53 protein-coding genes, 13 tRNA genes and 1 other RNA gene (2 of these 67 only partly in view) are annotated in these 57,671 nt (G+C 25.3%); 4 read left to right on the top strand and 63 right to left on the bottom strand.

Annotated elements, in window-relative coordinates; translation table 4 throughout:
- The 19 genes from pheT to LT335_RS02760 all read right to left on the bottom strand — a co-directional run.
- On the bottom strand, window positions 1–888 hold the 5' portion of the coding sequence (gene pheT / locus LT335_RS02850) for a phenylalanine--tRNA ligase subunit beta (RefSeq protein WP_249728510.1). 1,515 nt of this gene lie to the left of the window's left edge; only the first 888 of its 2,403 coding nucleotides appear in the window; the start codon lies at window positions 886–888; its stop codon lies beyond the left edge, outside the window.
- Window positions 889–909: 21 nt separating this feature from the next.
- The gene (pheS, locus tag LT335_RS02845) at window positions 910–1,977 is read right to left on the bottom strand and encodes a phenylalanine--tRNA ligase subunit alpha (RefSeq protein ID WP_249728508.1); all 1,068 of its coding nucleotides are present in this window, start codon (window positions 1,975–1,977) and stop codon (window positions 910–912) included.
- 40 nt (window positions 1,978–2,017) lie between these two features.
- The gene (locus LT335_RS02840; RefSeq protein WP_249728506.1) at window positions 2,018–2,791 is read right to left on the bottom strand and encodes a TrmH family RNA methyltransferase; all 774 of its coding nucleotides are present in this window, start codon (window positions 2,789–2,791) and stop codon (window positions 2,018–2,020) included.
- A gap of 2 nt (window positions 2,792–2,793) precedes the next feature.
- On the bottom strand, window positions 2,794–3,501 hold the full coding sequence (locus LT335_RS02835; protein ID WP_249728505.1) for a M48 family metallopeptidase: 708 nt from the start codon (window positions 3,499–3,501) through the stop codon (window positions 2,794–2,796).
- Between the two features lie 21 nt (window positions 3,502–3,522).
- Window positions 3,523–4,032, bottom strand: a complete 510-nt coding sequence (locus LT335_RS02830) for a dUTP diphosphatase (RefSeq protein WP_249728503.1) — start codon at window positions 4,030–4,032, stop codon at window positions 3,523–3,525.
- Window positions 4,033–4,142: 110 nt separating this feature from the next.
- Window positions 4,143–4,493 (bottom strand): 50S ribosomal protein L20, encoded by a 351-nt coding sequence (gene rplT, locus LT335_RS02825; RefSeq protein ID WP_249728501.1) that lies wholly within the window; start codon window positions 4,491–4,493, stop codon window positions 4,143–4,145.
- 18 nt (window positions 4,494–4,511) lie between these two features.
- Window positions 4,512–4,700, bottom strand: coding sequence for a 50S ribosomal protein L35 (gene rpmI / locus LT335_RS02820; RefSeq protein ID WP_249728499.1), 189 nt, complete (start codon window positions 4,698–4,700; stop codon window positions 4,512–4,514).
- A 17-nt stretch (window positions 4,701–4,717) separates the two neighbouring features.
- Window positions 4,718–5,269: a translation initiation factor IF-3 gene (infC, locus tag LT335_RS02815; protein WP_249728497.1), complete on the bottom strand. Its 552-nt coding sequence runs from the start codon at window positions 5,267–5,269 to the stop codon at window positions 4,718–4,720.
- A gap of 220 nt (window positions 5,270–5,489) precedes the next feature.
- The gene (gene pyk, locus LT335_RS02810) at window positions 5,490–6,941 is read right to left on the bottom strand and encodes a pyruvate kinase (protein WP_249728495.1); all 1,452 of its coding nucleotides are present in this window, start codon (window positions 6,939–6,941) and stop codon (window positions 5,490–5,492) included.
- 175 nt (window positions 6,942–7,116) lie between these two features.
- Window positions 7,117–7,725 (bottom strand): hypothetical protein, encoded by a 609-nt coding sequence (locus LT335_RS02805; RefSeq protein ID WP_249728493.1) that lies wholly within the window; start codon window positions 7,723–7,725, stop codon window positions 7,117–7,119.
- A 71-nt stretch (window positions 7,726–7,796) separates the two neighbouring features.
- Window positions 7,797–8,153, bottom strand: coding sequence for a hypothetical protein (locus tag LT335_RS02800; RefSeq protein ID WP_249728492.1), 357 nt, complete (start codon window positions 8,151–8,153; stop codon window positions 7,797–7,799).
- Between the two features lie 165 nt (window positions 8,154–8,318).
- Entirely contained in the window at window positions 8,319–10,259 is a 1,941-nt protein-coding gene (gene thrS / locus LT335_RS02795) for a threonine--tRNA ligase (RefSeq protein ID WP_249728490.1), read from the bottom strand.
- 188 nt (window positions 10,260–10,447) lie between these two features.
- Window positions 10,448–12,457, bottom strand: a complete 2,010-nt coding sequence (locus tag LT335_RS04570; protein ID WP_249728489.1) for a M60 family metallopeptidase — start codon at window positions 12,455–12,457, stop codon at window positions 10,448–10,450.
- A 120-nt stretch (window positions 12,458–12,577) separates the two neighbouring features.
- On the bottom strand, window positions 12,578–13,630 hold the full coding sequence (locus tag LT335_RS02785) for an ATP-dependent 6-phosphofructokinase (protein ID WP_249728487.1): 1,053 nt from the start codon (window positions 13,628–13,630) through the stop codon (window positions 12,578–12,580).
- A 20-nt stretch (window positions 13,631–13,650) separates the two neighbouring features.
- The gene (gene eno / locus LT335_RS02780) at window positions 13,651–14,961 is read right to left on the bottom strand and encodes a phosphopyruvate hydratase (protein ID WP_249728485.1); all 1,311 of its coding nucleotides are present in this window, start codon (window positions 14,959–14,961) and stop codon (window positions 13,651–13,653) included.
- 108 nt (window positions 14,962–15,069) lie between these two features.
- Entirely contained in the window at window positions 15,070–16,632 is a 1,563-nt protein-coding gene (gene gpmI, locus LT335_RS02775; protein WP_249728483.1) for a 2,3-bisphosphoglycerate-independent phosphoglycerate mutase, read from the bottom strand.
- Between the two features lie 30 nt (window positions 16,633–16,662).
- Window positions 16,663–18,012, bottom strand: a complete 1,350-nt coding sequence (locus LT335_RS02770) for a hypothetical protein (protein WP_249728482.1) — start codon at window positions 18,010–18,012, stop codon at window positions 16,663–16,665.
- Between the two features lie 57 nt (window positions 18,013–18,069).
- Window positions 18,070–18,819 (bottom strand): triose-phosphate isomerase, encoded by a 750-nt coding sequence (gene tpiA, locus LT335_RS02765; protein ID WP_249728480.1) that lies wholly within the window; start codon window positions 18,817–18,819, stop codon window positions 18,070–18,072.
- Between the two features lie 189 nt (window positions 18,820–19,008).
- Window positions 19,009–19,084: transfer RNA gene (locus LT335_RS02760), tRNA-Phe, on the bottom strand.
- 338 nt (window positions 19,085–19,422) lie between these two features.
- On the opposite strand from LT335_RS02760, the gene LT335_RS02755 reads away from it, so the two are divergent.
- A complete protein-coding gene (locus tag LT335_RS02755; protein ID WP_249728478.1) occupies window positions 19,423–20,004 on the top strand; it encodes a GNAT family N-acetyltransferase in 582 nt (193 codons plus the stop codon).
- Window positions 20,005–20,042: 38 nt separating this feature from the next.
- Here the strand turns inward: LT335_RS02755 and LT335_RS02750 are convergent.
- The 10 genes from LT335_RS02750 to ssrA form a co-directional block, all read right to left on the bottom strand.
- Window positions 20,043–20,120, bottom strand: a tRNA-Asp gene (locus LT335_RS02750).
- Window position 20,121: 1 nt separating this feature from the next.
- Window positions 20,122–20,196 (bottom strand) — tRNA-Met (locus LT335_RS02745).
- A 23-nt stretch (window positions 20,197–20,219) separates the two neighbouring features.
- Window positions 20,220–20,310: transfer RNA gene (locus LT335_RS02740), tRNA-Ser, on the bottom strand.
- Window positions 20,311–20,320: 10 nt separating this feature from the next.
- Window positions 20,321–20,397, bottom strand: a tRNA-Ile gene (locus LT335_RS02735).
- An 8-nt stretch (window positions 20,398–20,405) separates the two neighbouring features.
- Window positions 20,406–20,483: transfer RNA gene (locus tag LT335_RS02730), tRNA-Met, on the bottom strand.
- A 27-nt stretch (window positions 20,484–20,510) separates the two neighbouring features.
- A tRNA-Ala gene (locus tag LT335_RS02725) sits at window positions 20,511–20,586 on the bottom strand.
- A 17-nt stretch (window positions 20,587–20,603) separates the two neighbouring features.
- A tRNA-Pro gene (locus LT335_RS02720) sits at window positions 20,604–20,680 on the bottom strand.
- Between the two features lie 5 nt (window positions 20,681–20,685).
- Window positions 20,686–20,760, bottom strand: a tRNA-Arg gene (locus LT335_RS02715).
- Window positions 20,761–20,856: 96 nt separating this feature from the next.
- Window positions 20,857–20,934: transfer RNA gene (locus tag LT335_RS02710), tRNA-Cys, on the bottom strand.
- 101 nt (window positions 20,935–21,035) lie between these two features.
- Window positions 21,036–21,460: a transfer-messenger RNA gene (gene ssrA, locus LT335_RS02705) on the bottom strand.
- Window positions 21,461–21,836: 376 nt separating this feature from the next.
- Here ssrA and LT335_RS02700 point away from each other — a divergent pair.
- Window positions 21,837–22,787, top strand: coding sequence for an alpha/beta fold hydrolase (locus tag LT335_RS02700; protein WP_249728477.1), 951 nt, complete (start codon window positions 21,837–21,839; stop codon window positions 22,785–22,787).
- 18 nt (window positions 22,788–22,805) lie between these two features.
- Here LT335_RS02700 and smpB read toward each other — a convergent pair whose 3' ends face one another.
- The 5 genes from smpB to secG all read right to left on the bottom strand — a co-directional run bounded on the left by smpB (window position 22,806) and on the right by secG (window position 26,989).
- Window positions 22,806–23,243 (bottom strand): SsrA-binding protein, encoded by a 438-nt coding sequence (gene smpB, locus LT335_RS02695; protein WP_249728475.1) that lies wholly within the window; start codon window positions 23,241–23,243, stop codon window positions 22,806–22,808.
- Between the two features lie 60 nt (window positions 23,244–23,303).
- Window positions 23,304–23,924, bottom strand: a complete 621-nt coding sequence (locus LT335_RS02690) for a hypothetical protein (RefSeq protein WP_249728473.1) — start codon at window positions 23,922–23,924, stop codon at window positions 23,304–23,306.
- Window positions 23,925–23,944: 20 nt separating this feature from the next.
- Window positions 23,945–26,122 carry a ribonuclease R gene (rnr, locus tag LT335_RS02685; RefSeq protein WP_249728471.1) on the bottom strand — a complete coding sequence of 726 codons (2,178 nt, stop codon included), beginning with the start codon at window positions 26,120–26,122 and terminating at the stop codon, window positions 23,945–23,947.
- A 277-nt stretch (window positions 26,123–26,399) separates the two neighbouring features.
- Complete coding sequence (locus LT335_RS02680; protein WP_249728469.1) at window positions 26,400–26,678, bottom strand: hypothetical protein; 279 nt, start codon at window positions 26,676–26,678, stop codon at window positions 26,400–26,402.
- A 56-nt stretch (window positions 26,679–26,734) separates the two neighbouring features.
- Window positions 26,735–26,989: a preprotein translocase subunit SecG gene (gene secG / locus LT335_RS02675; protein WP_249728468.1), complete on the bottom strand. Its 255-nt coding sequence runs from the start codon at window positions 26,987–26,989 to the stop codon at window positions 26,735–26,737.
- A gap of 213 nt (window positions 26,990–27,202) precedes the next feature.
- On the opposite strand from secG, the gene LT335_RS02670 reads away from it, so the two are divergent.
- The gene (locus LT335_RS02670; RefSeq protein ID WP_249728466.1) at window positions 27,203–28,084 is read left to right on the top strand and encodes a DegV family protein; all 882 of its coding nucleotides are present in this window, start codon (window positions 27,203–27,205) and stop codon (window positions 28,082–28,084) included.
- Window positions 28,085–28,117: 33 nt separating this feature from the next.
- Here the strand turns inward: LT335_RS02670 and LT335_RS02665 are convergent.
- The 19 genes from LT335_RS02665 to LT335_RS02575 all read right to left on the bottom strand — a co-directional run bounded on the left by LT335_RS02665 (window position 28,118) and on the right by LT335_RS02575 (window position 45,687).
- Window positions 28,118–28,193 (bottom strand) — tRNA-Trp (locus tag LT335_RS02665).
- 71 nt (window positions 28,194–28,264) lie between these two features.
- Window positions 28,265–28,729, bottom strand: coding sequence for a Fur family transcriptional regulator (locus LT335_RS02660; RefSeq protein WP_249728465.1), 465 nt, complete (start codon window positions 28,727–28,729; stop codon window positions 28,265–28,267).
- 10 nt (window positions 28,730–28,739) lie between these two features.
- Window positions 28,740–28,991 (bottom strand): acyl carrier protein, encoded by a 252-nt coding sequence (locus LT335_RS02655; RefSeq protein ID WP_249728463.1) that lies wholly within the window; start codon window positions 28,989–28,991, stop codon window positions 28,740–28,742.
- A gap of 138 nt (window positions 28,992–29,129) precedes the next feature.
- Window positions 29,130–29,486, bottom strand: coding sequence for an MG284/MPN403 family protein (locus tag LT335_RS02650; protein ID WP_249728461.1), 357 nt, complete (start codon window positions 29,484–29,486; stop codon window positions 29,130–29,132).
- 55 nt (window positions 29,487–29,541) lie between these two features.
- Window positions 29,542–30,993, bottom strand: a complete 1,452-nt coding sequence (gene proS, locus LT335_RS04565; RefSeq protein ID WP_249728459.1) for a proline--tRNA ligase — start codon at window positions 30,991–30,993, stop codon at window positions 29,542–29,544.
- Window positions 30,993–32,795: an EAL domain-containing protein gene (locus tag LT335_RS02640; RefSeq protein ID WP_249728458.1), complete on the bottom strand. Its 1,803-nt coding sequence runs from the start codon at window positions 32,793–32,795 to the stop codon at window positions 30,993–30,995. Before LT335_RS02640 ends, proS begins: the two co-directional genes overlap by 1 nt.
- 38 nt (window positions 32,796–32,833) lie before the next feature.
- Window positions 32,834–33,505 carry a hypothetical protein gene (locus LT335_RS02635; protein WP_249728456.1) on the bottom strand — a complete coding sequence of 224 codons (672 nt, stop codon included), beginning with the start codon at window positions 33,503–33,505 and terminating at the stop codon, window positions 32,834–32,836.
- Between the two features lie 23 nt (window positions 33,506–33,528).
- On the bottom strand, window positions 33,529–35,052 hold the full coding sequence (cls, locus tag LT335_RS04560) for a cardiolipin synthase (RefSeq protein ID WP_249728454.1): 1,524 nt from the start codon (window positions 35,050–35,052) through the stop codon (window positions 33,529–33,531).
- A gap of 133 nt (window positions 35,053–35,185) precedes the next feature.
- Window positions 35,186–35,277, bottom strand: a tRNA-Ser gene (locus tag LT335_RS02625).
- A 72-nt stretch (window positions 35,278–35,349) separates the two neighbouring features.
- The gene (coaE, locus tag LT335_RS02620) at window positions 35,350–35,937 is read right to left on the bottom strand and encodes a dephospho-CoA kinase (RefSeq protein ID WP_249728453.1); all 588 of its coding nucleotides are present in this window, start codon (window positions 35,935–35,937) and stop codon (window positions 35,350–35,352) included.
- Between the two features lie 3 nt (window positions 35,938–35,940).
- Window positions 35,941–36,891 (bottom strand): tRNA (adenosine(37)-N6)-threonylcarbamoyltransferase complex transferase subunit TsaD, encoded by a 951-nt coding sequence (gene tsaD / locus LT335_RS02615; RefSeq protein ID WP_249728452.1) that lies wholly within the window; start codon window positions 36,889–36,891, stop codon window positions 35,941–35,943.
- On the bottom strand, window positions 36,866–37,666 hold the full coding sequence (gene deoD / locus LT335_RS02610) for a purine-nucleoside phosphorylase (protein WP_249728451.1): 801 nt from the start codon (window positions 37,664–37,666) through the stop codon (window positions 36,866–36,868). The genes tsaD and deoD overlap by 26 nt, the downstream gene beginning before the upstream one ends.
- Window positions 37,667–37,706: 40 nt before the next feature.
- Entirely contained in the window at window positions 37,707–38,627 is a 921-nt protein-coding gene (locus tag LT335_RS02605; RefSeq protein ID WP_249728450.1) for an ABC transporter permease, read from the bottom strand.
- A complete protein-coding gene (locus tag LT335_RS04555) occupies window positions 38,628–40,421 on the bottom strand; it encodes an ABC transporter permease (RefSeq protein WP_249728448.1) in 1,794 nt (597 codons plus the stop codon).
- Between the two features lie 9 nt (window positions 40,422–40,430).
- Window positions 40,431–42,116: an ABC transporter ATP-binding protein gene (locus LT335_RS04550; protein ID WP_249728447.1), complete on the bottom strand. Its 1,686-nt coding sequence runs from the start codon at window positions 42,114–42,116 to the stop codon at window positions 40,431–40,433.
- Between the two features lie 42 nt (window positions 42,117–42,158).
- Window positions 42,159–43,460, bottom strand: coding sequence for a BMP family ABC transporter substrate-binding protein (locus LT335_RS02590; RefSeq protein WP_249728446.1), 1,302 nt, complete (start codon window positions 43,458–43,460; stop codon window positions 42,159–42,161).
- A gap of 147 nt (window positions 43,461–43,607) precedes the next feature.
- Complete coding sequence (locus LT335_RS02585) at window positions 43,608–44,972, bottom strand: BMP family ABC transporter substrate-binding protein (protein ID WP_249728445.1); 1,365 nt, start codon at window positions 44,970–44,972, stop codon at window positions 43,608–43,610.
- A gap of 95 nt (window positions 44,973–45,067) precedes the next feature.
- A complete protein-coding gene (locus LT335_RS02580) occupies window positions 45,068–45,421 on the bottom strand; it encodes a helix-turn-helix domain-containing protein (RefSeq protein ID WP_249728443.1) in 354 nt (117 codons plus the stop codon).
- A gap of 189 nt (window positions 45,422–45,610) precedes the next feature.
- Window positions 45,611–45,687 (bottom strand) — tRNA-His (locus LT335_RS02575).
- A 151-nt stretch (window positions 45,688–45,838) separates the two neighbouring features.
- Here LT335_RS02575 and LT335_RS02570 point away from each other — a divergent pair.
- Window positions 45,839–47,179: a phosphatase PAP2 family protein gene (locus LT335_RS02570; RefSeq protein ID WP_249728442.1), complete on the top strand. Its 1,341-nt coding sequence runs from the start codon at window positions 45,839–45,841 to the stop codon at window positions 47,177–47,179.
- Between the two features lie 73 nt (window positions 47,180–47,252).
- Here the strand turns inward: LT335_RS02570 and LT335_RS02565 are convergent, their stop codons facing one another.
- The 10 genes from LT335_RS02565 to LT335_RS02520 all read right to left on the bottom strand — a co-directional run.
- The gene (locus LT335_RS02565; RefSeq protein ID WP_249728441.1) at window positions 47,253–48,305 is read right to left on the bottom strand and encodes a hypothetical protein; all 1,053 of its coding nucleotides are present in this window, start codon (window positions 48,303–48,305) and stop codon (window positions 47,253–47,255) included.
- 72 nt (window positions 48,306–48,377) lie between these two features.
- Window positions 48,378–49,235, bottom strand: a complete 858-nt coding sequence (locus LT335_RS02560; RefSeq protein ID WP_249728440.1) for a hypothetical protein — start codon at window positions 49,233–49,235, stop codon at window positions 48,378–48,380.
- Window positions 49,236–49,731: 496 nt separating this feature from the next.
- Window positions 49,732–50,775 carry a hypothetical protein gene (locus LT335_RS02555; protein ID WP_249728438.1) on the bottom strand — a complete coding sequence of 348 codons (1,044 nt, stop codon included), beginning with the start codon at window positions 50,773–50,775 and terminating at the stop codon, window positions 49,732–49,734.
- Between the two features lie 10 nt (window positions 50,776–50,785).
- Window positions 50,786–52,489 carry a hypothetical protein gene (locus tag LT335_RS02550; RefSeq protein ID WP_249728437.1) on the bottom strand — a complete coding sequence of 568 codons (1,704 nt, stop codon included), beginning with the start codon at window positions 52,487–52,489 and terminating at the stop codon, window positions 50,786–50,788.
- 63 nt (window positions 52,490–52,552) lie between these two features.
- Window positions 52,553–53,572, bottom strand: coding sequence for a hypothetical protein (locus tag LT335_RS02545; protein ID WP_249728436.1), 1,020 nt, complete (start codon window positions 53,570–53,572; stop codon window positions 52,553–52,555).
- Window positions 53,573–53,836: 264 nt separating this feature from the next.
- Window positions 53,837–54,628: a tRNA pseudouridine(38-40) synthase TruA gene (truA, locus tag LT335_RS02540; protein ID WP_249728435.1), complete on the bottom strand. Its 792-nt coding sequence runs from the start codon at window positions 54,626–54,628 to the stop codon at window positions 53,837–53,839.
- An 8-nt stretch (window positions 54,629–54,636) separates the two neighbouring features.
- Complete coding sequence (locus LT335_RS02535; protein ID WP_249728433.1) at window positions 54,637–55,503, bottom strand: energy-coupling factor transporter transmembrane component T family protein; 867 nt, start codon at window positions 55,501–55,503, stop codon at window positions 54,637–54,639.
- Window positions 55,493–56,398: an energy-coupling factor transporter ATPase gene (locus LT335_RS02530; RefSeq protein ID WP_249728432.1), complete on the bottom strand. Its 906-nt coding sequence runs from the start codon at window positions 56,396–56,398 to the stop codon at window positions 55,493–55,495. The genes LT335_RS02535 and LT335_RS02530 overlap by 11 nt, the downstream gene beginning before the upstream one ends.
- Window positions 56,374–57,216: an energy-coupling factor transporter ATPase gene (locus tag LT335_RS02525; protein WP_249728430.1), complete on the bottom strand. Its 843-nt coding sequence runs from the start codon at window positions 57,214–57,216 to the stop codon at window positions 56,374–56,376. Before LT335_RS02525 ends, LT335_RS02530 begins: the two co-directional genes overlap by 25 nt.
- A 310-nt stretch (window positions 57,217–57,526) precedes the next feature.
- On the bottom strand, window positions 57,527–57,671 hold the final stretch of the coding sequence (locus tag LT335_RS02520; RefSeq protein ID WP_249728428.1) for a hypothetical protein. The gene runs 233 nt beyond the window's last position; the window shows 145 of its 378 coding nt (coding positions 234–378); its start codon lies off the right edge, out of view — the gene reads right to left on this strand; the stop codon is at window positions 57,527–57,529.

Below are 57,671 nucleotides of genomic sequence, written 5' to 3'. Positions count from 1 at the left end.
ATATTTTAAACCAGCTTTTAAATTATCATTTTTTGCTTCAATAATACTTGGATCAGTTATTTCATGACCGTTAAAACAAATAATCGGTTGCCCTAATTCTAACATTACTAAATTAAGTAAGTCATTAATAAAATTACTTGGTTTAATATTTGCTAATTGTAACATTCTTTTAATCATTGGTGCAGTAACTAGGCGATTCTGACTTAATAAATTAAGATTTAATGAAGCAAAAGCATTAATAAAATCTTTTGTATTATTTGATTTTACTAACTTAAGATTTTTAATCTTAGCAAATGAAACTTTTTTTAAAGGTAAATTAAAATAATGACTTAATTCTTGTGCCAAATAATACATCGCTAAACAATCACTACGATTTAAAGTTAACTGAATTTCAAAAATTGTTTCATCTAAGTCTAAATAATTTAACGGATTTAAACTACCAACTAATGCTTTTTCTGGCAAATGAACAATTCCTGCTAATTCAGTTTTATCTAATACTTCACGATTTACACCAAGTTCTTCTAAAGAACAAAGCATTCCATTTGACATTATTCCTTGAATTTCTCTTTTAGCAATTGCTAAACCATTAGCTAAGACACTATTAATTTGTGCAACAACAACTTTAATTCCTACTTTAACATTACTAGCACCACAAATAATTTCCAATCTTTTGTGACCAATATTAACAGTACAAAGATTTAATTTTTCACTTTTGGGATGTTTGACTATTTTTATAATTTCGCCAACAATTAAATTAGTATTACTAGTAGTTAAATTAGTAATTTTTTCAACCTCAAATCCAAGATTGTTTAAAGCAGTCGCAATTTCTTGATCTTTAATTTTTTTAATATTTACTCATTGACTAAGAATTTTTTTTGAAACTATCATTTTCTACTCCTAATTTCCTACTTAAAATTGTTTTAAAAAACGCAAATCATTATTGTAAAACAAACGAATATCATCAATACTATACTTAATCATGGCAATTCTTTCAATCCCAACACCAAAAGCAAAACCATTAATTGTTTCATCTTCAATTCCACATGCCTGAAATACATTTGGATGAATCATTCCTGAACCTAAAATTTCAATTCAACCAGTATATTTACATAAACTACATCCACGAGTAAAACATAAAGGACAACTAACATCAACTTCAGCAGATGGTTCAGTAAATGGAAAATAACTAGGTCGTAAACGAATCTTACTTTTAGCACCAAATAACTGTTGACAAAAATAATTTAAAGTTCATTTTAAATTTGCAAAAGAAATATTTTTTGCTACTAAAAAAGCATCAACTTGCATAAATTGATGAGAATGAGTTGCATCATCATCATCTTTGCGATAAACATTGCCTAAACTAATATAGGCTAACGGATTAATAACTTTACCATTTGTTGCTGATAAAATTCGTGCTGTCATATTAGTACAATGAGTTCGTAATAAAAACTTATTTTTTTCATCACTACTATTATCTAAATAAAAAGTATCTTGCATTGCTCGTGCTGGATGGTTTTTTGGTAAATTTAAACGATTAAAATTATATTCTTCATTATCAACTTCAGTACCACTAATAATTTGATATCCTAAATCCTTGAAAATTGTTGTAATTTTATCAATAATTAAAAATAATGGATTACGATAACCAATTGCTAAATCTGTCCCTGGTAAAGTTAAATCAACTTGATTTTGCTTTAATTGTTCTTCAAGAACTTTTGCTTCAATTTTTAAAATTTTTTCATTAATTAAAGTCATAATTTCGCTTTTAAATTCATTAACTAATTTACCAACTTCAGATTTTGCTTGTTGATCAAAACTATTTAATGATTTTAAAATTTCATTAAATGATGATTTTTTACCAAAATATTTTGATTTTAAAAAATGTAAGTTATTTGTTTCAGAAATTGCTTTAATATCAGATTTTGCTTTGATTGAAATTTTATTTAAATTTTCTTTAATTTTATCTAGTTGATTCATTTTTTCACCAATCATTTATCTTTACTCTTATTTTAATACATTATGATAATTTATTAGTAATAAATAAAGAATATATCGTAATTGCAACACTAGTTGCTAAATTTAATGATTCAACATTATTAGTTGTTTTAATTAAAATATTTTCATCAACTAAGTTCCTTAAATCTTGATTAATTCCTTTTCCTTCATTACCAAATAAAATAGCATTTTTTGCTTGAAATTTAATTGTCTCTAAAGTTTTTGGTTTGTTTGTTTCATGTAAAAAAGTACCATATAAATAATAATTTTCTTTTTTCAATTTTATAATTAAAGATATTAAATCACAATATTCGACACTAACATTAAAAATTGCACCTTGACTAGCACTAATAACTTTATGATTATAAAGGTCAACACTATCATTAGATAGAAAAATTTTATTAATTCCAAAAGCACTACAACTTCGTAAAATTGCTCCAAGATTACTTGGATCTTGAATTTTGTCTAATAATAAAACATTATTAGGGCTTTTTTCGGTAACAACTTTAAACTTACATAAAGCAATAATTCCTTGTGGTGTTACTTCTTGACTAATTTTTTTAATAATTGCTTGATTAACTAAAATAATTTTTATATTTTTTGGTAATTTGTTTTGATAATTATCTAGTTGATTATTCAAAATAAAAACTGTTAATACTACTTCTGCTTCTAAAGCTTTTTCTACCAAATGTCAACCTTCAACTAAAAACTGATGGTTTTGATAACGATTTTTACTTTTTTGTAAAGTTCTTAAATATTGAATTAAAGGATTATTAACTGCAGTAATTTCTTTCATAATTAAATTTCAACCTTACTATTTTTTAAAATTTTTTTAATATCACGATAGTTAGGACAATATAAAGCAACTAAATTTCAAAATTCTGCTTGATGATGTGGATAAATTAAATGAATCAATTCATGAATGATAACATAATCAATTACTTGATAACTAAAATGAATTAATTTAACATTTAAAACAATCTTTCCTGCTTGATGAAAGCATACTCCTCATTTTGTTTTCATTATTCGTAAATCAAAATCATTAGCATTAATTTGAAGAATTCTTTGTCAATATCTTAATCGTTCTAAAAATATTGGTCGAGCAATAGTTTTTAAAAATTGATTTATTTTTTGTAATAAAACTATTTGCTGATTTTTATTACTTAATAATAAAGGAGTATAAATAAAAAAACTATCATCACTAATAAAAAACTTAGTTTTGTTTTGATAATTAAGAACTATTGGTAATTTTTTATCTAAAAAATAAATAAAAGCTTCGGGAGTAAAAGCAAAGCGAGTAACTATTAATTCATTATTTCTTAATTGTTTAATTAATTTTGGTAAATTACTTTTAACAAAATCTTCAATCACTTCAGGCTTAACAAAAAAAGGAGCGCTCACAATTATTTGCTGCTCTTTTAATTTTAAATAAAGGTGTTTTTGTTGACGATAATTAACAATATACTCTCAATTTTGATTTTGATAAAAAATTGTTTTAACTTCCATTTGCGCTCCTAAAAATTCATTTTAATAATTTTGTTCTTGACGTAAATGATTAATTTTATTTTTTGCTAAATAGGCATTAAAAATATCATCTTTAGTAAAATCACATTTTTGCGCAATTGTATAATAAATATTAAATCATTTTTCAATTGTTGCTAAATCTTTTTCTTGTTGTAATTTTAAAGTTGTTGCAAATAAATCTAAAAAAGCTAAAGTTAAAGTTTGATAATGTTGAAAATTAATTTTTAAATCAGAAATTTTTGATGATAGTCCACAATCATTAGCAATACTAATAATAAAATGAAGTCCATCAATATATTCTTCTAATAAAATCTTTTTTTCTGATGATGGTTTTGAACTTCAATATTTAAAACATCGTTGTTCATTAGCAAACTCAGCAATTTCAATCATTAAAGCTAAAAATTTAGCATTTAAAATTTCTTGATTGTCTTGAAGTAATCTTGTTATTGAAATCTTTTGATCTAATTCTACTTGTAATTTAATAATTGTCATCAATTGTTCTTTACTTAACATCCTATAAATCCACTACTTTCTAATCTTTAATTTATTTTATCATTTTTTAATTAAAGCAAAATAAAAATCTTGTTATTTCAATTAATAACAAGATTTTAATCTTTATTAAATTACGCTGATTTAGCTACTGTAACAATCTTTTTAAATTCTTCTGGATGATTAATTGCTAACTCTGATAATGTCTTACGATTTAATTCAATTCCAGCTTTTTTTAATCCATCAATAAATTTAGAATATGATAATCCTTCAGCTCTAACTGCAGCATTAATTCTTGTAATTCATAATTTACGAAAATCACGCTTACGATTTTTTCGATCACGGTAAGCATAAGCTAAAGAATTCATTACTTGTTCATTAGCTGTACGATATAAGGTACTTTTTGATCCGTAATATCCTTTAGCTTGTTTTAAAACTTTTTTACGACGGTGATTTGTGGTATATCCACCTTTAACTCTTGCCATATTTTCTTACTCCTTGTTTTAAATTAAATCTTTTAGTCGAGTGTAATCAGATTTAGAAACTGTTGTTCATCCTCGAGATTGACGTTTTTGTTTTGTTGTTTTGTGTGGTGCTAAGTGTGAAACAAAAGCACTTCCACGCATTCATTTCCCTGTTCCAGTTACTTTAATTCTTTTTTTCAACGCTTTTTTTGTTTTCATTTTTGGCATCTGTTTTACCTCCAGCATTAATCTTCTTTTGTTTTTAATGTTAAATAAATATTAAAGAAATTTCCTTCTGTTTTATATTTTGATAAATTATTTAAATCTTTATCGCTAATAGCAATATCACTTACTTCATTATAAAACATTTGTAATTTTTCAAAACCAAGTTCACGATATTCATTTTCGCGACCACGATATTTTAAAGATACTTTTACTTTGTCACCTTTTAATAAAAAATCTCTTGCTTTTTTAGCTTTAACTTTTAAATCATGATCACCGATATTAACTGTTAAGCGAACTTCTTTTTCTTTAATAATATTAGCTCTTTGCGTTTTGCGTTGTATCTTTTCTTTTTGTTCTTGTTGATAACGGTAATGGTCAAAATTAACAATTTTGCAAACGGGTGGTTTTGAATTGGGTGAAATACATACAAGATCAAGATTCATACTTTGTGCTTTTGCCAAGGCATCTGACTTTTTCATTACACCTAAATTTTTACCATCATTTGAAATTACTAAAAATTCTTGAAAAGGAATTTTTTCATTTCATAAATCATCTTGCTTTTTATTTGCCATATAACCTCCAATTAATAAGCATTAATAAAAGTGTGCATAAATGCACACTCACCATTAAATCTTCTTTAGTTATTTAAAAATAACTTTAAAGCATTTAACCTATAGTAACTTAACTATCAGGTGAGTGAAAACTACTTTCTTTATGCTAATAAGCATTATAGCAACTTTTATTTAAAAAAACAAGGACTAATTACTAGAATTAGCCCTAATTTTATCGCATTTACTTAATTGTAATTTCTCTAATTTCTTCACTTCGCATGAAAAGAATCTTGCTACCAATTTTTGCTCCGTATGACTGAGCAATATAAGAAATTTCTTCATCTGATTTAATAAATTTTTCATAATCATCAACCTTAGTCATAAAGATTGAATGATAACAACCAAACGCTGTATATAATTTTTCATTACTTGAAACACCAAGAATTACTGTATTAGGACGAAACTTTGAAAGTGCTTTTAACAATTCACCAGTTTTTGATAAAACAACAGCATATTCATAATCACCTGTTTTACACTTTTGTGCTAACTTTTTAACAATTGCTGCTCTTGGCCCAGTTGTTGAATTCATAGCATCTTGAAATTGTTTTTCGTAATATAATTTTGAATAAAATTCCATTTCAGCACGACGATTAATTGTTGCCATAGTAGAAGTAGCAATAAGTGGGTAAGTACCATTAGCAGATTCACCTGATAGCATTGTTGCATCAGCACCTAATTCGGTAGCAAAATAAACATCAGTAACTTCTGCTCTTGTTGGTGATGGATTATCTGTCATTGATTCTAACATTTGCGTTGCAACAATTACTAACTTACCAGCTTTACGGCATTTTCTAATTAAAATTTTTTCTCAGTATGGTACATCATAGTAAGGAATTTCTAAACCTAAATCACCACGAGCAACCATAATTCCATCAGAAGCAGCAATGATTTCATCAATATTATCAATACCAACTTGTGATTCAATTTTTGAAATAATTTCAATATTTTCTGCTTTTAATTTTTTCAATAAATTACGAATTTGTTTAACATCAGCTGCAGTATTAACAAATGAAGCTGCAATATAATCAATTCCTTGTTTAACACCAAAAGTAATATCATTAATATCTTTTTCTGATAAAAATGGTAAAGAAAATTTAATTCCAGGTAAATTAATTCTTTTATTAGTTTTCAATAAATGTTGATTAAAAGCCTTAGTTTCAACTACTCCAGGTTTAACTGAAATAACATCTAATTGTAATTTACCATCATCAACTAAAATAACATTCCCTGGCTTTAAATCTTTTGACATATCATAAGATACAGTCATTTCACTAGGGCCACAAATTTTCTTTTGATAATCAGTAATTTTAGTATAAACAGTAACAACACTATCTTTAACAATTAACTGTTTATCATCAAGCATTTTCCCAACTCTAATTTCTGGACCTTTAGTATCCAACATAACTGAAATCGGTTTACCAATTTTTTCCATTACTTGTTTTGCTCAAACAATTCTTGCGCCTTGTTCTTCATGATCACCATGAGAAAAGTTCAAACGAACTGTTGTCATACCATTAATAAATAACTGTTGAATTGCAGCAGCCGAATTGGTTGCTGGACCAATTGTTGTAATTATTTTTGTTCTTTTATTATATTTTGTAACATCGGGTTTTTCTACATTATTTTTAGACATATATTTTCTCCATTTTCTTTATACATAATATAAAAATATTCTAAAATAAATTATATACTATTTAGTATAAAATATAAAACTGCTTTAACTTTAAATTTTAAAAATTATTTAGAATTAATAAAAAACATAATACATTTATCTGCACTATGTTTCCTAAAGTATCAATTTCCAAAAATTAAACTCAAATACTTTGAATACTATTTCAAGTATTAATCCTTTTTTGATTTTGAACAAATTGTTGATTAATTGCTTCTTCAAACTTATTACTATTATCTTCTAATTCTAAGTTTAATAATTTGATACATATTTTTTCTCTTAATTCATAATTAGTTAAAAAATTCAAAATAAAATTACCAAATTTATATAAGTCAGATATATCAATTGTACTAAGTTCTTTTTCCAATTCTTTTAAACTAGCTTGTAACTGACTTTTTTCTTTATTTGTTTCAATTTTAAAAAAATTATTTTCCAAAAAAACAAAATCAACTTCAATTTCATTATTATATTTTCTTATTAAATTTGGAATTGCAATAATAAAACTTAAATCCTTTAAAAAAGAATTATCTTTATCCATTTTCTTATTAATTTTTATCTTTTCAATAAAATTATCAATTTTTTCTTTATTTTTACTTAAAAATTTAAATAATAAATAATTATAATGTGTCATTTGTTTTAAGATAAAACCTTTTATAAATTGATAATCTTGTGCCATTTTATTTGCTTTTTTAAGAATATATGATTTTTTAAATTCATTAAGCAAATCTTGCTTTTTTGTTACCATCATATTTAATCTCCTTAAAATGTTTTATTATTAATATTATACTAAAATTCAGGTTTTGACTCTAAATAATATTATTATTTTTGAATTAAAAAATTTTTCTTTAATTTATTATTATTTATTTTTCAATTTTTATACTCGCTTGCTTTTATTTTATTCATACTATTATTATATGAGTTTAAATTTGATTCATTTTTTTCATTAGATTGATCAAACTCATTAGTAATATCATGATTTTCAGGAGAATATTCTTTTGTAATACTTTTATGTACATTATCAACTTGTGAAACTAAAATCTTTTCTTGTAACTTAAGAGACTCTACAGCAATTTCATTTGCCTGTTTAGTTAATTTATAAACTAAATATGCAAAGAAAGTCGTTGTTCCAAATGAGCAGATACTAATTAATATTGTCATTGCTTCATAATAAGACATCTAAACTCCTACATTTCTTATTAATTATTTAACAACTTTAAACACTAATCCCTGTAATTAATATAATTGTACAAAAATTATTCTATTATATAAATAGCATTTTAATATTTTTTCAAAATTTATTAAAAAAATAGACTGATCTAAATCAGTCTTATTAATTTAATACTAACTTTTATTATTAATTTCTTTTAATAATTTTCTTACTAAAACTTCTTTCGTCACACTAAGATCATGTTTTTGGTCTTGATAAGTATGATAGGTAATTTTTTTAGTTTTTAATTCTTTATTACCAATGACAACAATATAAGGAATTTTTTCTTCATGCGCAAGCTTAATTCTTTTACCTAACGTTTCAGTACTACTAATTATTGCCCGAATATTTTTTGCTTTAAAAGCATCACAAACAACAGTACTATATGCCATAATTTCTTCACTATTATTAATTGGTAAAATTACTAATTGTTTTGGTGCTAATCATAATGGAAAAACACCTTGTGTTTGTTCTAATAAAGTTGCAATAAATCGTTCATAAGTTCCAATAATTCCACGATGAATAATAACAGGATGTCGTTCTTGATTTTGATTATCAATATAAGTTAAATTAAAACGCTTTGGTAATAAGAAATCAAATTGAATTGTTGAAATTGTTACTTCATGACCTAGTGCTGTTTTAATTTGCACATCAAATTTTGGACCATAAAATGCTGCTTCACCAATCATTTCTTTATACTTTAGCTTTAATTCATTCAAGACTTCTCGTAAAGCATTTTCTGATGTATTTCACATTTCATCATCTTGATAATATTTTTCAGTATCTTTTGAATCTCTTAATGATAAAGATAAATAATCATATTTAATTTTGAATGTTCTTAATACTTCAGCAATTAAATGAAAGCATCGTTTAAATTCTTCTTTCATTTGATCAGGTCGTGCAAAAATATGAGAATCAGTTAATTCCATTGATCTTACTCGTTCTAAACCTGTCAAAGCACCACTAGCTTCATAACGATATAATAAAGCATGTTCACTTAAACGAATTGGTAAATCACGATAAGAACGAGCAGTAGCTTGATAAATCATACAATGATGAGGACAAGTCATTGGTCGTAAAACTAACATCTCATTATCTTTTGCAATTGGACTAAACATATTTTCACGATAATGATCTCAATGACCACTTTTTTTATATAAATCAACTGAACCTAAAACAGGAGTAGCAACTTCTTGATAATCTCATTTAAATTCTTGTTGACGTAAATATTCTTGAATTGTTTTTTTAATTATCATTCCATTTGGTAAAAATAAAGGTAAGCCTTTACCAACTTCATCATTAAACATAAAAATGCCTAATTTTTTACCCAAAAAACGATGATCTCTGTTTTTTCTTGCAACAATTTGGTTTATTTTCGTTTCCAATGCTTCTTTTGTTCAATCAGCAATTCCAGTAACTCTTTGTAATTGTTTATTTTTATCACTACCCAATCAATAAGCACCTGTAATACTTGTTAATTTAAAATGTTTAATCAATTGACTAGTGCCAACAGCAACACCTGAAGCAATCATTTTTACTTTATTATTAACTAAATAAGAACATATTTGATCATTAATTTGATTAAGTTTTGCATATTCTTGAACATAAGGATTATCTTGATAAGTTTCTAATGTCGTTTTTAAATCTTGACAAAAAAGTGAAATTGGAAAATTTGTATTTAAAACTTTAGTCATTTCCTCACTTAATTTTAAAAAATCTTCTTGTTTTAATTGTTGTTGATAATCAAAGTCTAAATAAAAGCCATCTTCATAATTATTAGCAACGGCAAGTATTGCTTCTGGATACAATTTTTTCATTACATAAGCTAAAACTAAAGCGCAACCATAATTTAATGCTTTTCAGCCTTCTAAATCTTTTTGAAAAATAAATTGAACTGTTGCATCATTATTAATTTTAGCGAATAAATCATGAACTTTATCATTTAAGAAAAAAGCAACAATTTGATTCTTATCTTTACTTGGATAATATTTCTGCAGTAAATCATAACCAGTAATTGCTTGATTAAGTTTAATATTATTAATTTTATTTTTTTCATCTAAAATTTTTACTTCCATAATTTCAAATCTTTCTTTTTGTTAATTATTATAATTTAATATCATTTTAACATTATTAATAATAAATGAAAAAATTTAAAAAATAAAAACTTAGAAAGATACTAGAATGCACCTCAAAAAGTAGACACGAAAATAAAAAGTTATCTGAAACTACTTATGGAGGTACATTTTTATGCAAAGAATATTTATTAAATTTTAATTAAATGATTATTAGAAATCTGATACTTTGTATAATATGTATTATTAGTTACTCAAGTATTACTTATTGAGTCAAACAAGCGATTTTTATTTACAATTAAAGTTTTAATTTCAAGTGTATAACCTTCTTGATATGCAATCTTTAGCAAATCATTTTTTCCAATAATGTTAGCAACATTATCAGCACCTGTTAAAGATACTGATTTAATAACTTCACCAGTTTGATTTCTAATAGTTATTGTATAATAAACATTTGGTTTTTGTGTTACATCAAGTCCAGTTCCTGATCCAGCAAAATAAAACTTGTGATTTTCTTTATCTAGACCAATGATTCCTCGTTGATAATAAGCATAACCAATTAAACTAATTGTGTCGTCAAAAGAAACTTGAGCAAAATATAAATAATTATTACTTAATAAACCTTCGTCTTTAACAACAAATTTGATTTGAACATAATATTTACCATCTTGCATGAAATAATTCATTCAATTAAAACGGATATCATTTCACATTATATTTTTATTTTCTGAAATATCAAAAAAATTAGTAAAATTATTTTCATTAATTGTCGTTCCAAAAGCAACTACCTGTTTTGCTTTAATTTCAGATTTAATAGTTGATACTTGATATTTTGGTAATTGTCATTCAATAATAGGTTGATGAGTTCCATTAATAACATTTTCTCAAATATTATTTTTTAATGTTGGCAATTGTTCAACTGCCTTTCTAGTATCATCTGTTATGTTAAAACCTCATTTTTGAAAAAATGGAATTAAATTACGATTAGTAACTTTTGATGTGATTTTAACAAAATCTTGCTGCATATTTGAAACACTTAAATAATCAGTACGATATAGTTGTGATAATGTTGGATAAAAATTATCACCAAAAGCCATTTTTAACTGTCAAAACATTGTTAATTTAACAAATAAATCTGATTGCTTATTATAATCTTTATTCGTATCATTAGAATTTAAAAATGCTTTTACCTTTGTGATATTACTTGTTCCATCAACATTGCCACCAATTGCACCAAACATTTTCTCTTGCGCATACAAAGCACTAATATTAACTGTAACTTCTGTTAAATCACCACTTCATTTATATTGTGGTGTTTGATAAGTATGACCAATTTCATGTCATAATCCTCATTGATTATTAGATTTTCTAGTAAAAAGATCTCTTCCAGCATTAAAATGATTATGAAAAGCAAGATAATAATTATTTGTATAAGCATAACTACTACCACTATCATCAGGATTAGCAATATGAATAAATTGCGGATATTTTTTTGCTACACCTGAATATTTTTCATTTAAGCCATAAGCTTCATTTGTATATTTTCAAATTTGATCTCAAGCTAAAATATTTTCATTAATATTAACTCCTACAGCAGGTATCACTTGATTTTTAAACATTTGAGTTTGGAATGTTCCAAAAACATGTTTTGAGATAACTTCAACAAAAAAAGATTTTGTGTTCATAATTTCATTAAAAAAATCTGCTTGATTAGTTTCATTAACAATAAATATTGGAACTTTTATCGGATCATTAGTAATAGTTAAAATTTTAACTTTATTAGTAAAACGATAATCCTTCAAATATAACATTCCCGAATTTTTAGGTGTAATAGTTATATTATCACCAACAATTTTAACAGTTTCAAATCCAACATCCTTACCATCATTTAAACCTTGATAACTACGATATTGACCAATTGTTAAATATAATAAATCATTTGCTTTTGCATCTTTATTAATTTTAATCTGATATTCTTTGTCTTTTTCTAAAAAATAACCAGTTGGTGTAAAAAATGAATGTTGAAAAGAGCGATTTTCGCTTGCTAAAAGTGTTTTTTCAATATAACTATAGTCATTACTTTGATCTAAAATATCAGTAATTTGTTCTTTTGTTTTAACTTGATTATGAGAATAAACTCCAAAATTTGGTAATACTACGGCTGTTGTTAATAAACCTGTTAATGATAAAATTTTTTTCATTTTAAATACCCCTATCTTTAAAATTATTTATGTAATAAAATTATAAACTATATTTAAAAAAAATAAAAATTGAACAGTATGTTCTATGAATTGTAGAACAGATGTTCAATTTTTTAATAATTATTTTTTATAAAAAATTCCTGATAATCGTAAAATCTTACTAACAGCAGCAGAACGATCACTTCTTTGCATACTTAAAGCAACATGAATTGGTAGAACAGTTAACTTATTGCCTTGTAAAGCAATAATAACACTAGAATCTCCTTTTTTATCAGCTTGTTCAACAGCAAAGATTCCCATCATAGTTGCAAGATAACGATCAGATGCGCTTGGTGCGCCACCTCGTTGAATTTGTCCTAATACTGTTGCTCTTGTTTCTACTTTTAATTCTTGTTCAATATTTTTTGCTAATTTTTTAACATCATATAAATTCTCTGTTACTAAAACAACAATTGAACTTAAACTTTGTTTATGATGTAAATCTTTAACAATATTAATTAATTCATGTTCTGGAATTTTTGGATTGCCCGGTGTTGCAACTAAATCAGCATTAACTGCTGCATGAATTGCTAAATCACCACAATGACGACCCATAACTTCAACAATTGAAATTCTTGAATGAGAATTTGATGTATCACGAATTCGGTCAATTGCCTCAACAACTGTATTTAATGCTGTATCAAAACCAATTGTCACATCAGTTGAAACAACATCATTATCAATCGTTCCTGGAATCCCAATACATTGAATTCCCAATTCACTTAATTTTTGTAAACCAGCAAAAGTACCATCGCCACCAACAGCAATTAAAACACCAACTCCAAATTCATCTAAAATCCTTTTGGCTTTTTTTCTCGTTTCTTCTTCTTCAAAAGCTTTAAAACGAGCACTACCAAGGATTGTTCCACCAATTTTAGTACTATTAGTAATTAATTGTTTTCAATGATCATCAATTTCAAAAATTTCTTTTTTTAAAATCCCTTGATAACCACCTTTAATTAACAATAATTCTCATGGTTTTTTCTCTTCCGGAGTAAGATTTTTATTTGTTTGTTTTTCTGAATTCATTGCTTTCACTGTTTTATAAACAGCATGAATAACATTATTCATTCCTGGAGCATCACCACCAGAAGTTAAAATTGCAATTTTTCTTTTTTTACTTATTTCGCTCATAACAAACCCCATTTTGTGTTTTAAATATTTTTTAAGTTATAAAAAACTTTAGGCCCTAAAAATTCTGCTTGATTTGCTAAATCAGCATTAATTGTTAATAAACGATTATATTTAGCAATTCGATCAGTTCTTGACATTGAACCAGTTTTAATTTGACCTGTATTAAACGCAACAGTTAAATCAGCAATTGTAGTATCTTCAGTTTCACCTGAACGATGAGAAACAACAGCAGTTCATCCAGCTTTTTGACACATTTGAATTGCTTCAATAGTTTCAGTTAAAGTTCCAATTTGGTTTAATTTAATTAAAACAGAATTAGCAAGTCCTTCTTTAATACCTTCAGCAATAATTTTTGGATTTGTAACAAATAAATCATCACCAACAATTTGAATTTTATTATTAATTTTTTCAACTAATAATTTAAATCCTTTTTTGTCACCTTCTGCTAAACCGTCTTCAATTGAAATAATTGGATATTTCTTTGTTAAAGAAACTAAATAATCAACCATTTCTTCTGATGATCATACTTTTTTAGTTTTAGCATCTTTATCTCTTTTAGCTCCTAAAATATATTTACCATTATGATAAATTTCACTAGCAGCACAATCCATAGCAATCATTATATCAGTTTTTGGTTGATAACCAGCTTTTTTAATCGCTTCAATAATTAAGTCTAAAGCTGCTTCAGTACTATTTAAATCAGGGGCAAATCCACCTTCATCACCAACAGCAGTTACTAAACCTTTCGCTTTTAAAATATCTTTTAAATTATGAAATGTTTCAGCTGCCATTTGAATTGCATGATTAAAATCTTTTGCTCCAACTGGCATAATTAAAAATTCTTGAAAATCAATATTATTATCAGCATGAGCACCACCATTAATAACATTAAACATTGGCACTGGCAATTGACATGCATTAGCACCACCTAAATAACGATATAATGGTAAATCAAGTTCATCTGCTGCTGCTTTAGCAATTGCTAAAGAAGCACTTAAAATTGCATTAGCTCCTAATTTTGATTTATTTTCAGTTCCATCTAATTTAATCATTAATTGATCTAAATATTTTTGTTCTGAAACTTCTTGACCAATAATTGCTTTAGCAATTGTTGTATTAACATGTTCAATAGCTTTTAAAACACTCTTTCCTTGATAAATCTTTGCATTTTTATCTCGTAATTCAATTGCTTCTCTTGAACCAGTTGAAGCACCAGAAGGAACAAGCGCGATTCCATAACCACCAAATTCAGTTCAAATTTCTGTTTGAATTGTTGGATTACCACGAGAATCAATCACTTGCAAAGCTCGAACATTAATAATTTTTGACATTGTATTTTATTACCTTCCTTTATTTTTAATAATTTTTTTCCAAATTTATAAATAATATTATACAAAATTTGTAATTAATAACAATAACACCTTTAAATTATTTTATTATTATTCCAATAAAGATTCCGCTGTGATTTCTTTTGCTGGTTTTAATTTTAAAAGGTCTAAAATTGTTGGAGTAATATTAGCTAAACTACCTTCTGATTTTAACTTTAATCCTTTTTTACAAATAATTAATGGTACAAGTTGTGATGTATGTTTTTTGTTAATTTCACCCTGTTCATCAATCATTACTTCAGCATTACCATGATCGGCAGTAATAATCAAAGTGCCATCAACTTTTTTTAATGATTGATAAATTTTTCCTAAACATTCATCAATAGTATCAATTGCTTTAATTGCTGCTTTTAAATTACCAGTATGACCAACCATATCAGCATTAGCAAAGTTTAAAATAATTACATCATATTTATCTTTTGCAATTTCACTAATTAATTTATTAGTAATTAGTGGTGCACTCATTTCTGGTTTTAAATCATAAGTGTCTACTTTTTGTGAAGGAATTAAATCAATACTAGCACCTGGTAAAGTAATTTCTCCTTGCGTTGCTAAACCATTTTTAAAATAATCTTTACCTCCATCAAAAAAGAAAGTAACATGGGCAATTTTTTCAGTTTCAGCAATTCTTAATTGTGTATAATGATTTTTACTCAATCATTCTCCCAAACCATTATTAACATCATTAGGTGGAAAAATAATTCCCTGTGTTTTAACACTATTAGCATAATGCATCATTGAAACAAAATAAATATTCTTTAATGGTACTGCTTTATTATTGTCTCAAAATTGATAATGACTATTAGATAAAGCTGATGCTAATTGAATTGCTCGATCAGGACGAAAGTTAGCAAAAATTACACTATCATTATCACTAATTTTACTATTAGATAAAGTTTTATTATATGCAGGGATAATGAATTCATCACTATGATTATTTTTATATTCTTGATCAATATAAGTTAACGGATCAGAAAAAGATGCTCCTTGGTGAAAAACCATTGCATCATAGGCTAATTGTAAGCGATCTCATCGTTTATCACGATCCATGGCATAATAACGACCAGAAATTGAAGCAATTTGACCAATTTTTAACTGATTGATTTTATTAATTAATTGTTGTAAATAAATTTTGGCAACATTACTTTTAGTATCTCGACCATCTAAAATTACATGAAGATAAACATTAGAAAATTTTTCTTGCGCACAAAAATCTAATAATGCCAAAATGTGATTAATATGAGCATGAACACCACCATCACTTAATAGTCCAATAATATGAAGTTTACTATTTTTTGCTTTAGCAGCAGCAATTGCTTTAGTAATTACTTGATTTTTAAAAAATGTTTTGTCGGCAATTGCCCGATTAATTAACGTTAAAGATTGATAAATTGTTCTACCTGCTCCAATATGTAAGTGACCTACTTCAGAATTACCCATTTGTCCTTCTGGTAAACCAACTGCTAAACCAGAAGCTTTTAATTCTGTATGAGGGTAATTTTTGATAAAATAGTCCAAATTTGGAGTTTTAGCTTGACTAATTGCATTACTTGAACTAGGTTTTGCAATTCCAAAACCATCTAAAATTGCTAATAAAATTGGTTGTTTTTTCATTGTTTAATACGAACCTTTCAATTAAGTTATTTAAATTGTTTGATTATTAGTATTATCTTTTAAGTATTTAATAATATTTTGAATAAAATCATTAATCACTTGATAATTATTAGCTTCAATAAAAACAGTATCATCATTATGATTATTAATTTTAATAAATGATGAAGATGAAAATTGTTCAATTAATGACTTTAAATTAATTTTATTAATTAAATCAGTACTAATTTTTCAAACAAGTAAAGAATCATCAAGATTATTATTTGATAAAAATAAAATTTTATTCTTACCTTCTGTCAATTGTTCTTTTGCTTTTAATTCTAATAATTCTTTGTCAATTAAAAAATTATTAAAGCTGATATGAACAATATCATAATCAGCAACTCTTTCTGAATAATGAGTTCCAGCAGACTGATCAACAAGATTTTTTACTATTTGCAAATTTTGATTTTTAAATTTAGTAAAATTGCTTTTTAACTGCAAATAATCTTGATTTAATTTTCCTAAATCTTCATAAGTATTTATTTCATCATTCAAATAAAATTGTGAAATTAATTCATCATTATTAATCACTTTAATTTTTTTATTAATTACTTTAATTGATGTTAATAATTCTTTTTTAGCATTCAAAAAAAACTGATCAATGTTTGCTTTACCAACCAAGAAAGTAACAATAAAATTAGAACCATTAATTTCAAAACTTGTAATTTCAAGTTTTTCAAGTTTAAAAATATTTTTAATTTCTACTTTAGTTAAATTATTTTCTAGAAATTGATAATTTTGATAATCAAGTTTCTTATTACTTAAAAAATTATTAATTGAATTACGAACTTGAAAAATTAAATCCTTTGTAACATTAATTTTTTTAAATCTTAGTTGAAATTGAGATTCATTAATAATAATTTTAATTTTTGAAATAAGATTTGTTTGTAACTTATCATAATGATTAAAAAACAAATTAAATAATTTCGCAGCTAATTTATTAATAGATAATCTTTTATTGAACTCTTCATCAGCTTCTAAAGTTATTTGATGCTCAGGATTAATAACAATAATACCTGAAATTATTTTTACTAAATGAAAATAAACACCTTTAATAATTTTATTATTAACATCAATAATTTTGGCTTTAAAAAAGTCACTACTAATGATACCTTGTTCAGAAATAATTTTATTATCACAACTATTTAAAATTGTTCGATCTAAAACAATTAAGCCATGATTTGATAATTGATTAACAATTTCAGCTTTTTCATCTAATAAAGCCAAAATCTTACTATTAATTCTCTTTTTCGTTTTAATAATTTTTGTTTTAGGAAAAAGATAACTATTAGCTTTTGTTTTTAAATATTTCCATCAATTTTTTTCTTCTAATTGAGGCATTTTATTGTCCCTCTTTCTACTTTTAGAATAAATAAATTTTTATCAAAAATAAAAAAATTAATGCAATAAATTAATAAAGTCAGTTACTTGTAATGAAGCGCTACCAACTAAAGCACCATCAATATCAGGTTGTGCTAAAAATGTTTTAATATTTTCAGGTTTTACTGACCCACCATATTGAATTCTTACTTTATTAGCAATTTCTTTTTGATATAACTTAGCAATTATTGTTCTAATCAAAGCACAAATATTTTGTGCTTCAGCAACAGAAGCAGTTTTACCTGTTCCAATTGCTCAAATTGGTTCATAAGCAATAATTAATTTAGCTACATTTTCACCAGAAATATCTCTTAATGCTAATTTAATTTGTGTTTCTATTACTTGATCAGTAGTTTTTCTTTCATATTGAACTAAAGTTTCACCACAACATAAAATTGGAATCATTTTAGAGTTATTAAAAATTGTTTTTAATTTACGATTAATACTTTCATTTGTTTCATTGAAATATTGACGACGTTCCGAATGACCAATAATAACATGACTAACATTTAATTCTTCCAACATGTTAATTGAAACTTCACCAGTAAACGCACCTTGCAATTGATCATGACAATTTTGAGCCGCAACAATTAAATTTTTTACTTGCTTATTTTTTAAAGCAATTAAATTAGTGAAACTTGAAGCAATACCAAATTGACAATTAAAAGTTTTATTATTTATCTTTTTCTCAAATTCAGTTAAAAAGTCAGTTGTTTCTTTCATTGTCTTATGCATTTTTCAATTTCCAATAATAATTTTTTGACGCATTAGTAAACCTTCTTTTCTATATTGATGAAATCCGTTTTTTCTTTATTTATCTTAAGTTTTAATTAATTTAAATAAATAACCATTTACTTTATAACATATTTATCTAAGAAAAATAAGACTTCCAGATTTAAAAAAGAGTAATTTCAAAAGAAAAAGGCATCTAAATGCCTTAAAATATATTTTTAATAATGGTGGTTAAGGGCGGAATCGAACCGCCGACACTACGATCTTCAGTCGTATGCTCTACCTACTGAGCTACTCAACCTTGACGATAAAATAATAACATAAATTATTAAAATGACAAAATAAATTTTTATTATAAAAAACAAATCTTCATAAAAGTAATATACTATAAAAGTAAGAAAAATATAATGGGAATTTACTTATAATAAAATATTATAAAAAGATAGCGGAGTTGAATTATGAAGAATATATTTAAAAAAATCATTGAACTTACTAAAGAATTACAAACTCTTAAACAAAAAATTAAAATAAATTTAGAATAAAAAACAAAAACAATCGAAACTGAAAATTAATAAACAAGAAATTGTAATACAATTAAATTATTATCTAAATTTAATATCTCAAAATAAAGGAATATTTATGAGTAAAACAAAAATTCCACAACTAGAAACATCACGATTAATTCTAAGAACCATTAAACGCAAAGATGCTAAAAATGTTTTTGACTATGCTCAAGATCAAGCATTGAGTAAATATGTTTTTTGACAACCACATCAATCAATTCGTGATAGTAAAAGATTTATCAAAGATACAATTAAACAATATCAACAACCAAATAAATTTATGTGAGCAATTGAATTAAAAGACCAAAATATAATGATTGGTACTTGTGGAGTTATGCGATATTATCAAGAAAATAAAACAATTGAAATTGGCTATGCACTTAATCCAAAATTCCAAAATAAAGGTTATATGAAAGAATCATTACAAACAATAATTAATTATATTTTTAATAATTTAGATATTATCCGAATTCAGGGGGTTTGTGTTACTGAAAATATTGCTTCAGAAAAAACTATGATTAGTTGCAAGATGATTTTTGAAGGTATTTTACATGATAATTTCATTAAAGATAATCAAATTTATGATTGTAAACTTTTAGCAATTACTAAAAGAAATTATTTAAAAAATTCTCCTAATAAAAATAAAAAAGTTAATTAAATTATTTATTAATTAACTTTTTTATTTATTTAAAAAAATGGCGGTCTTGACGGGACTTGAACCCGCGACCTCCCGCGTGACAGGCGGGTGTGCTAACCAAACTGCACCACAAGACCATGGTTTCGGAGGCTAGATTCGAACTAACAATCTTCGGGTTATGAGCCCGACGAGATACCATTTCTCCACTCCGAAATATAATATGAAATTTATTTAAATGGCGGGAACTGAGGGATTCGAACCCCCGCGCGTCGCAAAACGCCTCCCAGTTTTCAAGACTGGTCCCTTCAGCCACTTGGGTAAGTTCCCATTTAATAATTGGTGGACCCTATTGGATTCGAACCAATGATCACCCGGTTATGAGCCGGGGGCTTTAACCAACTAAACTAAGGGTCCATAATCAATGGTAGCGGAGAAGGGACTTGAACCCATGACCTTTCGGGTATGAACCGAATGTTCTAAACCAACTGAACTACCCCGCCAAATAGAAATTTGTTATTTAATTTAAATGGTGGATTCGATCGGACTCGAACCGACTACCTCCTGAGTGCAAGTCAGGTGTTCTCCCAGGTGAACTACGAACCCATGTAAATTATTAAATATGGTCGGGAAGACAGGATTTGAACCTGCGATCTCTCGGTCCCAAACCGAGCGCCCTACCAAGCTAGACTACTTCCCGAGGTTTGGCGCGCCTAGCAGGAGTCGAACCCACACCTTTTGATCCGTAGTCAAATGATCTATCCATTAAACTATAGGCGCACAACTTACTAATAATAAAATAACAAACCTAGTAAATTATACTTATTTAAAGAAAATTTTACAAGTTAATTTCTAAGAATTCATCATATTTAATAATGGAGGAGTTGGACGGATTTGAACCGACGAATACTAGTTTTGCAGACTAGGGCCTTAAACCAACTTGGCGACAACTCCAAATTTTTTTTATCATCTTTAATTAAGCATTTTTATAATATCAATGATATGCAATAAATACAATACAGAAAATAAAAAAGCACAATAATAAGTGCTAAAAATGGTGGAGATGACGGGAATTGAACCCGTGTCCAAAAGAGAACTAACAAATAACTTCTACAGTTTAGTATAATTATCTGTCTCATTAATATTGTCTAATTACACGAAAGCAATATTAACTAGTTAATTAGGTTTTTAAAAAAAACTTTATTAACATCAGTTTTTTCTAGTTTGTTTTATGTTTCATTAATTAATAACAACAAACAATTATTTAATTAATGGTAGTTTGAATATATCTTTAAGCAGATAAAGTAACTAAGTTATTAGAATTCATGAAACCAAAGTTGAATGAACCTAATTTAGCTTTAATGTCTGCAGGAACTACAGTTTTGTTTTTGTTTCCGGTTATTTGAACCCCGAAGTCTTATGGTTTACAAGACCACTGCCATTACTTACCGTTTTCTTCTGTCGAAACCAAAACATCCCCACAATTATTATACTATATTTGCTTGATTTTAGCAAGATTAGTAAATAATTAATAAGAAAAAAATCATAAAAATTTATAATGTTTCTTTTTGCATATTTACACTCTTCTTAAAAGATTTAATATTTTTTATTTCTACTTTATCTTCAGAAAGTTTATCAATTAAATTATAAAAAAATACAGCCTTATAGACGCTGTATCAGCCGAAAATCGGCAAACCTTTACCCGTAAGGAGTGAAATGAGACTATAAAACGAAATAGCCTTAATTTAATAATACACTTATTTTTTAAAATTATGTAACGAACTTGGCTAAACATAAATAAAAAATATAGTGCTACAATAATATTAACAATTATAAACTCAATTAAAGGAATAGTTATGACAGTTCAAGAATGAGACCAAACTTTACGAGATGGCATTAAATTACATATGTATCAATGAAAACCAAAAAATTTAAAAAATGTTAAAGGAGTTGTTCAATTAGTTCATGGTAGCGCTGAACATGCAAAAAGATATGATGATTTTGCTAACTATTTAGTAGAAAATGATTATATAGTTATTGCTGATGATCATCGTGGTCATGGTAAAACAGCACAAAGTAAGGAAGATTTAGGTTTTTTTGCAGAAGAAGATGGTTGAGAAAAAATTATTGATGATTTATATGAAGTAACATCTTATATTAAAAAAGCTTATCCTAATCAACCAATCGTTATCTTTGGCCATTCAATGGGTTCTTTTATGGTGCGACATTATCTTATTAAATATGGTGCCAATATTAAAGCAGCAGTAATTTGCGGTACAGCATTTCATAAAAAATTACTATTAAAACTTTCAATTAAAATCGCAAAACATAATCAAAAGAAACTTGGATCAAAAGCAAAAGATCAAAAAATTTATAATTTATCATATGCTAAATTTGGTAAACGATTTAAAGATGAAGGTAAAACTGGAACTGAATGATTAAGCACCGATAAAAAAGTACAAAAAGCATTTCAAGATGATCCATTATCTGGTCAAGTTTTTTCAACCAGTGCTTTTAAAGATATGTTTACTGGCTTATTATTTATTAATAATAAAAAAAATATTCAAAAAGCACCAAAAGACTTACCAATTTTACTTATTTCAGGTCAAGATGACCCAGTTGGTAATTTTGGTAAAGGTGTAAAAAAAGTTTATAAACTTTTTAAAAAACATCACACCAATGTCAATATTAAACTTTATCGCAACGCTAGACATGAAATTTTAAATGAACCAATTAAAACTGAAGTTTATCAAGACATTTTAAATTTTTATAATAAATCTTTATCTGAATCAAAAAAACTAACTTAATTTTTAAGTTAGTTTTTATTAATATTTATCTTTAATTTCTCTTTTTAATTGTCGAGCCTTAAGTGTTTGTCTTTTATCATATAATTTCTTTGGTCGAGCAGTAGCAATCTCTAATTTTGCCTTTTGTTTTTGGTTTAAATACAAATTTAAAACGATAATTACAACACTTTTTGTTTTTTGTTCATGTTGTAATCTTAAAATTTCGTTTTTATGCAATAACAATTTTCTTTTCCTTAATGGATCATCTTGATATGAATTACTAAATTGATAATTCGTAATATTCATATTAATAATATATGCTTGATTTTTGACAAAACTAACATAACTATCTTGAATATTAACATCAGCATTTCTAATTGCTTTAATTTCAGCACCAGTTAAAACAATCCCTGCTTCATAACGATCTAAAACTTCGTAATTAAAAAATGCTTTACGATTTTTACTAATAACTTTCATTTTATGCTCCAAAAAATAAAATTATTATGCTGTAATAATTTAAGTATAACCGATTATTAATTAGCGATAAATTTTTTCTCATTGATAAACCGAACCATAAGCTAAAGCAGTAATTGTTAAATTTTGATTAAACTTTTGTAAATTAATCGCAATTTCTGCTAGTGAAATCCCAGTTGAAACAACATCATCAATCATAATAATTTTCTTATGATTAAAAAAGTGTTGATAACTTTTTTTAAACTGAATTTTATTATTAATTTCTGTTTTTCTTTGTTTTAAATTTAAATGATTTTCTCAAAATTTTAAATAATCTTTAACAAGAAATGCATCATTAATTAATTGAATTTTTAATTCTAATTTTTCAGCAATTAATTTTATTAATTGTAAAACAATTTTTTCTAAACTACTAACTGAAGTAGTTTTTAATGGCATCATAATAAAATAATCAATATCATTAAATAAATTGAATTTTTGACCAACTAAAAATAAATTATTAGCAATTTTAAGACAATCAGCATCATTTAAATTTTTAGTTTTAATTAATTGATAATCATCATTAACTCATGGTAAATTAGGATATTTTTCTAACCCTGGTGACTTAAAAAAACCAAAAAAATAACATGGAATTGTAACTGATGATTGTTTGATAATCCGAAAATTATTTTCCTTATTAAGGTTCATTTTTATCCTCTGATAATTTTCTATTTTCTTGCTCGTTTACTATAATAAAATTTCACTTTACGATCACGTTTTTTATTTTGCAATACTTTATTATTTTCTTGCTTACTATCAGCTAAAAGAAAATCAATCGTTCTTGTTTCTTTATTAGCATTTTTAACAATAATATTAACTTCTTGACCTAAACGATATTGCTTTCGTTTTCTTTCACCAAATAAAATCATTGCTTTTTCATTAAAAATATAAAAATCATCATTCATATCTGATAATTTAATTAATCCTTCAATTGTATTTGGTAATTCAATAAAAAGACCAAAACCAGTAATTGATGAAATAATACCAGTAAATTTCTGATTAATAAATTTTGTCATATATTCTGCTTTTTTCATTTGTTCAACAGTTCGTTCACATTCCATTGCTTTAACTTCCATGTTACTTGATTGTTCTGCTGCTAAAGCAGTAAAATTTTGATTTCTAGCAATAACTTTACCATTAATTTCTTTTGTAATCAAATATTGTCTTAATAAACGGTGAACAACTAAATCAGGATAACGACGAATTGGCGAAGTGAAATGAGTATAACAATCACTAGCTAAACCAAAGTGACCAATATTATCATTACTATATCGTGCTTTTTCCATACTTCTCAATAACAAAGTTGATAAAATTTGGAAATTTGGTAAGTCTTTAATTGAATTTAATAAAATTTGTAAATCTTTTGAGTGCAACTTTTCTCAATGATAATTGCCTTGAACACCCATTAACTTTAAAATTGTTGTCATTTGTGACAACTTTTTCTTTCTTGGTGATTCATGAATCCGATAAATAAAAGGTAAATTTTTATCATAAATTGTTTTAGCTACAACTTCATTGGCACGAATCATAAAACTTTCAATTAATTTTTCAGAAATATCACGAGTTCTAACTTTAATATCAGTTACTTCACCTTGTTCATTAACAACAACTTTTGCTTCATCAATATTAAAATCAATTACTCCTGTATTAATCTTATAATTTGCTAAAATTTGATATAACTCTTTTGCATCTTGTAACATTTTTCATACTTTTGGATGAGTTTTAGTAAATTCTGGTGCTTGATTATGATATGCCTCATTAACTTCATCATAATTCATTCTGCGAACTGATTTTATTAATGCTTGATAAATTTCACTTTTAACAGTATCACCTTGATGATTAATTTCCATATCACAAACCATCGCTAATCGTTCTACTTGTTCATTCAAAGAACAAATTCCATTTGATAATTGCGTTGGTAACATTGGAATTACTCGATCAGCTAAATAAACAGATGTACCACGAATAAAAGCTTCATCATCTAAAGCATTTTTTGGTTGAACATAATGACTAACATCAGCAATAGCAACAATTAAACGATAATTACCATTTTTTAATCGATAAACACAAATTGCATCATCAAAATCTTTGGCATCTTTACCATCAATTGTTACTAAAAGTTCTTTTCTTAAATCTACTCGATTTGCTTTCTCTGATTCTAAAACTGTTTGACTAATTTCATTAGCAGCCATTAATGTTTCAGGATCAAATTGTGCTTTAATGCCTATTTCATAAATTACTGATAAAATATCAACTCCTGGATCATTTAAATTTCCAAGAATTTTTTCAATTGTAACTGTAAAAGCATTATCTTGAAAATTATTAATTTTAACTACAACAATATTATTTTCAATTGCTTGTTCTTCATTAAGAATTTTAACTTTATAACGATGCATTTTACTATTTTGAATACTCAAAGTTTTTTCTTTTGTTATTTGATCAACAATTACAGTGCCAACTAAAGTCGTGGTATTGCGTTTTAAAACATGACTAACTACTGCTTCATCACCAGTAAGAATGGTAAATAACACTTCATCTTCATTTAAAGCAGAATTAGTATGATTTGGACTAACACGATATTCTTTTTCACTATTTAAAGGTTTAATAAAGCCACTACCACGCATAGTAATTTGAATTGTTCCAATTAAAAAATTATGATAATTTTTTTCAAGGTAATATTGTTTTTGATCGTTTTCAAGAATAATATCGCTATTTTTTAAATCTTCTAAATCAGATAACATTTCTTCTTGTTGATTGTGATTACTAATTTTTAATTTACTAGTTAATTCAACAACTGATAAAGGTTTTAAAGAATTCTTTAAAACATCAAGGATTTGCTGTTTCATATTTTATTAACAACTCCAAATCTTTTCTTTTAATAAATTATAATAAAAATTTTAGTTTAAAATAAAAAATATAAAATTAGCACCTTAAATTCCAAATGCACCGCAATCAATAGTTTCAGATATCTTTTATTTCTGTCACTACTTTTCGAGTGCATTTTACTTAAATTGTAATGTTTTTTATTGTTAAATTAAAAATATAAACTAAAATAGTAATTAAGTAAATAATTAAATTGAATAATTATAATTGCTTTGAACTTCTAATTTTTTGTTTCTTATTTTAAGCTAATTTTTTTTGTTCATAATAAAACTTAATAATTTCATCAAATAATATTTGACTTAATTCAATTGTATTAACTGAATTATGAACTTTTTTATTAATAAGAATTCTTTCAGGAGTAATAAAAACATCAACTCCCCCATCCTTATTGTTACTATTTTTATAACTTTGTAATTGTTGTTCACTTTCAAAAAATAATTTTGAAATTCTTTTTTCACTACTTGCCATTGCTTTTGCCTCTTTTCTATTTTTTAAATCAATCATTGATTTTGAGTTCATAAATTATCTCAAAAGTAATAGCATCTTATTAAAAATAATTAAGATACTAATATTAATTATAATAATGTATTAAGTAAAATTCTAATAATAATTGCGATAATAAATAACAATATTCCTAAAACTAAAGTCATAATTGAAAATAGTCGTGATCAACCTCGCTCTTTAGTACTAGCAAATAATTCTTGATTACCACCACTTAAAGCACCTAAACCATTATGATTCTTTTTTCCTTGCAATAAACCAACAATAACTAATATTGTTCCTATAACAAATAAAATAATTTCTAAAGCAAAAATAATATCTTGATTCATAATTCACATCCACTCATTTGATTTCAAAAGAATTTTATTTTGAATTCTTAAAAAGAAAATTTTCTTAACTAATCTTGTCTTATTTTAACACTAATTAAGACAAATAAATCAAAATTTTAATTAAGTTAATATGTTATAATGTAAAATAATATTTATTAAAGTTTAAAAAATAACTTCTTTCTTAAGGAAAATCATGGAAGGATAAAAAAATTAATGAAAAAGAAAATTGGAATTGTTGCTGATTCATCATCAGGTTTAACAAAAAAAGATTTTACAGAAATGAAAGATTTAGGCTTTTGTCCATTACTAATTACTTTTGATGATGAAGAAACAGTTGAAGATGATCCACGAACTTTTAATGAACAAGATTTTGTTGAAAGAATTACAACAAAAAAGCAATTAGCAAAAACATCACAAACACCGTTAGGTAAAATGACGATGGTTTGAGAAGCAATGCTAAAAAAATTTGAAAAGATTATTTTTATCCCATTATCAAAAGGTTTATCAGGACAATATAATACAGCTTGTGTTTTGGCCAAAGAACCAAAGTTTAAAGATAAAGTTCATGTTTTTGATTCAAATGGTGTTTCAATAATTAATTGAGCAATAGTTAAAAAAGCTTACAATATGGCACAAGAAAAAGATGCTGATGTAACAACAATTTTAACAGCATTAAAAAAAATTAGTGAAAACTATCAAGCTTTTATTTTACCTAATGACATTACTTATTTAGCGCGAGGTGGCAGAGTTAGTAAATCAGCTGCTGGTTTAGCTAAAATGTTAAAAATAAAACCAATTCTTACTTTTGATGGAACAATTGATAAGTTTGATACAACAAGAACTTGAAAGAAAGCTGTATATAAAGCGCTTAATGAAATTATTAAATTTCAAAAACTTCATAAAACTGATACAACACTTTATGTTATTGATGGTTATGCTGATAAAGAATTGGTTGATGAAACAATGAAATATATTAAAAGTTATTCGTTTAAAAAAACTAAAAATGTCAAATTAGCAAATGTTATTGCTGCTCATACAGGATTGAATGCTTTTGCTTTAGTAATATTTGCTCTTGATGAAACTAAAGATTTATAAAACAAAAAAAATCACATTTTGTGATTTTTTTTATGGCGGGGGTTGTAGGACTCGAACCCACACTTTCGGATCTGAAGGCCGACGTTCTAGCCATTAAAACTAAACCCCCCCTTTTATTTAAAGGTAATTAAATTTTTACTGTTTAATTTTACTGAAATCTAATTTAGATTACAATATTATTTAACTTTTTTTCATTTGTGATTGACAATTATCACAAATCCCGTGAACTTCTAATTTATAATGAGAAAAAAGAAAGTTTCGTTCATTTAGTAAAAAAGAATTTAACTTTTTTTCATCTAAAAAATTAGCATTAATAATTGTTTGATTGTCAAAATGAATAATTTGATAACAAATATTGCACACAACATGAATAATATTATCTGATAATTCATAAAAAATTTGTTTATTATCAAAAACATTAGCATGAATAATATGTTCTTCCATTAACAAATCAATTGTATTGTAAATACTCATAATATTTACGGCACTATTAATTTTTTTTAATTCAGAAATAATATCATTAATACTAATATGTTTTTTTGTAACTAAAATTTCTATTACTGCTTTACGAATATCTGTTAAACGATAATCTTTTGCTTGTAACTTTTCAATAATTTGTTGGTATTGTTTTTTATTTTCAGTCATTGGAAAAATCCTAATTTTTTTTATTGGCAATTAATTTTTCAATTTCTTTGACAATTTCTTTAACAGTTTTATTTTTAAGTTCTTCTAAGTCTTCATCAGGAAATCTAATTTGATATTTATCTTCTAATTCAACAGCAATTGTTGCTAACTCTAAAGAATCTAAATATTCAATATCTCCTAAAACAGTATCTAAAGTAATATTTTCTTTAATTTGTGGGTAATTTGTTTTAATAATTTTCTGAATTGTTTTAAAAATATCCATTATTTTCACTCCAAAGATATTATATAAAATTAAAATGAGTATAACAACTTAGCACTTTAATTTGCCTAAAATTAACTACTAAAAGTAATAAATATAAATATAAATTACACTTAAAGTAAGTATTATTATACTAAAAAATTAAACTAAAAACAAATATAAAAAGCGTTTAATCGCATTTTGTCGTAATTTTTGATAATAATTTTCTGAATAATATTGTTTCCATCAATCTTGATTATCATTAGTTAAAAAATCTTTTACTAAACAAACATATTCTTTCTTTGGCATTAATGCCAAAATTGTTTCTACAACTTGTAAATGATGATGATAATTTACAAGTTGATTAAAATGACGATCAATTTCACCATATTCAAATTTCTTTTCTTGTAATTGGTTAAAATCAGTTGTTGATTCTTGATGTAAAAGTAATTTTGCTTGTAAATATCTTTTAAAGATATTAATTAAAAACTTTTCATCAATTGTTAAAGCGTTTGACATCTTTTCACCTCATAAATAATTAAATGTCTGAGGGAAAAAATCCTTTTTTATTTATTTAATATGCTCGAGCAAAATATGTTCAAGGTGAATTAGGCTTATGACATTTAAAGCAAATGCCATTTTTTTTATAAGGTGTTAACGGTACACAACGAGATGTTGTACTGGTTAATGCTTTAATTTCTGCTTCACATTGATAATCACCACAAAAAGGAGCAATAAAATAACCTTTATGAGTTTTAACTAAATTTTGATATTTCTTAAAATCAGTAACTTCTTGTAAATTTTTTGCAAAATTATTTGCTGAATTTTGTAATAAATCAGTATTACTAGTTGTTAATAAGTCAGAAACTGCTTTTAATATTTGTTTTTCACTATTAATTTTAAGAAAATTTTCTTTTAAATTATGTCGTAAAGTAACTTTAATTGTTGATTTTATAACTTCATTTTGTCCAACTTCAATAATTAAAGGAATTCCTTTAATTGTTGCAGCAGATTTTTTATAACTAGCGCTTTTTTCACTATCATCGACTTGAACGTGATATTGTTTAATGAAAACTTTGTGTAATTTATTAACTAAATTAGTTACTTTTTCATCTTTTGGAAACAAATTTAATATTATTATTTTAACTGGAGCAATTGAGGCTGGTAAAACTAAACCTAAATCATCACTATGAGCCATAATTAAAGCACCAATTAACCTTGTTGAAGCACCAAATGATGTTTGATGAATATATTCTTGTTGATTAAGTTCATTAGTAAACTTAATATTAAAAATTTCAGCAAATTTTGAACCAAAATAATGACTTGTGCCTGCTTGTAATGCCTGACCATCCTGCATCATTGTTTCAATTGTATAAGTTTCTAAAGCTCCAGCAAAGCGTTCATGAACTGTTTTCTTACCTAAAATTACTTTAATTGCTAAAAATTGCTCAACAAATTCGGCATATAATTTAATCATTGTTTCAGTGAAAGCTAAAGCTTTTTGACTTGTAGCATGAACAGTATGACCTTCTTGTCATAAAAATTCGCTATTTCTTAAAAATGGCCGAGTTGTCTTTTCTCAGCGAATCACATTACATCATTGATTATATAAAATTGGTAAATTCTTATAACTTTTAACAATTCTTTGAAAATGTTTACAAAATAAAACTTCAGAAGTTGGACGAATAATAAAAGGTTCGGTCAATTTTTTATTACCAACTTGAGTAACAATTGCACATTCTGGTGCAAAACCTTTAATATGATCTTTTTCTAAAGCAAAAGTTTTTTCAGTAATTAATAATGGAAACATAACATTTTCAACACTATGATTTTTAAATTGTTGATCTAATATTTTTTGTATTGCTTCTCATATTGCATAACCATAAGGGCGAAAAACAATTGTTCCTTTCGTTGAACCATTATCATCACCATAATCACACAAATCTGCTTCTTTAATGACATTAGTATATCATTTTGCAAAATCAACACTTCTTAAAGTGATATTTTGATTAAAATTTTTGGCCATTAGATGGTTCCTTTCTTATTATGACTTCGTTTTCAACTTCAATAACTTGAATAATTTAATGAATCAATTACCTTATCAACTTGACCACCTTCAAATAAATCACCAGATACATATTTAATATTTAATGATTTTAATAAAATAACTTCTGGTACAGTATTAACACCTAATGCCATAATTTCTGTTATTCCCAAAATGTTTAAGTAATTTAAACATGTAATAACTTTAATATATTTTTGAAAATTAAAACTAACATTTTGTAATAATTTTGCCGTTAAAATTACTAAATCAGGTTTAAAATGACTAATTAATTTAAAATTATTAATATTTTTTAAATCATGACTAATAGCAATTTTAATATTATTTTCCCGTAAAATTCTAATAATATTTTCATATTTCGGTCAATTATTAATTGTTATTGTACAGTTATCTTGAAAATCAAATATTAAACTACAATCTTCAAATAAATGCTTTTTTTTATTAAAAATACTAAGAATTTGTGTTAATACTGTTTTATTTTCTAATTCCAATAAAAATAATGGAATAATTAAATCTTTCTTAATTTTTAATTTTTCAAAATCTTCTAATGCTTGTAAGAATAATGGTTCATAAACTTTTCATCATAAACCAGCATCTTGAATATTACGAATTAAATTAAAATAGTCATCATAATAACTATTAGAAATTAAACCTAAACGAGTATAATAATATTTTGGCTCCGTTGCATCATTAGTTTTAAAAACAGAACTAAGATTAACTTTTAAAAGTTTTTGAATTTCTTTTGAGTGTAATAATTGATAATGATCAAGTCGACCTTTTTCTTTATTCTCATTAACTCTTAATTTAATTGGAATTAAAGCATTACCAAAATTAGAAGTTAAAATATTAACATCAATAATTTTATTATATAAAGTAGCAATATTAGATTCTTTTGATTTAATTGGTGCATAAACAACAATCATTTCTGTTTGAATTTGTAAATAACTACTTTTATCAACCAAATTATTTTTAATACTATAATCAAGTTTCTTTTGAAAACGAGTTAAATTAATTTTACGATTTTTTGAATAAACTAAAAATTGACCATCATAATATTTACAAATTAAAGTATTACTATTACCTAATAAATTTTTAATATAATAAGTTAATAACAATTCCATTACTTCAACATTACTAATTGTTAAAATTGATTCCAAATTAAGATAATTTTTAAGTTTAATTAAAAAAATATATTCATACAAGTTATTTATTTTATCAATTCTTTTTTGATTACTATAGAAAAAATTTAAAATTGTCGCAACAAAATCATTCTTTGGTACTGTTAATTGACTTGGATTATTAGCAATTTGTTCAGGAACTGCCGAACGATTATAACGAGTATTACCTTGAATTTGACCATATAAAATTTTATTCTTTGCATCATAATAATTTAAAGTTAAATCATAAGCAATTGTTCGATCAGCTAATTGAAAATAAATTAAATGATTACTTGATAAAAAAGGTAATTCATTAACTAATAAATCTTGGAAAAGAATTTCTAAATCAAATTTAGCTTTGCGACTAATCATTGATTTAAAGACAAAAAGTGAAAGATATTTTTTATTATTTAACACTTCTAAGCCTTCTGCTAAAATAACAGTTTCTTTTTTTAAATCAATTTTTAATGGCACTAAACTTAATATGTCGCTATGAATCACATTATAATAATCAATATTACGATTATTAATTCGTACAAATAAATAAATCATAACAAATAAAAGAATTGAAAAAATAATAAATAAAAAAATTGTTCAATTATTAACCATTAGCCTGCTTTCTTAACCTTTCTTTAATTTCTTTTTACTTAAGTAACAATTTCTCCAGCATTACCTTGAAAAATTTTAACTTTTAAATTTTTCCCCGTAATATGAGTTTTTGCTAAACGAAAAATGCGACGATCTTTAATTAAAATTCAATCAATCGCTTCAATTGGAATTTTTTCATAAATTTGAATCCGATTAGTTTCCAAATTTAATCCTCATTCATCGTAAGTTGTTTCAAATAATTTATTAAGATTAATTGAAATAATTGCAATATTATTCAATTGAACATTTTGCTCACTACATCATTTTCAAAAATAATGTCTTGTAGTATTACCTAATTCCAATTCTAAATAAGTAGCATGCTCCAAATATGTTCAAACAACATACTGTTGTTTTGGTAATAATTTAATTTCACTTGTTGGTTTAATACCTTGTTCTAAAATTAAAGTAATATTATGAACATCAGTATAAAAAAAACCATTAAAAATATTTTTATTTTCTAAATATTTAATAATTTGAATTGTATTTCTTCTACGAAAATTAAATAAAATATTACGACTTTTACGATATTTCTTTTCTAATTTTGTATATTGTGGTTTTTTAGTTTCTTGTTCTGGTTTTTTTGCTTTATCTTCTTCGGAAATAAAAAAATTAATATCTTCTTTTTTTTCTTTTTTTAATTTTTCTTTAATTTTTTTAATTTTGTTTTTCATAATTTTCACCTAGTATAATTATACTAAAATAATGGTGTTAAAAACTTTAATAATGATAAAAACAAATAATGATAAGTTTTACTTCTCTTATTTAAAGGATTAGTTTTAATTGCAGTAGAAAATTTAAAATCATTAAGAAATTGTTCTGCTAAAATATTATTAGTTTTTTGATCATAAATTGAAACTAAAGTTTGATGATCAGAGTAAAGACTACGATAATCTAAATTAGTTGAACCAACGATAGTAAAATTGTCATCAAAGATTCCCATTTTTGAATGACTTAAAACATGTGAATATTCATAAATTTTAACACCAGCTTCTAATAACTCATCATAATAAGTACGACAAATATCTAATAATAAATAACGATCTAAAATTCCTGGTAAAGATAAACGAACATCAACTCCAGAATAAGCACTATTTTTTAAAGCAGTAATTAAATCACCTGTTGGAATTAAATAAGGTGTGCTAATTCAAACACGAGTTTTTGCCATACTAATATATTTAATAAATAAATCTTTTTGAATTGTTTCTTTTGTTAATGGTCCATCATCAACAATTTGAACAATCGCATTACTTTTAATTGTTATTTTAACCTTATTAGGTGGCACATCTAAGATTAATCCTGTAGCAAATTGTCAATCTTGACGAAAAATTAATTCTAGAGACTTAACAGCATCACCAACTAAACGAACTTGAGTATCACGTCAAAAACCTTTGTTAGATAAATGAATATAACTATCTGCTAAATTAATCCCTCCTGCATAACCAATTTTTCCATCAATAACAACATCTTTACGATGATTACGAAAATTATAACTTCCAGTTAAAAAAGGTAAACGAATCGGAGCAAATTGACGAAAATTAACACCAATTTTTTTAATTTGTTGAATCATATTCGTAGATAAAGTAAAGTATGAACCAACATGATCATAAAGTAAATAAATTTTAACGCCCTCTTTAATTTTTTCTTCAAAAATTGTTAAAATAATTTCTAATAATTCACCATCACTAATAATATAGTAATTCATAAAAATATATTTTTTAGCAGTTTTTAAGTCAGCAATTAAATGCTGATATTTTTTAGGACCATTAAATAAAACTTCAACATTAGTATTTTGATAAAATGGTCGAGAAGCAATTTTAGTAGTATAAATTAAAAGTGGTAAATCTTCTGGTCTAATATCACGATCTTCTTTATTAATAATTTTATTAGTAAAACTTCAATCTTCTTGCTTATAAAAATATTTAAATAATTTTAAGTGCGTTTTTTGTCTTTTACGATAACGATATGGTCGGCCAAAAACTCAATATAAAAAAATTCCTAATAATGGAAAACAGACTACAACCATAATTCAAGCTAATTTAACTTCAAATAAACGATTAGTAATATAAATAATTATTGTTGTTAAAATTGTTGAAATAAGAATAATTAGAAATATTATTCAAGAATAAGGCATAAGTTGATCAATTAATAAATAAATAAGTGCTCCAATTAAAAGTAAATATAACGTGATTGATAAAAAAAGGTTAATTTTCTTTTGCATTCTTACTCCTTGATATCCAAAAACTTCTTAAAACTTTTTTGGTATTATCTTTTAATTCAAGTATTTACCTAAATTATACTAGCAAATTTCCCTAAAATAAAAAAAATAAAAAGCCAAATGGCTTTTTTTAAACTGGCGGAGCAGAAGAGATTCGAACTCTTGCAACATTTTTCAATGTCCTACTTGTTTAGCAAACAAGCCTCTTAACCACTTGAGTACTACTCCAATATTATTTATATTAACAAATAATATTATAACGATAAAAGTAAGTTAAGTAAATTTTTTTTTGAAATAATTTTACTTATTAATTAATTCTTGATATATTTTTTTTAAATCATCAATAAAATTTTCTAATGAATTATTATTGTTAACAATATAATCAACTTTTTTATCTAAAATTAAATGATTTTTTTGTAAATTTAACAAGCTATCAGCATCACTATCACTAACATGATCACGATCTTTAATTCTTTTAATTTGTAACTCATGATTAGATTTAAGCAATAATACTTTATCAACTAAATAATCTAAATTAGCATTAAATAAAACAGCACAATCAAGAATAACTAATCGTTCTTTTTTATGTTGATTTACTTCTCGAACAATAATTTTTTTCATTTCTGGTCAAATTATTTCTTCTAATTTAACTAAAAATTCATAATTTTCAAAAGCATATTTTCTTAACGCTAAAAGATTAACAGTATCATCATTTTGATTTAAAAAATTTTCACCAAATTTTTTGACAATTTTTTCTTTTGTTTCTGGCAAATTATAAACATATTTAACAATTAAATCAGCAGAAATAACAAATGCACCCTTAGTTTGAAAAAAACTTGTTGCTGTTGATTTACCAGCACCCGATTCTCCAATAATTCCAATAACCATATTTTAATCCTCTTTTTTTTCTTTAATTTGATAACTTGCTAACATACCAATCATTGCTGCATTATCAGTGCAATATTCCAAACTTGGAGCAATAAAATTAATTTTAGGATATTTTTCCTTTAAAGCAAAAAAATTATTTCGTAAACCACTATTAGCACTAACTCCTCCTGCTAAGACAACAGTTTTTGGATGATATTGTTTAATTGCTAATTCTAATTTAATAATTAAAATTTTAACAATAGTTTTTTCTAACGAACAACTAAAGTTAGCAATATTTAACTTTTTACCTTCTTGAGCAATAACTTTTGCTGCCGCTGACTTTAAACCACTAAAACTAAAATCTAATGTTTGATCATTTTTTGGTAAAGGCAAAGAATAAGTATCTTGACCTTTTTTTGCTAATTGATCAATTTCAGGTCCACCAGGATAAGACAATCCTAACATTCGTGCTACTTTATCAAAACACTCACCAACCGCATCATCAAGCGTTTGACCTAAAATTTGAAATTGTAAATGTTCCGTTGGCAAATAAAGTAGTTGTGTATGACCACCACTAACTAATAAACCTAAAACTGGAAATTGTCATTGGTTTTCAATTAAACTAGCATAAATATGACCAAATAAATGATTACAAGGAACTAAAGGCTTTTTTAAATAACTGGCAATTGTTTGTGCTACTACTTTACCAACATGTAAACAACTAATTAAACCTGGAGTACTAGTATAAGCAACATAATCAATTACTTCAAGTTTAATTTTGGCTTCTTTAATCGCTAAACTTAAAACATAATCAATATTTTCACTATGAGCTCTGGCAGCTAATTCTGGAACAACACCACCATATTTTTTATGAAGACTAATTTGAGAAGAAACAATATTGCTTAAAACTTTTTGATTTTGAATCACAGCAACACTAGTTTCATCACAACTAGTTTCTATTGCTAAAATTGTCATTAATTTTTCTTTCTTGATAATAACTAATTGCTGATTCTAAAGCTAAAATCATCATTTTTTTAAAGTTTGTTTCTCTCATATTGGCATCAATTGATTCACTTGTTGTAAAAGAATCAGAAACAGTTAAAATGCAACCAGCACTTTTTTTCAAATACTTAGCATTAGCAAATAAAGCAAAAGATTCCATTTCAACACCTAAAGTTTCTCTAATTTTTTGATTGGTTTTTCATTCATCACCATTAGCACGATAAAAAACATCACTAGAATGAATCAATCCAGTTTTCAAATTAATTTTATCATGTTGAAATTTTTCAGTTTGATCTAACTTTTTTGCTACTTGAGTAATAACTTCAGTAATATCTTTTGAACTAGCAATTGTATCATCATTAATATCAGCAGCAAATTTAGCATAAGTTGATTCACTATAAGCCTTATTAACATTAATAATGTCATAAACTTTAACATGTTCTTGATAAGCACCCATTGAACCAATACGAACAATACAAGCAACATCATAAAATTTAAATAGTTCATAAGAATAAATGCCAATTGATGGCATTCCCATACCACTACCAGCAATTGTAATTCGTTTACCTTTATAAGTACCAGTAAACATTAACATATTACGAACATGATTAATTTCAACAACATTTTGTAAAAAGTTTTCAGCAATAAATTTTGCTCGTAATGGATCACCAGGCATAAGAACAATTGGTGCAACTTGATTTTTATTAGCTTTAATATGAACGGTTGGAGTAAAATTTCCTTTTTCCATATTTTATTGCTCCTTTATCATCTTTAAAATAAAATTAATTTTACCTTTTTGCCTTATTAAAAGCAACTCCCAATGCTTTTGGTGCTTTGCTTCATTTTGAAGTAAATATTAATACTAATAAAGAAACAACAAAAGGTAAAGTATTAAACAATTCTTTATTTGTCACAACCCAATTTGAAACACCATTTTGATAACTAATTCTTCCTGCTGTTGTTTCAAGAATAGCAAATAATGCCGCACCAATTGTTACTAATGAAACTCGTCATTGACCAAAAATTAATATTGCTAAAGCAAGAAAACCATTACCACTAACATTGCCACGGAAAGTGCCACTAGCATAAATTGTAAAAACACCACCAGCAATTGCTGCTAAAAAACCTGATAATAATACAGCAGAATATCTTCTTTTAATAACATTAATTCCAGCTGCATCAGCAGCATTAGGATTTTCACCTGTTGCAATATGTCGTAATCCTCATTTAGTAAATTTAAGCGCTAAACCAATAATAACAATTGCTAAAACTGCTAATAATAAGTAAAGATTAAAAAATTCACTTTTACCAACTTTTGGTAAATGATAAATTGTATTAAAGGCAATCAAACCATTATTAACTGGTAATTGTACAACAAATATTGCAATTGCTGCTGCTAAAACATTAATTGCAACACCAGAAATAATTTGATCTGCTTTCAAGGTAATTGAAGCAAAAGCATGAAGACTAGCAAATAAAACACCAACCAATCCCGCACATAGTAAAGCAAGAATTTGTGATCAATTTCCTAAACTACCACCAACTCATTTAGCAAAGTTAGCAAAAACTAACGCACCAATAATCATCATTCCTTCAATACCAATATTAATGACTCCTGATCTTTCCGAAACTAAACCTGATAAAGCACCAAAAATTAAGACAACGAATATTAAACTAGAATTTTCTAAAATTATTTTTAAAACATCCATTTAATTATTTTCCTCATCTTTCTTATTTGCTTTAGTTACTTGTGATGTTTGATTTTCGTTAATATTAGTTCCAATAAAACCATTAGGATCATTAGAATTTTTAGCTTTTTTTGTTTGTTTATAATTTAATAATTGTTCTTTTCTTGTTTTTTCAATTGTTGCTAATTGTTGATTCTCATTATTAATTAGAGCAAGAAATTGTTGATTAAAAATATTAGTTTCTGTTTCACGGTGTTGTTTTAATTCAATTCAATTACTACGATAACTTGCCTTTATTTTATGAATATTTTCCTCATAAATCATTTTTGCCGTAATATAATTATCTAAACTTTGACCATATAAAATTTTTTTTGCATTTATCGCTTGATGATTAATACCAATTGTCCCAGTTGTTCAAATTTTTTGATATTCTTGGCGATAAAAATTCTTTAAAGCTTTTCGTTCTTGTTGAACTTGTACTTTAGCAACTTGAACATTTTCTTTTTTAGTAATTAGTAAATCATATAATTCTTGTTTTTTAATTGCTTTTGTTTGTTTATCTGTCGTATTTCTAATTATTTTTTTCAAATCTCGAACTGCTTTATTATTTTTTCTTCTTACTTGAAAAATATTTCTTCATCCTTGAAAAATATTACTTAAATGTTGATAATATTGCGTTCTTGCTTTAGTAAAATTAACATTTAAAAAGCGAATTGAGGCTTTAAATGGTTCAAATTTTGCTAACAAAACAGCACAAGCAGCAGAATAAATAATTACTCCAAAAATAACATCACTAAGTGAAGCGGGTATGTTCAATCCAACACTACCAATTGGACCACCACTTTTAATTACACCTCAAAGTAAAGCAGCACCAACAATTCCAAAAGCATTAATTTGTCCAACCAAAGCAACCGAAATTCCATCAAACCCAATTGTTGGCAAATCATCACTAGCAAAATTTAAAGAAGGATTCATACCAACATAATAAATAACAGCCATTACTCCTGCTAAAGCACCGGAAATAACAAAAGCAGTAAAAGCATATTTTTTACGAGAAATTCCAGCATAATCAGCAGCAAAAGGATTTAATCCAACTGTTTTTACTTTATACCCTAAAGTTGTCTTCTTAAAAATAAATCAAACAAAAATAACTAAAAGCAAGGCAATAATAAGTGGCAAAATAAATTTATAACCACCAATTGCCAAATTCATACTTTCATGAATTGGAGCAGAAGTACCACTGCCATCATTATATAAATCACCACTTGTTGTAAAAATTCATTTAATTAAATATCAAATTGTTCAATTTAACAAGATTGATGTCACTACTTCATGAATATTAAACAAAACTTTTAAAGCAATTGTCACAATTGCAACTAACATTGCTGCTAAAATTCCAGCAATAAAAGCAACAAAAATTGCAAGTGGTTGTCTTAAATCATATCTAACACCAATGGCAATAACTACAGCACCAGCAGCTAACATTTGGCCAGTAACTCCAATGTTAAACATCCCTGATTTAAAAGATACTAATAATGCTAAACCAGCAACAATAAAAATTGTTCATCACACTAATGTTGTATCTCAGTTATTATAACCATAACTACTAAAAGCAAAAAATAATAAGTAATGAAAATAAGTTATAGGGTTATTACCAGTTGCTAAAATAACAATTACACCAATTAACAAACCTAAAATAACAGCAAAAACTGAACCTTTAATCTTATTAAGACCACCTTTTAAGTCTTCTGATTCTAAATAAAGTCTAGTTCGGCGTTTTCAAAATCAAGTTTTTTGTTGAAATTTTTCTTTCATTATCTTCTCCTACTTTGTTTTTTTAACATTTTGTGTTTCTTTATCAATTTTATTTCAAACTTGACCAGCCATCATTGAACCTATTTCTGCTTTTTTGACACTTTTTGCTAATACATCACCAGTAACTTGACCTGAATGTAAAACAACAATCCGATCTGCTAATGTCATCACTTCCGATAATTCATAAGAAATTAATAGCACAGCATTACCTTTAGTTTTTTCTTCTAAAATTCGTTTATGAATATACTCAATTGCTCCAATATCTAAACCACGAGTTGGTTGAGCAATAATTAAAATTTGATGTTGCCGGATTAATTCCCGACCAACAACAGCTTTTTGTTGATTACCACCAGAAAGCCCTCGTGCTAAAGCAAAACCACTTTTGCTACCACGAACATCATAATTTTTAAGAATCTTTTGCGCATAATATTGAATTGCTTTTCTTCTTAATAACCCAACTTTTGAAAAGGGATATTGATCAATATTTTGTAAAACCATATTATCAATAACTGTATAGTCTAAAACTAAACCATATTTATGTCGATCTTCAGGAACATGACTTAAACCACGCTGATATAATTTTTTCGCATTAAAATTAGTTACTTCATTATTATTAAAGAAAACTTTACCTTTTGCTACTTTCATTAAACCAGTTAAACTATAAATTAATTCACTTTGACCATTACCTTCAACACCAGCAATTGCTACAATTTCTCCTGCTTTAATTTCAAGATTGAAATTTTCTAAACCTAAAACTTGCTCTCTAATATCATCAGAAACATCTTTAACACTTTGAAATCCTTTTTTAAGGATAAACTTAAATTTATTTCAAAAATTTAACGCTGGTAACTGATTAATACTATTCATTTTTCTAACATGTAAATTTTCAATTTTCAAAACAACTGGTCCCAAACTAACTTTGCCTTGATTTTTGATTGGTACAATTTCATGACCAACCATTAAAGCAGCAATTGCTTTAGCACTTTGTTTTTTTGTTGGAAAACTATCAATTACTTTACCATTTCTAATTACAGTAATACTATCAGCAATTGCTTTTACTTCATCTAATTTATGACTAATAAAAATAATCGTTTTCCCAGCTGCTTTTAATTCTTTAATAATGGTTAATAAACTAGTAATTTCTTGCGGTGTTAAAACTGCTGTTGGCTCATCTAAAACAATAATATCTGCTCCACGATATAATACTTTTAAAATTTCTACTCTTTGTTGCATACCAACGCTAGCATTTTCAACTTTTAAATTAAGGTCAACATTTAATTTATATTTCTCAGAAAGATCACTAATTACCTTTTTAGCTTTTTTAAAATTCAATCATTGTCATTTAATAACTGCTTCATGACCCAAAATAATATTTTGCAACATTGTAAAATTATCAACTAATTTAAAATGTTGATGAACCATACCAATTCCCAATTGTCCTGCTTTAATTGAATTAGCAATGATTACTTCTTTACCATTAATTTTAATTAAACCTTTAGTTGGCTGATATAAACCAAATAAAATTGACATTAAAGTTGACTTGCCAGCACCATTTTCACCAACTAAAGCATGAATTTCACCTTTTTTAACTTTTAAAGAAATATTATCATTAGCAATAATCGTATTTAAAAATACTTTAGTAATTTCTTGCATTTCTACTGCATATTCTTGATTTTTTTCAACTTTATTTACCATTTTGCTAACCCTTTCTTTCTTTTTTATCTTAAGCAATTAAGATTAATTTAAAGTAAATGGATTTATCTTTTGACCGGAACTTCATAAATCATTAGTATTTTCAGCTAAAACTTTTTGTCATCCTTGCGAAATTTGATCTAAAAAACCATCAGGAGCAATTAAATTATTACTATTAATAATATCATCATATATTAATTCAATTGCTTGATTTTTTGCAATTCCAACAAAATCTGAGCCACCACGATATTCTGCTGGTTCTTTAAAAGTTGTCTCAATTTCTTCTGAACTAATTGGATTATGTTCTGTCGTTTCATCATAACCAATTGCTCGTCATAACATATAATCAACTGATGTTGCAACATTTTTTAAAGCTGAAGTAATAAAACGATCAGCTGCTTCATGATATTGTAATTGTTGATCAGTATCAACACCAATCACTTTACCATTACCTTTATTTGCCAAAGCAGCCAAAGTATCAGAAATTTGCGGACCTGCAACTGGAAAAATAATATCAGCACCATTATTAACTAAAGAACTATTAATTGCTTTCGATGCCGGAGAAGCCTGATTAAAATTACCACTAAATTGATTTTTTAAAGCAAGAAAATTAATTTTTGGTAATGCAGCACTAACATCATAATTAGGATTTAATTTCTGAACTCAATTTTTTAAAGTTTGATTAAAATCTCCGGTACTATTATTAACTAAATCTAATCCTCAATAAAAACCATACATATAACTTGTTACTGTCGGAATATTAAGTCCACCATAAGTTGCCATTTTTAAATCATCAAAACCACCATATTCATCAGTATGTGCAATTAATCAAACAGCGCCAGCAATTGCTGCCATTAAACCAGATTGCTCTGCATTATATAATAATCCTGCTAAGTTTTTATTAGCAGATTCTACTTCAGGTGTATCACCATCAACATAAATGTAACGCATAAGATTTTTTAAAGTCGAATTTTGGGCGCGAACTAAAGCAGAATTTTGGACAAAACCAGAAGCAATTGTTACCGCACTATTTAATACTACTGCTTGTCCATAACTTTGGATAAAAGTATTTTCATCAATCGTTAACGGAACAATTGGAGTAATAATTACTTGTTTATTTTTTAACTCATCAGGACGATTAGTTCATTGTTGAAATTCTTTCTGAAATTTTATTACACCAAGATAAGATGATTCATTAAAAGATTTATCTTTAACTGGATGACCATCAGTAACAATTGAAATTCTAATAACATTACCATTAATAAACGGATTAGTACAAGCAATAATTGAACTAGTCGTTACGCTAGAAAAAGCAATGGCTATTAAAACTTTAATTATTTTTTTCATTAATTGCATCCTTTCATGTCATAATTTAATACATTTTAATACAAAAATAAAAAAGAGAAAGCAAAAAACTTTCCCTTTTTTAATATTTATTTAAAATTAATTTTATTGTTTTCATTCTTACTCCTAAACTTAACTAATAAAGTTAATTTATTCACCATCTTCAAACTTAGGACGATATTTAAGATTATCTTTATCAATCAAATTTTGTCAAGCATTATTTCATTTCTTTGCATCAGTGCTACTTGCTAAATCATTATTAAGATCAACATATGCAGCAGAAACTTTTGTTGCTAAATCTCAGTACTTATTATCAACTAATGTTTGATAAATTTCTTCAATTGGTTCATTATTAGAAATCCCAGTAGATTTTTCACCACTAAGTGGCAAGTATTCTCCTGTACCATTAAAATACTCATCACCAGACTGACTACTAATTTCATTATTTGTTTCATCTTTTGTTAAGTTAAAAGAATTTCACAACATTCAATTAATTGAAGAGCGAATTTTTTTTAAAGCTGAAGTAACAAAATAATTTTTAGCATAATCATATTGCAAACTTTGATCAACATCAACACCAATAATTTTAGCTGAACTATTATTTTGTGAATTTTCAATTGCTGAAATTAAATCAGTTGTTTGTGATCCAGCAACCGGTAGAACTATATCATTTTTATTTTCATTAATCAATTGATTAGTAATATTTTTAGCATCTAATGAACCTGAATTAAAACCATTAGAAAAACTATTTTGTAATTTATCAAAAATAATATTTTGATTTGTCAAATCTGTTTGGCTTAATAATGATTTTCCAAGATTAGTACGAATCGCATTAACCATTAATAAAATATTACTATCAGTATCTTTATATTGATTAAAATATTCAACACCTCAATAATAGCCCATCATTGTTCTAACAATCACATCAGATGGCAAACCACCAAAAGTTGACATTTTTAAACCACCATTAGTTTCATATTTTTCATAATTAGCAACTAATCAAATTGCTCCAGCCAGACCAGATAAAAAACCTGATTGATCTGATGCATAAGTTAAACCAGCAACATTAATTGGACTACTAAGTTCTGCGTCAACTAAAATAAATCGGACACCTAATTTTTGATAAACTTGCTGCAATTTTGGTGTTAAAGCACTAATATGATGAAAACCAATACAAATGATTGTTTTAGCACCAGCATAACTAGCAATATTATAATTATTTTGTAATGTTGTTAAATCACCATCTTTAGAAGCAATTGATTTTAAACGCATTTTTTGATTGGCTCAATTTTCAAAACCAGACAGTTGACTAATTAATTCACGATTTTCATTAAATTCGGCAACAAAATCTTTGCTACCTTCAAGTACTTGCTGATTAAATGCTTTATCAAATAAATCACCACCATCAGTAAGGATTCAAACTTCACCCAAACTAGCAGGTCGACAAGCAACAAGAACAATTGCACTATTTAAAAAAAATAAACTAATACCAAAAAGTTTTAATAATTTTTTCATTTTCAACACCTATTATAATAATTACTTTATCTTATTATAAAATTGATATAAAGTATACATAATTATTATAACTTTTTAAAACAATAAGTTTTCTTCTATCTATTAGTAAAATTCAACTGACCCTTACTATAAGCATCAATAATAACTCGTGCCGAATGAATTGGATTATATAAAATATTTGTTTTAATTTCTGAATGAGCTAATAATAATTTTAAAAATAAGTCAATATCACTTTCTTTTAAAATAAAATTATTAGTAATCGTATTAATATCTTTAATATCAACATTTAAAGCAATCAAAATCTTTTCTAATAGTCCCCATGAAGTTCTTTTAGCATTACTTTCAATTCTACTAATTGTTGCTTGCCTTACACCAACAATTTCGCCTAAACGCACTTGCGTTCATCCAAGTCTTAACCGCTTCTTTCTAATTTCAGTTTCAATGGCCACTATCAAACCCCTTTCTCAATTAATTTTAAAAAAATATCAAATTTATTATTAAACTAAAATAAAAAAGCAATAAATTATTATCTAATATTTGTATAAATTAACGAAATTAAAGTGGTACCTATTTTAAAAGAAAATAAAAAAAAGATTTTAATAAAAATTAAAACCTTAAATAAAAAGTTATTAAATTAATGGGGCGGCTGATGGGATTTGAACCCACGAATGTCGGTTCCACAAACCGATGCGATAGACCGCTACGCCACAACCGCCATTTTTAAAACCTAATATATTATACATTAAAAATTATTACCAAAAAAGGTTTTTTTCAAATTCTTGTTCAAGTTAAAATGATTTTAATCTTTTTTAAAAAATTTATGTTAGTATTAATTTAAAGTAAACTTTAAACTATTGAGGCTACAAGTGAACACTATCAAATTTAAAATTACTAATAAAATAAAAAATAAAATAAAAATAATTAACAATCAAGAAGCAAATTTAAAAAAACAAAAAGATTTTTTCACTAAAAAGAAAACAAATTTTTGATTCTTTTTTATTCCAATATTAATTATTGTTCTTGCTAATATTGGTCTTTTAATTGCTACTAGTTGATATTCAATTGATTTTAAAATTGCTGAAGTAATTTCAAAAGGATTATCTACTGAATTTGGTAAATATTGAAGTCGCGGTTATGGTTATTCAGGAAATACTGAATTAATTGCCGTGATGATGATTTATATTGCACTTTTATTTGAATCAATATTTTTAAAAAAAATTGCACAAAAAAAATTATGATGAAAAGAAAATTATTGAATTGTTAATATATATTATCTTGCTGCAATTATTGGCTTTCTTGCTTTTAGTATTTCAAGAGTAACTTGAATTGCACTTAGAAATGGTACTTTTGGACCAAAGATTGATACTACTTTACTAGATAGCATTAAATATCGGGTAACAGGTGGAATTGTCGCAATCATCTATCAAACAATAATTTTAGGTTTTGGTTTCTATTATGTTCGTTATAAATTAGCTAAAACCAATCGCCTACTAACAGAACATTTATGATTTAAATCTGCAAAAGTATTAACATTTTTTGTCTTTGGTTATATTATTGTCCTAATTTTAAAAGGAACAATGAATCGAGTTTATTATTTTAATACCATCTTTGGTGATTTATTTGAAGCATTTGGAAAAAAACACCCTGAATTAGTTCAGAAATATTTAGAAACTCCTCATTCTGGAATTGGTTTAGGTTACGGTGCTCCGTCTCTTGGTGAACCGGGTGGTTTTAATAACAACATTCCTCCAGAACTACAATATCCATGATGAAAATCTTCCTTGCCATTAAGATATGATCCTAATATGCCACATTATAAAAATCCTTGACAACTAGCTTTCCCAAGTGGTCATATGAATGCAACTTGTGGTGTTGGATCATTACTATATATTTTTTATAAAAAAAATAATAAAGGTAAGGCTAACTGATGAATTAAGACTTTCTTTATCATTTGAATAATTCATTTTCTTTCAATGAATTTTGCTTTAGTTATGGAAAGAATGCATTGAATGTCTGATACTGCATTTACAATTATTCTTACAAGTATCATTGCTATTATTGTTAACTTTGTTATGAATAAACTATTTGCTAAAAAATTAAATCTTTTAAAAACTAACAAACAAGAATTATTACCAACACCAGCACCATTAATATCATCACCTAAAAAAGTAAATATTATAAAAAATGAAAAGTACAAATTATTTTAAAATTATAATCTAATCATAAAGTAGTAAGAGTTTAAAAAGATACTTACTACTTTTTATTTTAAATATTAATCAATTATTCTGTGCCAAGAATAGTTTCATTAAAAATATAATAGATTTTAATAGCATTATTTAGGTAATTAAATTGAATTTCATTATTAGAATCTTCTTGTTTTAAAAGTTCTCATGTTTGCAATTCATTATTATCTTTGGCATTATAATGATATTTTTTCATCATAATTGAAATATTGTCTTGATTAATATAAATACTTGGTAAATATGACATTTCTTTAATTAAATCTTGTAGTTCTTGTTTTTGTGCTTCAGAAAGATTTGCCGGTCAATCATATTGATTATTAGTAGGAATCAAAATGATTGAATCAATTGATTTTTTGAGCTTAGCTGCAAAAATTAAATAGTTTTCAGAATTTATTTCACCAATATTTTTAGCAATTAAATCAAAAGCTCCTAGTTTTTTATATTTAGTATATTCATCTTTTTGATTCATTTCAGAAAGATTTACTGCATTAAGAGTAGTTGACATCAACATTCCAGCAAAAATTCCGATAATTGGACCAAAATATAAAATAGCAAGTAAGAAACCTTTAAAATTGTTTTTTTTCATTTTAGTGACTATACCTCAAGAAAAATCTAAATCATTAATTTTCCCATTAACAACTAAACGATTATTACTTTTTTCAATTCAAGATAATTCAATAAATTTTTCTATATTAATTTTTGGATCTTTTGAATAAATTTCCTGACAAATTGGCATTACATTAAATAGTTCGGTAATATTAGTAATTTTAAGATTATTTATTTTTTCTAATTGATTATTATTTTTTTTGAAATAATATTGATACAAATCTTTTGATAAGTATTTAATGCCAATTCGTCTACTTATATATAAATTAAAAAATGTTAAAAGAATAAAACAACCTAGTGAAATTCAAATTATGTACATATGATTTTGAAAAAAAGAAATTTTAAGACTTCAAGAAGCTCAACCTCCACCAATAAAAATTAGTAGTAAAAATCAAAATCAATTGCAAAAAATTAATAAGAATAATCTAAGTTTAGGACTTATTTGTTTAACTTCAAGTTCATTTTTTCCATCATTATTACCCATCTTGCCCTCTTTACTTTTTCAAAATATCATCATAATTATTTCATATTATTTTTCAAATCATTAATTAAAATGTTAATTTTTATTGATATTAAACAAAGTCTTTTCAGCTTCAAAATTGCTTTTATTAAAAATATGATAGATTTTAATAGCATTATTTAGGTAATTAAATTGAATTTCATTATTAGAATTTTCTTGTTTTAAAAGTTCTCATGTTTGTAATTCATTATTATCTTTGGCATTATAATGATATTTTTTCATCATGATTGATATTGTATCTTGATAAATATAAATGCTTGGTAAAAATGACATTGCTTGAATTAAAGTTTCAAGTTCTTGTTTTTGATTTTCAGAAACATTTATTGGTCATTGATATTTATTATCGTTAGGAATTAAAGTCATTGAATTATTTCGTTTTTGAAGTTTAGCAGCAAAAATTAAATAATTTTCAGAGTTTACTCTACCAACATTATAAGGAAATAAGTCAATTCCTCCTAATTTTCTATGATAATCAAGTCTATATCGAACTCATCTTGGTTGAGCATAAATAGCATTGACAAACATTTGTGGGAATAATCCAAGAAAAATTCCTAAAATTGGACCAAAGTATAAAATAGCAAGTAAGAAAACTTTAAAATTAGTCTTTTTCATTTCTGTAACTATTCCTCAAGAAAAATCTAAATCATTAATTCTTCCATTAACAACTAAACGATTAGCACTAACTTCAATTTGTGATAGTTTTTTAAATTCTCGTTTTGTTCTATATTCAAATCTTTTATTTTTTTGATATATTTCATCACAAATTGGTAGTACATTAAATAACTGGGTAATATCAATAATTTCAAGATTTTTTATTTTTTGAAGTTGCTCATTATTTTTTTGAACATAATATGAAAACCAATTTTCTTGTAAGTATTTAATTCCTATACCCATAATAAAAAGTCTATGAAATAAAATAGGCGAAAGTGAAACAAAGAGAAATATCATTGCTCAAATTAAATTATAGTTTTTTTCTTTTGAGATCAAGATTATCATACAAATAGGAAGAACAAAAGGTATTATGGTAATATATCAGTTAAAAATAATGAATAAAAATAATCTAAAATTAGGATTTATTTGCTTGACTTTAATCTCACTTTTTAAATTATTATTACGCATTATTAAACTCCTTATTTTTAAAAATATCATCATAATTATTTCAGGTTAAATTTAAATCATTAAAGTATGTTGAATTATTTTTTAATGAATTATCAATAATGATCTTTATCAGAAGTTAATATGGTTGCAGTTAAAGTTCCAACAATTGTTCCTGACAAAAATAATGATCCACCAATGATTACTCAATAATGTCCTCGTTTTTTCATTTTTAATTTTTCCCTCAACTTATTAGATAAATTTTAGCACTAATTACTTTAATCTTAAAATTTAATTAAATAGTTTCATTAAAAATATGATAGATTTTAATAGCATTATTTAGGTAATTAAACTGAATCTCATTATTAGAGTTTTCTTGTTTTAAAAGTTCTCATGTTTGTAATTCATTATTATCTTTGGCATTGTAATAATATTTTTTCATAATAATTGAGATATTATCTTGAGTAATATAAATAGTTGGTAAATATGACATTTCTTTAATTAAATCTTGTAGTTCTTGTTTTTGTGCTTCAGAAAGATTTGCCGGTCAATCATATTGATTATTAGTAGGAATCAAGATGATTGAATCAATTGATTTTTTGAGCTTAGCTGCAAAAATTAAATAGTTTTCAGAATTTATTTCACCAATATTTTTAGCAACTAAATCAAAGCAACCTAGTTTTTTATAATTAGTATATCTTTTTTCTTTTTTACTTATTTTAAACAAATCTACTGAGTTAAGAAGGATTCTTATTTGCAATATAAAAACTAGTCCTAGGATTGGACCAAAATATAAAATAGTAAGAAATAAGCCTTTAAAATTCTTTTTTTTCATTTTAGTCACTATACCTCAAGAAAAATCTAAATCATTAATTTTTCCGTTAACAACTAAACGATTATTACTTTTTTCAATTCATGATAATTCAATAAATTTTTTTATACTAGTTTTTGGATCTTTTGAATAAATTTCCTGACACATTGGCTTAACATTAAATAATTGTGTGACATTAGTAATTTCAAGACTTTTTATTTTTTGAATGTCTTGATTATTTTTTTGAAGATAATATTCTTGTAAATCTTTTGGTAAATATTTAACTCCAATTTTAATACTTATATATAAATTAAAAAATGTTAAAAGAAAAAAAAGACCTAATAAAATTCAAGCCAGATACATATGTTTTTGGAAAAAAGGAATTTCAAGAATTAAAGGTTTAAATCTTGATACAACAAAAATTAGTAAAAAAGTTCATAGTCAATAAGAAAAAATTAATAAAAATAATCGTAGTTTTGGGTTTACTTGTTTAACTTTAATTTCATTTTTTCCATCATTATTACCCATCTTGCCCTCTTTACTTTTTCAAAATATCTTCATAGTTATTTCAATTTAGATTTAAATCATTAAAATATGTTGAATTATTTTTTAATGGATTATCAATATATGATAGTAAATTTTTAATGAAATATTCTTTATCATTATTATTGTAATTATTAATAAATTCTTTTTCTTGATTTTGAACATTAAAATATTTATTATTAAAGTTATTTCTTTCATTACTAAATGCTACAATAAAATCATCGGTAGTAACTGAATTTTCTGTCAGATATCCATATTTTTCTTGAATTGCTTTTTGTCAATTTTCAATTTGATTAGTAGTGAAAAACTTTGTTTCAGTAAAGGTTTGAGTATTCATAGTATCAAATTCTTTAAAAAATTGATTTTGATTTGCTAGTTCATTTAATTTACTATTAAATATTATTTTTTGATTCATATAATCATTTTCTTTATCATTTAAGTTATTAATAGTTATCGAAATATCATTCATTTGATAATCAAGTTCATTAATATAAGAGTTAATAGTATTTGATATATCACTATCAGGATTAGCAATTTTTGATTTTAAGTCTGCAAACATAATATTTTGAATTCCAAAATCTAGTGTTAAAAATGTCATTCCAACAAAAGCCACTATATATCCTATCATTTCAGCTGCGACTTCTATTGCGTGAATAAGAGTTTTTTCAAGTAATTGTACTATGGCTTTAAACACTACCTCTACTATATCTCTAATTTTACTTTTTTTATCAATTCATTCTTGAATATTATTAGTTTGTAAATTTAAATCTTTATTAGCTTGCTTTTCAACATTTGAATATTTTCAACTTAAACTTAAGGTCACTGCGACCAATGCTCAAGCTACTGGCGGAAATCATTCCATACCTATTTGAGCAGCAGATGCTATTATAGCTAAATTGAATCATATATCAAGCTTTGTTTCTCATGAATTGATTGAAGATAGCATGTTACTTAATAATATTTTGTGATTTTCAGCATCAATTTTCGTGATTAGTAATTGATTTTTGTTTCCTAATAATGTTTTAATTTCTTGATTAATATTAGCAATTTCATCATTAGTTTCATCAATTAATGAGTTATATAAAACTATTTTTTTATTTAGGAAAGTTTTAAGAATGTAACTCATACTCATTTTACTAATTCAGGCTTCTTGGGCACTTGTTAAATAGTTTTTAATTAAACTATAATCACTAATAGTTGCACCAATACTTCATTTATATAAATCAGTATTAGAACTTTTTAATTGCATATTATTTAAAGTATCATTTTGCAAGTTATTTTGTTTAACATAAATATAATCATAGTATTCGTAAAATTGCATTAAGATTGGTTTAACAAGATCAATTTTACTTTGCACTTGATAGGTATTTTCATTGTTTCAAATTATTCTTTGAGAAATTGAGTTGATGATTTTATTATCTAAATCTAATAGTTCTGACGCTTTAATAATTTCATTGGTTTTTGTGACACCAGTAATTTTTTTAGTTAATTCTAAATATTGATTTACTAATTCAGGTGCTATTTCTGCTTTTAATAATGTATTTTTAACTTTATTAAAATCATACTTTTGATAAGGATTGATATTTCAATAATGAGCTTTATCAGAAGTTAATATCGTTGCAGTTAAAGTTCCAACAATTGTTCCTGACAAAAGTAATGTTCCACCAATGATTAATCAATAATGTCCTCGTTTTTTCACTCTAATTTTCCCCCGACCTATTACATAAATTTTAGCACTAATTACTTTAATCTTAAAATTTAATTAAATAGTTTCATTAAAAATATGATAGATTTTAATAGCATTATTTAGGTAATTAAACTGAATCTCATTATTAGAATTTTCTTGTTTTAAAAGTTCTCATGTTTGTAATTCATTATTATCTTTGTCATTGTAATGATATTTTTTCATCATAATTGAAATATTATCTTGATTAATATAAATACTTGGTAAATATGACATTTCTTTAATTAAATCTTGTAGTTCTCGTTTTTGTGTTTCAGAAATTTTTGTTGGTCATTGATATTGGTTATCAGTAGGAATTAAGGTGAATGAATCATTTTGTTTTTGCAGTTTAGCAGCAAAAATCAAGTAGTTTTCTGAATTTAATTTTGCAACATTATAAGGAAATAAATCCAAACCACCTAATTTTCTATATTTCTTAATCTTTGGTCTTCATAATAATGATGCTGGTACAAAAGAAATTTTTGTGTTAAGTATATTTGGTATTAAGCCAATAAAAATTCCAATAATTGGATTAAAATAAAGGATAGCTAATAAAAAAAAATTAAAATTATTTTTTTTCATTTTAGTAACTATTCCTCAAGAAAAATATAAATCATTAATTTTTCCGTTAACAACTAAACGATTATTGCTTTCTTCAAGTCATGATAATTCAATAAATTTTTGCTTTTGTTTGAAATATATTTCAGTACAAATTGGTGTTATATTAAATAAGTTATTAATGCTATTAATTTCAAAATTGTTGATTTTTTTAATCTGATTTGTGTTTTTTTTAACATAATGTTCGCATAAATCTTTTGGTAGATATTTAATTCCATATTTTATAAAGTTAAAGTGATAAAATATTGCATAAAAAAATATACTTATTATAAAAATAATAAATATATAAGAGTTTTTATTTAAATATGGGATTAATATTAAGCAAATAATAATTGCAATTGGTAAAAAGAATGCTAATCAATTAAAAATAATAAATAAAAATAATCTTAATTTTGGATTTATTTGAATTATTTTAATTTCTTTTTTTATATCATCCATCATTAATACTCCTTATTTTTAAAAATATCATCATAATTATTTCAGATTAGATTTAAATGTTTCGGTAAATTTTTGATTATTTGATAGTTCATTTAGTTTACTATTAAATATTATTTTTTGATTCATATAATCATTTTCTTTAATATTTAAATTATTAACAACTGCTGTGATATTGTTTATTTGATTATCAAGATTATTTATATAAAATATGAATGCATTTGATACATAGCTATTAGAATTAGCAATTTTTACTTTTTTAGTTATAAATTAACTATTAAGAACTGTTTTATACAAGTATAATCCTGAAGCAAGTGCTTTTGGATAACGATATTTTTCTGTTTGTTTTGGTGATAAATAATCATTAATCTCTGATAAAGTAATTTTATCATGATGATAATCTAACATTGCTGCCACTAAATATCGTACTTGATAACGAACAAAACCTTTAGCTTTAATCGCAATAATTACAGTTTTCTTTTTTCGATAAATTTTAATTTTTTTAATTGTTCGCATTGGATCATTTTTATCAGTTGGTTTTAAACCACTAAAATTATAAAAATAATGTTCACCAATAAATAACTTAGCAACTTTTTTTAACTTTCAAGTTGATAATTTTTGACTATATTGATACTGATAATTAATTTTAAAAGGATCAAAATTATCACAATTAATATAATAACGATATTCTTTATTTTTAACATGATCGCGTAAATTATAATCATTAGCTACGATTTTAACTTTTTTAATTTTAATCGCACCTTTAAAATGTTGATCTAATATTATTTTTAACTTTTCAACTTCAATCATAAATGGTAACGAAAAAGTAAATACTTGATCATAAGCATGAACACCTTTATCAGTTCTACTAGTACCATGAATTGTAATATCTTGATTAAAAGTTCTTGATAAAGTTTTAGTAATTACGCCCTCAATTGTTCTTAAATTATCTTGCTTTGCTCAACCAAAGAAACTACTGCCATCATAAGTAACTCAAACACAATATGTTGTTGCTTTTTGCTGATTATTTGCTTGTTTGACTTGTTGCTTTTTATTAGACATTTTAACTCCTATAAAACATAATGATCAATTGGAATCGCAGGCATAAATGATGGAATTTTATGATAAGTAATAATAAAAGCTAAAAGACCAACACCTAAAATAAAAAATAAAATATCTTTATAATTAATTTTAAATTGACGAAATCTTGTTCTTTTTCCTTGAGGGTCATAACCACGAGAATCCATCGCATAAGCTAAATCTTCGGCTTTTTGAAAGGCAGAAACTAATAAAGGAATAATTAATGATACCAAAGCCTTAATTTTTTCTCGAAAATGACCATTTTTCAAATCAACTCCTCTTGAAGCTTGTGCTTTCAAAATTCTACCTGCTTCATCAAATAAAGTTGGAATTGATCGTAAAGCAATAGAAATAATCATTGAAATAATATGAACTGGAAATTTAATTAATTTTAAGGGCATCATTAAATCTTCCAATGCTAAAGTTAAATCTAATGGTTGCGTCGTTGTTGTTAAAATTGTTGTCGTAATAATCATTAAATAAATTCGAATTCCAATATAAATACTACTGTAAATTCCTTTAAAAGAAACAGTAAGAAACTTTCAGTGTCAAAGTTGACCAATTTTCTTAATTGCTTCTGAATCACTTTGATCTGCTTTAATAATAAAACAATTAAGAATAAATAAAATGACGACAATGAATAACATTGGTACCAACAATCGACCTAATAAAGAAGCTGGTAATTTAGCACTAAAAAAAAGGATTAAGATAAAAACAGCAATAAAACAATAACCTGTAAAACCAGTATTAAAGAAAATTGAAACAATTAAAGAAATTAAAACTACCAATTTAATGCGAGGATCAACTTTATGAATAATTGAATTTAATGGTAAGTATCGACCAAAACTAACTTTCATTTTTATCTTCTCTGTTTTCTTTTTTCTTTATTTCACTATTTTTTAAAATTGTTGCTAATTGATCAATTAATTCTTCCGTACTACGAGCATTAATTTTACTTGTATCAAAGCCTGCAGCTGTTAAATGATAAATAAAATCATAAATCTTTGGTGGCTCAATTCCAGTTCTGGCAATTAATCCTTGATTTTTAAAGATTGAGACTGGATCGCCTTGAGTAAGAATCTTAGTTTCATGAAGTACTACGACTTCATCAGCAATTTCTAACACATGGTTCATATTATGAGTTACTAAAATAATTGTTTTATTTTCGTTTAGATTTAAACTAGCAAATAATTTTAATAATTCTTTTTCACCATCGGGATCTAAACCAGCTGTTGGTTCATCAAGAATTAAAGTTTTCCCTTCTAAAGCCAAAATTCCAGCTATTGCTACTCTTCTTTTCTGACCACCAGACAAATCAAAAGGTGAACGATTTAAATAACTTTCATCCAATCCAACCATTTTAAGATATTTTTTCGCAATTTCTTTTGCTTTAGCCTTTTTTTCACCAAAATTAACAGGACCAAACATAATATCTTTTTCAATTGTTTCTTCAAATAATTGATACTCAGGAAATTGAAAAACTAATCCAACTTGTTTACGAATTCCTTTAATATTTTTAATTTTTTTCTTTTTAGCTTTAATTAAAAAATCATCAATCAGAACTTCACCCTTTGTCGGAATTAGTAATCCATTAATATGTTGAACCAAAGTTGATTTACCGCTACCAGTTTCACCAATAATCGCAATAATTTTTTGATCAGGAAGAGTAAGAGTAATGTCTGTTAAAGCTTGATATTGATATGGAGTTTTTGGTGAGTAAATATAACTTACTTCTTTGAATTTAATCGGCATAAGTTTGCTATTAACTCCTTTTCATCTAAAGTTTTTGCAACTTTAACTCCTCGTTCTTGTAACCCTAAAACAAGTTTCAAAACAAAAGGAATATCTAAACGAATACTTTGTAAATATTCTCAATCTTTTAAAATTTCATCTGGTGTATCAAAACGAACAAGTTTACCACGATTCATAACAATTACTTTATCAGCATTTAAAATTTCATCCATATCATGCGTAATTGAAATAATTGTTTTTTTTCTTTCTGCTTTTAATTGCAAAATAATTTCTTTAACTTCACTTTTACCTTTTGGATCTAACATACTAGTTGCTTCATCAAAAATAATAATATCTGGTTGTAATGCTAAAACTGAAGCAATTGCCACTCTTTGTTTTTGACCACCAGATAATCATAATGGTTCGTGATCTAAATATTTTTCCATACCAACAGTTCGAGCTGCTTTTTCAACAATTGCTGGCATTTTTTTCGGATCTACTAAATGATTTTCTAATCCAAAAGCAATATCATCACGAACAGTTGCACCAATAAATTGATTATCAGGATTTTGAAAAACAATTCCTAAATGTTTACGAATTTTTTTAATATTTTTATTAGTTACTTTTTGATCAAAAATTTCAATATCACCTTTTTGGTTATGTAAAACACCCATAATGATTTTTGATAAAGTTGATTTACCAGAACCATTATGGCCAATAATTGTGACATACTCACCTTGATTAATACTAAACGAAACATCATCAATTGCATTTGGATAATCAGGTTTATAACGATAACTAACATTATTTAATTTTAAGGAAATATTATTTTGTGACATAAATTATTTCATCTCCATAAAAGACTAAATCTACATTGATACACTTAGTGCATATAAAATTATAACATAATTTATTTAATATTAATTTATATTTTTTATAAATAAGTAATTCAATAAATAAAACAAAAAATGATATTTTCATATCATTTCTTAAAAAATAAATAAGTAACATTATATTTTTTTCTTATTTTAAATAGACTTTTCAAAATGAACATGCTAGAATATTTTTATTAAGAAGGAGCAAGCCTTCCCATTCCCAACCTTAGCTGTTGGGGTTTTTTATGGCTAATTTTGATATTTCATATCTAAACTAGTCATCTTTAAGAGCTTCTTGATATTTCATCATAGCAACTTTACGAAAAAATCTACTTTTTTTATCAAGTTTAATTACTTTACCGTTAACATCTTTTCAAACATTGATAATTTCAGTTTCGTCAACTGTTCGTTCATAAATC

Origin of the sequence: Spiroplasma attinicola (assembly GCF_023509825.1) — a bacterium.
Lineage (GTDB): Bacteria > Bacillota_I > Bacilli_A > Mycoplasmatales > VBWQ01 > Spiroplasma_D > Spiroplasma_D attinicola.
The sequence above is the reverse complement of the archived record's forward strand: the minus strand, read 5'-3'. Positions and strand labels throughout refer to the sequence as shown.